General features: G+C 44.8%; 50 protein-coding genes and 2 pseudogenes. 12 read left to right on the plus strand and 40 right to left on the minus strand.

The genetic code is table 11. The annotated features are described in order from the left end of the window. The 5 genes and pseudogenes from GJB61_RS30280 to GJB61_RS30300 form a co-directional block, all read right to left on the minus strand. Nucleotides 1-2,483: pseudogene (locus tag GJB61_RS30280) on the minus strand (HNH endonuclease); the annotation flags it as partial. Between the two features lie 202 nt (nucleotides 2,484-2,685). Beyond that, the gene (locus tag GJB61_RS30285) at nucleotides 2,686-3,480 is read right to left on the minus strand and encodes a glycoside hydrolase domain-containing protein (RefSeq protein ID WP_154122740.1); all 795 of its coding nucleotides are present in this window, start codon (nucleotides 3,478-3,480) and stop codon (nucleotides 2,686-2,688) included. Nucleotides 3,481-3,532: 52 nt separating this feature from the next. Next, nucleotides 3,533-3,799 (minus strand): hemolysin XhlA, encoded by a 267-nt coding sequence (locus GJB61_RS30290; RefSeq protein WP_154122741.1) that lies wholly within the window; start codon nucleotides 3,797-3,799, stop codon nucleotides 3,533-3,535. A gap of 111 nt (nucleotides 3,800-3,910) precedes the next feature. Next, a complete protein-coding gene (locus GJB61_RS30295; RefSeq protein ID WP_154122742.1) occupies nucleotides 3,911-11,404 on the minus strand; it encodes an HYR domain-containing protein in 7,494 nt (2,497 codons plus the stop codon). A gap of 90 nt (nucleotides 11,405-11,494) precedes the next feature. Next, on the minus strand, nucleotides 11,495-11,899 hold the full coding sequence (locus tag GJB61_RS30300) for a hypothetical protein (protein ID WP_154122743.1): 405 nt from the start codon (nucleotides 11,897-11,899) through the stop codon (nucleotides 11,495-11,497). A 256-nt stretch (nucleotides 11,900-12,155) separates the two neighbouring features. Here GJB61_RS30300 and GJB61_RS30305 point away from each other — a divergent pair, with 256 nt between their 5' ends. Together GJB61_RS30305 and GJB61_RS32060 are read left to right on the plus strand one after the other, a co-directional pair. Beyond that, entirely contained in the window at nucleotides 12,156-12,515 is a 360-nt protein-coding gene (locus tag GJB61_RS30305) for an RNA polymerase sigma factor (protein WP_154122744.1), read from the plus strand. A 29-nt stretch (nucleotides 12,516-12,544) separates the two neighbouring features. Then, nucleotides 12,545-12,673: a hypothetical protein gene (locus GJB61_RS32060; protein WP_229522535.1), complete on the plus strand. Its 129-nt coding sequence runs from the start codon at nucleotides 12,545-12,547 to the stop codon at nucleotides 12,671-12,673. 278 nt (nucleotides 12,674-12,951) lie between these two features. Here GJB61_RS32060 and GJB61_RS30315 read toward each other — a convergent pair whose 3' ends face one another. Next, nucleotides 12,952-13,329, minus strand: a complete 378-nt coding sequence (locus tag GJB61_RS30315) for a MerR family transcriptional regulator (RefSeq protein WP_154122746.1) — start codon at nucleotides 13,327-13,329, stop codon at nucleotides 12,952-12,954. A 199-nt stretch (nucleotides 13,330-13,528) separates the two neighbouring features. Between GJB61_RS30315 and GJB61_RS30320 the strand changes: the two genes are divergently transcribed. Continuing rightward, nucleotides 13,529-14,386, plus strand: a complete 858-nt coding sequence (locus tag GJB61_RS30320; RefSeq protein ID WP_154122747.1) for an SDR family oxidoreductase — start codon at nucleotides 13,529-13,531, stop codon at nucleotides 14,384-14,386. A 28-nt stretch (nucleotides 14,387-14,414) separates the two neighbouring features. Here the strand turns inward: GJB61_RS30320 and GJB61_RS30325 are convergent, their stop codons facing one another. The 4 genes from GJB61_RS30325 to GJB61_RS30340 all read right to left on the minus strand — a co-directional run bounded on the left by GJB61_RS30325 (nucleotide 14,415) and on the right by GJB61_RS30340 (nucleotide 19,854). Then, a complete protein-coding gene (locus tag GJB61_RS30325) occupies nucleotides 14,415-15,290 on the minus strand; it encodes an amidohydrolase family protein (protein WP_154122748.1) in 876 nt (291 codons plus the stop codon). Further along, the gene (locus tag GJB61_RS30330; RefSeq protein WP_154122749.1) at nucleotides 15,277-18,447 is read right to left on the minus strand and encodes a GNAT family N-acetyltransferase; all 3,171 of its coding nucleotides are present in this window, start codon (nucleotides 18,445-18,447) and stop codon (nucleotides 15,277-15,279) included. Before GJB61_RS30330 ends, GJB61_RS30325 begins: the two co-directional genes overlap by 14 nt. Before the next feature lie 380 nt (nucleotides 18,448-18,827). Then, entirely contained in the window at nucleotides 18,828-19,241 is a 414-nt protein-coding gene (locus GJB61_RS30335; RefSeq protein WP_154122750.1) for a hypothetical protein, read from the minus strand. Between the two features lie 352 nt (nucleotides 19,242-19,593). Continuing rightward, entirely contained in the window at nucleotides 19,594-19,854 is a 261-nt protein-coding gene (locus tag GJB61_RS30340) for a hypothetical protein (RefSeq protein ID WP_154122751.1), read from the minus strand. A 499-nt stretch (nucleotides 19,855-20,353) separates the two neighbouring features. On the opposite strand from GJB61_RS30340, the gene GJB61_RS30345 reads away from it, so the two are divergent. Next, entirely contained in the window at nucleotides 20,354-22,159 is a 1,806-nt protein-coding gene (locus GJB61_RS30345; RefSeq protein ID WP_229522536.1) for an LTA synthase family protein, read from the plus strand. Between the two features lie 158 nt (nucleotides 22,160-22,317). Further along, on the plus strand, nucleotides 22,318-23,367 hold the full coding sequence (locus GJB61_RS30350; protein ID WP_154122753.1) for an iron-hydroxamate ABC transporter substrate-binding protein: 1,050 nt from the start codon (nucleotides 22,318-22,320) through the stop codon (nucleotides 23,365-23,367). Between the two features lie 287 nt (nucleotides 23,368-23,654). On the opposite strand, the gene GJB61_RS30355 is transcribed toward GJB61_RS30350, so the two are convergent. The 10 genes from GJB61_RS30355 to GJB61_RS30400 all read right to left on the minus strand — a co-directional run bounded on the left by GJB61_RS30355 (nucleotide 23,655) and on the right by GJB61_RS30400 (nucleotide 33,199). Beyond that, nucleotides 23,655-24,794 (minus strand): hypothetical protein, encoded by a 1,140-nt coding sequence (locus tag GJB61_RS30355; RefSeq protein WP_154122754.1) that lies wholly within the window; start codon nucleotides 24,792-24,794, stop codon nucleotides 23,655-23,657. A gap of 196 nt (nucleotides 24,795-24,990) precedes the next feature. Further along, entirely contained in the window at nucleotides 24,991-25,545 is a 555-nt protein-coding gene (locus GJB61_RS30360; protein WP_154122755.1) for a GNAT family N-acetyltransferase, read from the minus strand. Between the two features lie 118 nt (nucleotides 25,546-25,663). Further along, nucleotides 25,664-26,476: an ABC transporter permease gene (locus GJB61_RS30365; RefSeq protein ID WP_154122756.1), complete on the minus strand. Its 813-nt coding sequence runs from the start codon at nucleotides 26,474-26,476 to the stop codon at nucleotides 25,664-25,666. Nucleotides 26,477-26,482: 6 nt separating this feature from the next. Further along, nucleotides 26,483-27,289, minus strand: a complete 807-nt coding sequence (locus GJB61_RS30370; RefSeq protein WP_154122757.1) for an ABC transporter permease — start codon at nucleotides 27,287-27,289, stop codon at nucleotides 26,483-26,485. 18 nt (nucleotides 27,290-27,307) lie between these two features. Continuing rightward, nucleotides 27,308-28,282: an ABC transporter ATP-binding protein gene (locus GJB61_RS30375; RefSeq protein ID WP_154122758.1), complete on the minus strand. Its 975-nt coding sequence runs from the start codon at nucleotides 28,280-28,282 to the stop codon at nucleotides 27,308-27,310. Beyond that, nucleotides 28,283-29,278, minus strand: coding sequence for a Gfo/Idh/MocA family protein (locus GJB61_RS30380; RefSeq protein ID WP_154122759.1), 996 nt, complete (start codon nucleotides 29,276-29,278; stop codon nucleotides 28,283-28,285). Beyond that, nucleotides 29,275-30,456 carry a radical SAM protein gene (locus GJB61_RS30385; RefSeq protein WP_154122760.1) on the minus strand — a complete coding sequence of 394 codons (1,182 nt, stop codon included), beginning with the start codon at nucleotides 30,454-30,456 and terminating at the stop codon, nucleotides 29,275-29,277. The genes GJB61_RS30380 and GJB61_RS30385 overlap by 4 nt, the downstream gene beginning before the upstream one ends. A gap of 18 nt (nucleotides 30,457-30,474) precedes the next feature. After that, nucleotides 30,475-31,602, minus strand: a complete 1,128-nt coding sequence (locus GJB61_RS30390; RefSeq protein WP_154122761.1) for a glycosyltransferase family protein — start codon at nucleotides 31,600-31,602, stop codon at nucleotides 30,475-30,477. An 11-nt stretch (nucleotides 31,603-31,613) separates the two neighbouring features. Next, nucleotides 31,614-32,942: a hypothetical protein gene (locus tag GJB61_RS30395; RefSeq protein WP_154122762.1), complete on the minus strand. Its 1,329-nt coding sequence runs from the start codon at nucleotides 32,940-32,942 to the stop codon at nucleotides 31,614-31,616. 2 nt (nucleotides 32,943-32,944) lie between these two features. Next, a complete protein-coding gene (locus GJB61_RS30400) occupies nucleotides 32,945-33,199 on the minus strand; it encodes an acyl carrier protein (RefSeq protein ID WP_154122763.1) in 255 nt (84 codons plus the stop codon). 250 nt (nucleotides 33,200-33,449) lie between these two features. Between GJB61_RS30400 and GJB61_RS30405 the strand changes: the two genes are divergently transcribed. Then, nucleotides 33,450-34,421: a hypothetical protein gene (locus GJB61_RS30405; protein ID WP_154122764.1), complete on the plus strand. Its 972-nt coding sequence runs from the start codon at nucleotides 33,450-33,452 to the stop codon at nucleotides 34,419-34,421. Nucleotides 34,422-34,562: 141 nt separating this feature from the next. On the opposite strand, the gene helD is transcribed toward GJB61_RS30405, so the two are convergent. From helD to GJB61_RS30425, 4 genes are all read right to left on the minus strand, one after another. Continuing rightward, complete coding sequence (gene helD / locus GJB61_RS30410; protein WP_154122787.1) at nucleotides 34,563-36,983, minus strand: RNA polymerase recycling motor HelD; 2,421 nt, start codon at nucleotides 36,981-36,983, stop codon at nucleotides 34,563-34,565. A gap of 248 nt (nucleotides 36,984-37,231) precedes the next feature. Beyond that, a complete protein-coding gene (locus tag GJB61_RS30415) occupies nucleotides 37,232-37,687 on the minus strand; it encodes a GNAT family N-acetyltransferase (RefSeq protein WP_154122765.1) in 456 nt (151 codons plus the stop codon). A 37-nt stretch (nucleotides 37,688-37,724) separates the two neighbouring features. After that, complete coding sequence (locus GJB61_RS30420) at nucleotides 37,725-38,612, minus strand: alpha/beta fold hydrolase (protein WP_195724530.1); 888 nt, start codon at nucleotides 38,610-38,612, stop codon at nucleotides 37,725-37,727. Between the two features lie 60 nt (nucleotides 38,613-38,672). Continuing rightward, entirely contained in the window at nucleotides 38,673-39,587 is a 915-nt protein-coding gene (locus GJB61_RS30425) for a WD40/YVTN/BNR-like repeat-containing protein (RefSeq protein ID WP_154122767.1), read from the minus strand. A 160-nt stretch (nucleotides 39,588-39,747) separates the two neighbouring features. Here GJB61_RS30425 and GJB61_RS30430 point away from each other — a divergent pair, with 160 nt between their 5' ends. Further along, nucleotides 39,748-40,596: a lipase family protein gene (locus tag GJB61_RS30430; protein ID WP_420819785.1), complete on the plus strand. Its 849-nt coding sequence runs from the start codon at nucleotides 39,748-39,750 to the stop codon at nucleotides 40,594-40,596. A 40-nt stretch (nucleotides 40,597-40,636) separates the two neighbouring features. On the opposite strand, the gene GJB61_RS30435 is transcribed toward GJB61_RS30430, so the two are convergent. Continuing rightward, complete coding sequence (locus GJB61_RS30435) at nucleotides 40,637-41,515, minus strand: helix-turn-helix transcriptional regulator (RefSeq protein WP_154122768.1); 879 nt, start codon at nucleotides 41,513-41,515, stop codon at nucleotides 40,637-40,639. A gap of 133 nt (nucleotides 41,516-41,648) precedes the next feature. On the opposite strand from GJB61_RS30435, the gene GJB61_RS30440 reads away from it, so the two are divergent. Then, on the plus strand, nucleotides 41,649-43,622 hold the full coding sequence (locus GJB61_RS30440) for an alpha-amylase family protein (RefSeq protein WP_154122769.1): 1,974 nt from the start codon (nucleotides 41,649-41,651) through the stop codon (nucleotides 43,620-43,622). Between the two features lie 258 nt (nucleotides 43,623-43,880). Here the strand turns inward: GJB61_RS30440 and GJB61_RS30445 are convergent, their stop codons facing one another. The 6 genes from GJB61_RS30445 to GJB61_RS30470 all read right to left on the minus strand — a co-directional run bounded on the left by GJB61_RS30445 (nucleotide 43,881) and on the right by GJB61_RS30470 (nucleotide 48,153). Further along, nucleotides 43,881-44,114, minus strand: coding sequence for a hypothetical protein (locus GJB61_RS30445; protein WP_154122770.1), 234 nt, complete (start codon nucleotides 44,112-44,114; stop codon nucleotides 43,881-43,883). A gap of 58 nt (nucleotides 44,115-44,172) precedes the next feature. Then, nucleotides 44,173-44,700 (minus strand): DinB family protein, encoded by a 528-nt coding sequence (locus GJB61_RS30450; protein ID WP_154122771.1) that lies wholly within the window; start codon nucleotides 44,698-44,700, stop codon nucleotides 44,173-44,175. A gap of 168 nt (nucleotides 44,701-44,868) precedes the next feature. After that, on the minus strand, nucleotides 44,869-45,681 hold the full coding sequence (locus tag GJB61_RS30455) for an ABC transporter permease (protein ID WP_154122772.1): 813 nt from the start codon (nucleotides 45,679-45,681) through the stop codon (nucleotides 44,869-44,871). Then, nucleotides 45,678-46,709 carry an ATP-binding cassette domain-containing protein gene (locus tag GJB61_RS30460; protein ID WP_154122773.1) on the minus strand — a complete coding sequence of 344 codons (1,032 nt, stop codon included), beginning with the start codon at nucleotides 46,707-46,709 and terminating at the stop codon, nucleotides 45,678-45,680. Before GJB61_RS30460 ends, GJB61_RS30455 begins: the two co-directional genes overlap by 4 nt. A 208-nt stretch (nucleotides 46,710-46,917) precedes the next feature. Continuing rightward, the gene (locus GJB61_RS32465) at nucleotides 46,918-47,631 is read right to left on the minus strand and encodes an MOSC domain-containing protein (protein WP_338116202.1); all 714 of its coding nucleotides are present in this window, start codon (nucleotides 47,629-47,631) and stop codon (nucleotides 46,918-46,920) included. Nucleotides 47,632-47,865: 234 nt separating this feature from the next. After that, nucleotides 47,866-48,153, minus strand: coding sequence for a DUF1648 domain-containing protein (locus GJB61_RS30470; RefSeq protein ID WP_154122774.1), 288 nt, complete (start codon nucleotides 48,151-48,153; stop codon nucleotides 47,866-47,868). 151 nt (nucleotides 48,154-48,304) lie between these two features. Here GJB61_RS30470 and GJB61_RS30475 point away from each other — a divergent pair. Next, nucleotides 48,305-48,592, plus strand: a pseudogene (locus tag GJB61_RS30475) (helix-turn-helix domain-containing protein); the annotation flags it as partial. 2 nt (nucleotides 48,593-48,594) lie between these two features. Here the strand turns inward: GJB61_RS30475 and GJB61_RS30480 are convergent. The 5 genes from GJB61_RS30480 to GJB61_RS30500 all read right to left on the minus strand — a co-directional run bounded on the left by GJB61_RS30480 (nucleotide 48,595) and on the right by GJB61_RS30500 (nucleotide 52,021). Next, complete coding sequence (locus GJB61_RS30480; RefSeq protein WP_154122775.1) at nucleotides 48,595-49,050, minus strand: hypothetical protein; 456 nt, start codon at nucleotides 49,048-49,050, stop codon at nucleotides 48,595-48,597. A gap of 91 nt (nucleotides 49,051-49,141) precedes the next feature. Then, nucleotides 49,142-50,008 carry an aldo/keto reductase gene (locus tag GJB61_RS30485; RefSeq protein ID WP_154122776.1) on the minus strand — a complete coding sequence of 289 codons (867 nt, stop codon included), beginning with the start codon at nucleotides 50,006-50,008 and terminating at the stop codon, nucleotides 49,142-49,144. A gap of 96 nt (nucleotides 50,009-50,104) precedes the next feature. Beyond that, nucleotides 50,105-50,521, minus strand: coding sequence for an RrF2 family transcriptional regulator (locus tag GJB61_RS30490; protein ID WP_195724531.1), 417 nt, complete (start codon nucleotides 50,519-50,521; stop codon nucleotides 50,105-50,107). A gap of 93 nt (nucleotides 50,522-50,614) precedes the next feature. Next, entirely contained in the window at nucleotides 50,615-51,523 is a 909-nt protein-coding gene (locus tag GJB61_RS30495; RefSeq protein WP_154122778.1) for a class I SAM-dependent methyltransferase, read from the minus strand. A 99-nt stretch (nucleotides 51,524-51,622) separates the two neighbouring features. Continuing rightward, a complete protein-coding gene (locus GJB61_RS30500) occupies nucleotides 51,623-52,021 on the minus strand; it encodes an RrF2 family transcriptional regulator (RefSeq protein WP_154122779.1) in 399 nt (132 codons plus the stop codon). Nucleotides 52,022-52,143: 122 nt separating this feature from the next. Between GJB61_RS30500 and GJB61_RS30505 the strand changes: the two genes are divergently transcribed. Continuing rightward, nucleotides 52,144-52,566: a DUF1801 domain-containing protein gene (locus tag GJB61_RS30505; protein WP_154122780.1), complete on the plus strand. Its 423-nt coding sequence runs from the start codon at nucleotides 52,144-52,146 to the stop codon at nucleotides 52,564-52,566. A gap of 5 nt (nucleotides 52,567-52,571) precedes the next feature. Here the strand turns inward: GJB61_RS30505 and GJB61_RS30510 are convergent, their stop codons facing one another. Together GJB61_RS30510 and GJB61_RS30515 are read right to left on the minus strand one after the other, a co-directional pair. Next, complete coding sequence (locus tag GJB61_RS30510; protein WP_154122781.1) at nucleotides 52,572-52,913, minus strand: hypothetical protein; 342 nt, start codon at nucleotides 52,911-52,913, stop codon at nucleotides 52,572-52,574. 40 nt (nucleotides 52,914-52,953) lie between these two features. After that, on the minus strand, nucleotides 52,954-53,913 hold the full coding sequence (locus tag GJB61_RS30515) for a LacI family DNA-binding transcriptional regulator (protein WP_154122782.1): 960 nt from the start codon (nucleotides 53,911-53,913) through the stop codon (nucleotides 52,954-52,956). Between the two features lie 123 nt (nucleotides 53,914-54,036). Here GJB61_RS30515 and GJB61_RS30520 point away from each other — a divergent pair, with 123 nt between their 5' ends. Both GJB61_RS30520 and GJB61_RS30525 read left to right on the plus strand, forming a co-directional pair. After that, entirely contained in the window at nucleotides 54,037-54,591 is a 555-nt protein-coding gene (locus GJB61_RS30520; RefSeq protein ID WP_154122783.1) for a hypothetical protein, read from the plus strand. After that, on the plus strand, nucleotides 54,585-55,229 hold the full coding sequence (locus GJB61_RS30525; RefSeq protein WP_154122784.1) for an HAD family hydrolase: 645 nt from the start codon (nucleotides 54,585-54,587) through the stop codon (nucleotides 55,227-55,229). The genes GJB61_RS30520 and GJB61_RS30525 overlap by 7 nt, the downstream gene beginning before the upstream one ends. A gap of 81 nt (nucleotides 55,230-55,310) precedes the next feature. Here the strand turns inward: GJB61_RS30525 and GJB61_RS30530 are convergent, their stop codons facing one another. Further along, entirely contained in the window at nucleotides 55,311-56,159 is an 849-nt protein-coding gene (locus GJB61_RS30530; RefSeq protein WP_154122785.1) for a pentapeptide repeat-containing protein, read from the minus strand. A 20-nt stretch (nucleotides 56,160-56,179) separates the two neighbouring features. Further along, on the minus strand, nucleotides 56,180-56,509 hold the full coding sequence (locus tag GJB61_RS30535) for a PadR family transcriptional regulator (RefSeq protein WP_154122786.1): 330 nt from the start codon (nucleotides 56,507-56,509) through the stop codon (nucleotides 56,180-56,182). Nucleotides 56,510-56,755: the final 246 nt, after the last annotated feature.

A 56,755-nucleotide genomic window follows, 5' to 3' on the forward strand; every position in this document is an offset into this window, starting at 1 on the left:
TTGGAAATGTCTACACCGAGCAGATACTCCCACATCTTGCCTTCCAAATGGCTGAGCGAACGCTTCGCCGCCTTGCCGAGCGCTCCAATCCGGGCAAGTACATCCAGAAAAGTAGCTATGAGAAGGTTGCCTAGCGTTGAGATTAGCTTGGTATAGAAGTTCTGCACCGCTGCCAGAGCCTGGTCCACCTTGGCGGCCAGGAAGTCCATGACCTGTGTGACTTTGTTTTTTAGCTTCTGTGCCAACTGCTTGACGGCCTTAATTGCCTTGTCGACGACTCCGTCAATTTTGCTGCATATTTTCGCGGCGATGCCAGGGAATTTGGCAAATACCACCGAAACCAGCTTTTTAAGCAGCGTGCCCAGTCCCTTGATCAAGGTGGTGATCAGCTTGCGGCCCAGTTCAATAATGCCCAACACTGCCTGCTTGGCTTTGTCAAAAATGAACTTAACCGCTTTTCTAAGGCCCTCGAAAATAAAGTTGACCGCTTTCTTGACAAGATCGACAACTGCTTCGAGTTTGCCCTTCACCCAGCCGAGGAAGCCGCCCTTCTTCTCTTCCTTTGCTTTTTCCTCTTCATGCTTCCCGTCTGCATCCTTCTTGGCTTTGCTGTAGGCCTGAGTGGCTTCCCGTTCAGCTTCGGACTGCTTCTTCTGCGCTTCGCGCTCTTTCTCCGTCCGGACGCTGTTAATCTCACCCTTTTTCTGCTGTGCTGCCGCTCCGGCCTGCCCGGCATAGTCGGCTTCAGCCGTATCCAGCTCATTTTTCCATTCGCCCCGCAGGTTGTCGACCTCCGCCTTGGCCCCGGCCTGCTGGCTCAGCTGTTTGTTCTTGGTATCTGCCTCCGCCTGCTGGATTTGCGTGTGGCTGTCTGCTTTGGAGATCAGCACCTTGCTGTCGAATTTCTCTTTTTCCTTGCTGTATTCAGCCTGCTTGGCGCCCAGCTGCTTCTTCATTTCCGGAGCAAGGCTGTGATTCAGCCCGGCTGTCATATCCGCAGGTATTCCCAGTACAGGCAACTTTTTGGCTCCAGGTACGTTGCCGCCTTGCAGTTCTGTGGAAGACTTCAGTGTGGAACCGTCTGGCTCGGGATAGATATCACTCTCACCAAACGGATTGTTGATCTGGCCCGTCTCCGCCTGCTTGGCTGCTCTCACCTGCTGGGATGCCTCCTGGTTGAAGCCCTCAAGCTGGGATGGATCTGCCTCGCCAGTCATGCTGATTCCCGGCGGTTCAGCCGCTGCGGAACGGATTTCGCCCATAATGGCCTCAGGATTACCTTCCGAGCCGGAAGAACCGATGTTCATTTTGTTCAGGTTCCCCGCAATTGCAGCTCCGCCTGAACGCTCACTCTTAAAGCCTTCTGGAGCAGCGTGCTTCAGCGTCCCTGGCTTTTTCCGGGCTTGCAGCACCTTCCCCTTTAATCCTGTCGGTGCGGGAACTGCAGGCATCCCCTGCTTGGTCTTCTGCTTCTGCTTCGCAAATGCTCCTGCCGATACATTCACAGCCTGGGCATAGGCATCCCCCAGTTCAGTAGGCTGAACCTGTGTCAGCTGATCCAGGATTTGCCCCGGATCTTCTCCGCGAATGCTCACCTTCTTGGCCTTGGCCGGCTCTTCCTTCCCGTCTCCCGCCAATGCACCCAGTGCATCTCCCAGCGAAGGCTCCTTCGCAGCTCCCTTCCCTGCGGATTCTCCCTTGGCCTCTTTGGCTTCATCTGCAGGCTTCGTTTCCTTGCCGCCCATGGACGCTGTGGATTCCTTGGCATTCTTCGCATCCTTGGCTTCAGCAGGCTGGTCTTTTTCGGCCTCTTTCCCCTTTGGAGCCGCTTCCTCTTCTATGGCCTGCTGAGCAGCTACTGTCTTATCTTTCGCTGCGGCCTTTCCCTGATCTGCCACCCCTTTGCTGTCTCCAGTGCCGGAAGGAGAACCTCCAGCTGGGGTTTTAACCCACACTTTGAGGCCACCGTTACTCTGTGCAGTCATGTTGGACTTTTCATTCTGTTGTGTCTTCATTTCAGTCTGAGTGCTGACTTGCTGCACCTCAGCCTGCGCCGATACCGGATTTTGCTCCTGAGGCTGCTTTTGCTCATTTGCAGGCAGCTCCGCAGCGGTTGAAGGAGCCTCTTGAACCAGTTCCGGGAGAGCTGGCTCCTGGTTCTGATCAGCCTGGGTATTCTCCGGACTTCCCTGCCCTTGTTCGACTGGCTTCGTCTCAACAGCGTTCTTGGTCTTACCCTCTTCGCGGCTATCCTTCAGACTGGACAACAATTGAACCACGGCACGGTTGCCCAAGGTACGCTGGAGTGCCAGTTTATCTTCCCGGCTTAAGGAAGCCGGATTCTGCCGGACACGCCGGATAATCTCTACCGGGTCCGGTTGCTTCGCAACTGCCGGCCGTACGAAGACCTGTGAATTACTGTATGGTTTATGACCACTGGAAATTTTTTCTTTTTCCTTGCTCACGGTTGCTTGGGTCTGCAAACTGAGTCCCCCTCTGTAAAAAAATCGATCCTATAGATAAAGTAAAATCCATAGCGTTTTTTACAGCCGGAGGCATAAATAAATCCATTTATTGAATTAATTATAAAAAATGTGAATGCCAAAAAAGCCACCCGGGGGTGGCTGTAATCAAAAGCTGTTGAATCATGAATATTTTAATCAAAGCGGCCTAACCGTCTTCTCTTTACTTCTCTCCCTCTACCGCTTGTCCCGATGCCTGGCGCAATTCATCTGCCAGACGGTGAAATTCCTCTCTGGATTCCGGGCTCCCTGCCGCCATATAGGCGGCTTTAATGAAGGCAATGATCTTATTCGCATCCTCTTTGTTCAGCATATAGTCATTCTCCTCCCCGTTTGAACTGCCCGGCTGTTGAACAACCACAGGCAGCGTGTTCCACCATCCCACATCTCCACTGGACAGATCCAGGTCCACATTCACACCGTGGATCGGCTGCCCCAGCCCTTTGGGACCGTTGTCGTACTGATAAATGTGAATCCCCTCTACCTTCCGGCCTTTACTCCAGGCATAGGTCTGCCAGAAGCCGGTGCAGGCCTTGGCTGCCATCGCGGCCTCAATAACCGCCGCACTGCCGTACACACCTGACCGGAAATTCCGGGCGGCTTCACCCGCTGCCTTAATGTACTGATTTACCGTATCCATCTGCTTGGCAGATGCGTCAAAATCTACGGCAAAGTAGATCCGGCTCCCGATTGGCTGTCCAACAGCTAACGCCGTCTGTGCAGCAATCGCTCCGTCAGTCAGACCGGCGGCACGTCCGCCCAGCGCACGGCTGGCGACCGTTTCAAACACAGAGACGATCTGCAGTCCGGCAGCGCTGATGGCCGCCGCCTCTGCCTTAGTAAGCCTTTTCCAGCCTGATGGCACGAGGTAACGGCAGGCGAACACATAGCCGTCATCACGGAACTGCTTCGCCAATTTCTTCGTCAGTGGAGCCGCACAATCAAATCCCTTGGCCATTCATACCTCTCCTTCTTCCCGTCTATCATCCACTGCGGATATTCATTTTCTGCTACCCGATCAATATTTTCATCAACAGTCCCGCAGCCGCAATAAACAACCCCGTACTGCTGATAATAGTTCCTACCAGCCAGCGCTGATTCTCCCCTTGCCTGAGCTTCAATCTGGACAGTTCATCCCGCATCTCATCCATACGCAAATGTGCTGATTTGCTGCTCTGCATGGCCTCAAGTGCAATATCTCTTGCGCTGTTCATAATGTCGAGCTTTGTTTCTACGCGGGTCAACCGTTGAAGTATTTCATTCATGTCGTCTGGCATATCGTACCCCCGGAATGGAGATGGTTGATCTTTCGATAATGAATATAGACTCCAAGCCGCAGCCATTTGACGGCGGCAGCCTGGAAGCTATACCATGCTGCACTTGCCCGCTTACGGTTCCATACCTGCAATCAGATTGCCGGAGGAGTAGACCGTAATTTTGTTGGTATCCGTATAATCTGTTGCCGATGCATTGAAGGAATAGTCATTTGTCTGGGTATAGTTGGAATAATTCGATTTCCAGAACCGGCATTGGATTTCTACTTTTTCACCCGGCTTCAGACTTCCGGCACTGCTGGAGAAGCTGATTTCCAAGTAATAATCGCTGCCGGTTTTGCTAGTGGTCTTTTGGAAGCTTCCTGTGATATAAGACTGAATATTTCTGCTACTGGAACCGAATACCCTGGAGTAATCGGTATAGAAGCTCTGGGATTTCTCTCCATCGATGGTGTAGTAGTATCTAAGCTTGATGTTGGAGAGCTGCATGGTGCTACTGCTTGTGTTCTCAAAGATTATTCTCGGAAAAATCGTATTCGTGGTGCCCGTTCTGGTGCTGTTATACGATTGGACCTTGAATACCTGAGATACGGTTACGTACTGCACTGCCGTCGATACATTGCCGTTCACGTCCGTTGCGGTCCAAGTGACCACTGTTTTCCCTACCGGGAATCCGTCTGCCGGAGCATCATTCTTCAGCGTGAACCCGAAGATATCGCCCACTGTCGCTTGGCCCAGAGTCACAGAAGTTTTGGTGCCGGTCGCCGTAACCGCTACATCTGCTGGTGCTTTCAGCACCGGCTTCGTCGTATCCTTCACCGTAATCTTCTGCACACCTGTGACGCTATTGCCGTTCTCATCCGTTGCCGTCCAGGTCACTTCTGTCGTTCCCAGCGCATAATCCGCCGGTGCGTTGCTGGTCACCGTCACCTTGTAAATATCCGTGCCTGTTGCCAGACCGATATCCACCGGAGTCTTCAACGCGGTCGCTTCCACCGTCTTATCTACTGGCAGCTTCAGCACCGGCTTTGTCGTATCCTTCACCGTGATCTTCTGCACACCTGTGGTGCTATTGCCGTTCTCATCCGTTGCCGTCCATGTTACTTCTGTCGTTCCCAGCGCATAATCCGCCGGTGCATTGCTGGTCACCGTCACCTTGTAAATGTCCGTGCCTGTCGCTAGTCCGATGTCTACCGGAGTTTTCAGTGCAGTGGCTTCGACGATCTTATCCTCCGGCAGCTTCAGCACCGGCTTCGTGGCATCCTTCACTGTGATCTTCTGCACACCTGTGGCGCTATTGCCGTTCTCATCCGTTGCCGTCCATGTTACTTCTGTCGTTCCCAGCGCATAATCCGCCGGTGCATTGCTGGTCACCGTCACCTTGTAAATGTCCGTGCCCGTCGCCAACCCGATGTCTGCCAGAGTTTTCAGTGCGGTCGCCTCCACCGTCTTATCTGCCGGCAGCGTCAGCACCGGCTTCGTGGTATCCTTCACCGTGATCTTCTGCACACCAGTAGCGCTATTGCCGTTCTCATCCGTTGCCGTCCATGTTACTTCTGTCGTGCCCAGCGCATAATCTGCCGGAGCGTTGCTGGTCACATTCACCTTGTAAATATCCGTGCCCGTCGCGAGTCCGATGTCTGCCGAAGTTTTCAGTGCGGTCGCCTCCACCGTCTTATCTGCTGGCAGCTTCAGCACTGGTTTTGTCGTATCTTTCACCGTGATCTTCTGCACACCTGTGGCGCTATTGCCGTTCTCATCCGTAGCCGTCCAGATCACTTCTGTTGTGCCCAGCGCATAATCTACCGGAGCATTGCTGGTCACCGTCACCTTGTAAATATCTGTGCCTGTCGCTAGTCCGATGTCTGCCGGAGTTTTTAGCGCAGTGGCTTCAACGATCTTATCCTCCGGCAGTTTCAGCACCGGCTTCGTGGTATCCACAACCGTAATCTTCTGCACGCCTGTGGCACTATTTCTGTTCTCATCTGTTCCGGTCCAAGTCACATCAGTTGTGCCCACTTCAAAGTCTGACGGAGCATTGTTAGTAATAATTACATTGAATATGTCCGGGAATTTCGCCTCCCCAATGTCAACCGGAGTCTTCAGCCCAGTCGCCTCCACCTTCCTGTCAGCAGGTAAGACCATTCCCGGCTTCGTCGTATCCACCACTGTAATCTTCTGCACACCCGTACTTGTATTACCGTTCGCGTCCTTCGCTATCCAGGTAACCTCCGTCGTACCCAGCGGATAATCCGCAGGTGCGTTGCTAGTCACAGTCACATCATAGATATCTGTGGCTGTAGCTTCCCCGATCTCCACCGGCGTCTTCACTGCCGTTGCTTCTAAAGTAATATCTGCCGGAAGCTTAAGCACGGGTTTTACGGTATCCGTTAGGGTCACCGTTACAATGCCAATCATGGCATTTCCACTGCTATCCTCGGCCGTCCAGGTTACCTTGGTAGTTCCGAGAAGGAACTTCGCTGTTATGTGGTCTCCTGATGTAATTGGATCTTGTTCACCAAACCCAGGAGCATCTGTAGTTAAAGTAACTGGGAACAGTTCCAGCACTTCAGGTACTTCCAGCTCTACCGAAGTTGCCAGAGCTTCTGCTTCCTTGGTCAGATGCAGAGATCCTTTGAATTTCAGCACCGGTTGTGTCGTATCCTTAACGGTGATTCGCTGTATCCCTGTAATTTCGTTTCCATTTACGTCCTTAGCCTTCCAGGTGACTGTCGTCATTCCCAGCGGATAGTCGTCAGGAGCATCCGATGTAACTGTTACAGGGTAGATATCCTCCGCCATAGCTTGCCCTATTTCAATAGAGGTACGAACCGCTGTTGCCTCTACCATCTGGTCCTTAGGCACAGTAAGCGTCGGCTTCGTCGTGTCCACTACCGTAATTTTTTGAACAAAGTTAGTCTCATTTCCGCTCTCATCTGTTGCCGTCCAAGCGACCTCAGTTATACCTAACGGATAATCTGCCGGAGCATTGCTCTTAATCGTATACTTGAAAATATCTGCTGCAGTCGCCTGGCCAATCTCCACCGGCGTCTTCACCGCTGTTGCTTCAACCGTCCGATCCTCAGGCACATTCAGCTGCGGGCTCGTGGTATCCACTACTGTAACCTTTTGCACCCCTGTAGCCACATTGCCGTTCGCATCGGTTGCCTTCCAGACGACTTCCGTTACACCCAGCGGATAGGCATCCAGGGCATTGCTGACAATCGTGTATTTAAAAATATCCGTTGCGGTTGCCTGCCCAATCTCCACCGGTGTCTTCACCGCTGAAGCTTCAATGCTGATGTCCTTTGGCACGTTCAGCTGTGGGCTGGTCTTATCTATGACCTTGATCTTCTGCACCTTGGTAGATACATTTCCGTTCACATCGGTTGCAGTCCAGATTACCTTCGTTTCACCGAGTGGATAAGCGTCCGGAGCGTCGCTGGTAATCGTGACTTTATAGATATCCGTTGCGGTTGCCTGTCCAATCTCCACAGGCGTCTGCACTGCAGTGGCTTCCACAGTCAGATCTTCCGGAACACTAAGAACAGGAGCCGTGTTATCCGATACCTTGATCTTCTGTACTCCAGTGGATTTATTGCCATTCTCATCTGTAGCCGTCCAGGTCACTTCTGTGGTACCTAACGGATAGGTTTCCGGGGCGTTGCTCTTAACAGTAACATCGAATAAATCGGTGGCCGTGGCCTTCCCAATCTCAACATGGGTCTGCAGCGCCGCAGCTTCTACGTTTACATCCTCCGGCAGAGTGAGTACCGGCTTCGTGGTATCCACTACCTCAACCTTTTGCTCGCGTGTGGACAGATTGCCGTTCTTGTCCTTCGCCGTCCAGGTCACCTCTTTCACTCCCAGGGGGAATGACGCCGGGGCATCGCTGGTCACTGCTATGATTCCGAAAATATCCGTGACTGCCGGCACCTGGAGCTGAACCGGAGTTGTACGCCCGGTTGCTTCAATTTTAAGATCCGGCGTTTCAGCTATTACCGGTGCAGTTGTATCTGTTACTGTAATCGTCTGCGTTCCGGTGCTGAAGTTGCCGTTCGCATCGGTCGCTTTCCAGGTCACAATCGTTTTGCCCAGCGGATAGCTCGCCGGTGCATTACTGACAATCGTTACCGGGAACAGATCCGTTGCCGTTGCCTTGCCAATATTGACAGGTGTGTTCACTGCTGTAGCCTCGATGCTGATATCCTCTGGAACTGCCAGTACTGGCAGTGTTGTATCAGCTACCGTGACTTTTTGCTTGCCTGTAATTGTTCTTCCGTTAGTATCCTTAGCGGTCCAAGTGACTTCAGTCGTTCCGAACGGATAGTCCGCCAAGGCATCGCTGGTCACTGTTACAGGAAAAATATCCGTTGCTGTTGCTTGTCCGATCTCTACCGGGGTACGAACTGCTGTAGCTTCAACCTTGACATCTGCCGGGATATAGAGATTAGGATTGGTCGTATCCACAACCGTCACATTCTGTGTCCCAATCGCCACATTACCGCTTGGATCACTTGCCATCCAAGTTACTTTGGTTGTACCGACAGGAAAATCTTCTGGCGCATCGTTACGCATCGTAAGCTCAAAAAGATCTATCCCTACAGGGTTGCCCAGATCAATTTCAGTTCTGATTCCTGTCGCCTCTACTGTAATATCAGCCGGTACAGTAAGGACTGGCTTGGTAGTATCCTCTATCTTGATAACTTGAGTGCCTACAGTTGCATTGCCATGTTCATCCGTTATCGTCCAGGTCACTTCGGTTGTGCCAAGCAGGAAATCTGCCGAAGCATTATTCTTGATCGTCACCGGGAATATTTCCGTGACCACCGGCAGGCCGATGTCCACCTTGGTTCTTTCTCCGGTCGCTTCTGCCGTTTTATTGCCTGGCAGCGTGACCAATGGCTTCGTCGTATCGACAATCTTCACTGTCTGCGTTTTCTTGGTGCTGTTGCCGTTCTCATCAGTAGCCGTCCAGGTCACTACCGTGGTTCCGAAGATAAAGCTGTCCGGTGCATTATTGGTTACGGTGACTTTGAAAATATCTGTAGCAGACGCTTGCCCCAACTCAACCGGTGTCTTAATGGCAGTTGCCTCTGCTGTAATATCTCCGGGCACTTTCAGCTCAGGAACCGTCTTGTCCGTAACGGTGATATGCTGCACCTCTTCCGAGACATTTCCATGCTCGTCTTTGGCGGTCCATATAACAGGGGTTGTACCTACCGGATAATCGGCCGGGGCATTATTGGTTAAGAGCACGTCGAACAGATCTGTGGCTTCGGCCTCTCCGATATCCACCTTCGTCCGTTTAGCATTGGCTTCAACTGTAATATCCTTCGGAATCGTCAGTTTAGGCTTGGTTATATCTGTAATAACGATGGTTTGATCTGCTGTAGAGGTATTGCCATTCTCGTCTTTAGCAGACCAGCTAACCTTGGTGGATCCCACCGGAAAGTCTTCCGGCACATTATTAGTAATAGTCACCTTGAAAATATCCGTGGCTGATGCAGTTCCAACAGCAACCGCTGTTCTTCTGCCCTCAGCTTCCTTCGTAATGTTGGCAGGTATAGTAAGCACAGGCTTGATCCTATCGACTACAATTACCATCTGTGTGGCTGTGGTTACATTGCTGTTCGCATCTGTTGCGGTCCAGGTGACTGTAGTTGGGCCAATGGGGAATTCCTTCGGCGCATCATTCACCACTATGACCGGGAAGATATCTATTGCCGATCCTCCAGTGACAACAAACGGTGTTTTTACAGCCGTGGCTTCCACTACGATATCTCCCTGCACAGTAAGCACAGGTTTCGTCGTATCCTTCACGGTGACTTTCTGCACCTGTGAGGAGGTATTTCCTACCGGGTCCACAGCTGTCCACTTTACGGTTGTCGTTCCGATTGGATAATCAGCCGGGGCATCGTTCGTCAGGATGACATCCGGAATGGAAATATCCTGAACGGAAGCTTTGCCAATATCGACAGGAGTACGTACTGCCTTGGCCTCAATAGTAATATCTGCCGGAACGGTGACTACCGGAATGGTCTTATCTATCTTCACTACAGTGTTCTGTACGGGCGTACTGTTCCCCGCTTGATCCACCGCCCAGAACGCAAGTGGTGTGATCCCCTCCGTCTGAACGGCGAACGACGCGGTTGTTCCTGTTACAATCTTCTCTTGCCCGTCTGCTCCCAGTGTATAATGGATTTCCTTAACACCAGAGTTGGCATCGGAGGCGGTGAGAGAGACCGTAACGTTCGTGCTGTTCCAGCCCTTTTCATTCGCTTCAGGACTTAGAATGCTGGAAACGAGCGGACCGCTCTTGTCAATCTTCACGGTCACTGTCCGGGCGGCTTCCGCATTCCCGGTTTTATCCACAGCCCAGTAGCTGACCGCCGTTGTTCCTTCCTTGTCAATCTCAATCCCGGCACTTGAACCTGCAGTTTTTACAGCATCACTCTCACCCAGCTTATAATAGATGAAATCCACACCGGAATATTGATCCTCTGCGGCAAAATGCAGTGCTACCTTCCCGTGGTTCCAGCTGCTGGATTCGGCCCCCGTCACTGTTGCGGCTGTAACCGGGGCACTTTTATCAATGTTAATGGGACCAAAGGTCGCGATGGAATAATGGTTCTTATCCTCATCACTGGAAGCTGCACTGTCAACAGCCTTCCCCGTTGCCGTCTGGCCCGCTCCTTCAGCCGTAAAGTTCTGATCGGAGGTCAGTGATTTGATGGCTGATAATGTATCTTCTGCCGTGTAATGAACCGTCACGGAATGACTGGTCCAGGTTCCGGCAATGTAAGGAGTCCCGGCATCATCCAACGCCGTGGCCTTAATCATAGGCGGCGTGGTGTCGATCAGGTTGGAGCCTACGGCACCGATCTCCACCTTGAAGGTGACTGGCTGCAGACCCGGGACCATAGCTTTCACCTCCAGGGTCTTAATGACACCGGTACTCTTGGAATAAACCTGGTAGCCTTCTCCTATATAACCCGTGTAGGTGTTAGCAGCAGATGCATACCCGTTTGCATCCGATACAACCGTGATTCCAGTGCTGTTAAGCCCGCGCATTACCGCGGTGATCGTGCTGTCCTCAGAAACAGTGAATGTAACCGGAATACCTGCCAGCGGATTACCCGCCAGATCCTTAACAGCCACCACCTGCGGAAGCATAAATCCGCGTCCCCCTGGAATAACACCCGAGGCCTGTGACAATTTGATCTGCTGCAGCAGCGGCGACACCGGAGCCATCGTCCCCTGCACATCGCTGACAGCAAGCAGACTCAGCTGATAGGCTCCATGATGCAATATGACTCCCAGTGTAGGGTCTACCCCATACACCGAATCATATACGGAATTGTAAACCGACTCTTTGACCGTTACTACATTTTCCGGCTGCTGCACGGGAGGCTCAGCTCCATATACCGCCGCAAAAGCTTTGCCCGCGGATTGACCAGGAGAGTCGTCTGTAAACATTTTCTCCGCTCCGAACACAGCGCCTGGCGCCAGCATCAGAATCAGGAGTGAGAGACAGAGCCATTTGCTGATTATGCCTAACCTTCCTTGCTGCACATGCTTCAATTTTCTTTTCGAATGTTTCATCATGCATCCCCTAACTTTTTTAGTAATGAGCGTATCGATTATGGCGAAACTTTGCCCCTCCTTTACTAATCAAAGGGAACTCCGGACAGTTTTTCACAACTGTTTATTGCGGTTCACATAAACTTCTATTTTCGTTTCCATCCATGCTTCAAGATCACCGATGACAAGGCTCAACTCCTCTTTGGCGGATTCCCCCAAGATGGCTATCGCTTTCTGTTTGGCCAGAAGGAAAGACTTCTCCATAGCGGCCGCGTCAAAAGAGCCTTGCTGCTTCAGCGTTTCTACGAACGTCTGATTCACGGCAATCACCGCGGATTCAACGGCATCCGCCGCCCGGTTCAGCAGAATGTTCACAGCCTCGCTTCCGATCCTCTGCTCCAGTTGGGCAATTTCCCGTTTGATATAAGCAATCACAGATTTTGCCATCAGACCAAGCAGCAGAATAATCAACACGGTAAGAATGGTATTGATAATCTCCTGTGTAAAATAGTCCTTCATCGCCCTCGCCTCCAAAAATGTGAATTCGACAATCTATCATTATTTTTCCTCATAATACAGGGTAATTAAGAGATTATTATTACAACTTTAGGTAGAAAAATAGTAATCATGTAAATTTATGTTTTTGATAGTTGTGGAATCTATGGAATATTTTACTTGTTATATGAGAGGATCAGCGAATGGTTGAAGCAGGCCTGGGGGAACAGGCTCCGCTGGACCCATCTGTTTTGGCAAAACTGAACATGGGGGAATAGTCATGGTTACCTGTGATGACGAGCTAGTTGAAATCTGCAGAAAGTTGTTGAAACGCTCAGCTTGGAGAATCCAATATAAGACCCGCATTCAGCTTATACGGGAAAGTAATCCGCTCTACGACAATCAGCTCTATGACAACAGCTTTGAGAGTCTGGTGATTTCGGAGTTGTTCGTTGTTGAACTTCTGGAAATGATCCCGTGGGAAAAATGCAGGTATATCATTAAAAAAACAGTGATTGACGGCATGGCTGAACAAGAAGTAGCGGGCGAGTTACATATGACTCAACAGGGGGTTAGCAAATGGAAGCGCAAGGGACTGGAAATCCTGAAGGAATATCTCATCAATTCATCGAGATCGTAAAAAAAGCGCAAAGCGGAGATAAAGCATCTATGGAAGATATTCTTAGTCTTTTCTCGCTAGATATCGAATATTTGTCCAAATTCATCATGCTGCCACGGGAAGAAGCTATCCAAACCTTGAAGATAGAACTTATTAATATTGTTTATCAGGATTTGTAAAGTAAGAAAGAACAATATTCATATCGTACATAACTTCTACCTTATCCAATCAGTACGACTAGGAATTCAATATAAATAGCTGCCTTAAGAAATCGAGGTTCATGAATTATTAGTCCAATGGATTCTCAATATGCGTAAATCACTTTTTAAAAAATACCTCGCAACAAAAACAAGCTCCTGTGATCAATCCCAGGAGCTTGCTTCACGTTTCGTCCACCACTTCAGTCTGTTCAAAATCCGGCCTCACCTATCTCCCAGAAAATCAATAACAACCTATACTATGGCAGTTTTTCGAATCTATTTTCTTGAGCATCGATCAATGCCATCTTGTAGTTGATTTTTTCCAGTGTTTTCATTAAAAGAAAGATTTGATCCTCGACTTTGCTTTTCTGTTGAGCCAGCAGACTTTTTCTTTCCTGCAGCTTACTGTCCCCGGCATTATAGAGTTCCACGTATTGTTTAATTTCCCCCAGAGATAAACCTGTTGAACGAAGTGCTTGAACCGTCTCAATCATATCCATATCAAAGTCAGTGTACATTCGCCCCCCATTCATGTTTCGATCAATAGGAGGAAGCACACCTTCTTTCTCGTAAAAACGCAGCGTATGCGTAGTGATGCCCAATTTTTCCGAAACTTCCTTAACTGTATAAGCCATATTCTTCACCACCACCAAGGATTAGAGTTACTCTAATGTATCTTACAGTCTGCTGCTGTCTTTTTCAAATATAATCCTTTACTCACAAGGTTCTAATATTTGAGTTTGACTTAGATAGACTATAACCTTGTAGAATTCATTTTAGAAATACATTTGTTAAACTACTATTCCACGTTGTACTTAAAAAGGAGAGATTCAAATGACAAAAACCGTGCTAATTACGGGTTGTTCCACGGGTTTAGGTTATACTACGGCTAAAAAGTTCGTAGATGGGGGATGGAATGTTGTCGCAACAATGCGTAAACCGGACGAGCGTATTGCAGAGGGAAATCCTGAAAGAATCTATGTGACAGCACTTGACGTTACCAACAGAGCGAGCATCGAGGCAGCGATTTCGGCAGGGATCTCCAGATTTGGTCAAATCGACGCTGTCGTGAACAATGCCGGAATCACCACTGTCTCCATTTTTGAAGCGACACCCATGGATGTCATCCGTGAAATTTTTGAGACCAATGTATTCGGCGTTATGAATGTGATTCAGGCCATTACTCCGCATTTTCGCAAACAAGGTGGCGGCACCATTGTTAATATCAGCTCGGGCATCGGCTTTGCGGCAGCTCCGCTTCTATCGATCTATACCGCGACGAAGCATACACTCGAAGGGATGTCAGAATCCCTTTCCTATGAGCTTGAATCGCAAAATATCTTAATTAAACTTGTAGAGCCAGGAGCCATGCGAAACACGAACTTCGCGTCGAGCCACACTGCAACCCTAAATACACCCATTCCTGTTGAATATAAACCGTATTTTGATCAAATGATGCATTCGATGATAAACAACTATCCCTTTGAAGATGCACAGGAAGACCAGGTTGCTGCTCAGGTTTACCTTGCTGCCAGTGATGAATCCGATCGGTTGCGTTATATTTCAGGTCCGGATGCAGAAGAGATGGCCAGACTGAGATGGACGACATCGGAAACCGAGTACCTGTCTACCATGCGGGAGTTGATGGGACAAACCGCATGGCGACAAGCAAGTATGAAAAGCAGCTCCTAGTTGTCGTGAGGCAATTGACGATTTACAATCAGAGCGCCGCAATCCGCTGCTGAATGCTTGGAAACAGCCCAAAGGCATTCTCGTAGAATACCTTCTCATGATGCTGCTCAGGTACGAGCCGGCGGACGAATTCTGCATAAAGATCAATGGGCGCAAGCGGCCAATCTGTTCCGAACAACATTTTATCGTAATGATCGGAGTACACTAGCGCCCGGCGAAAATGGTCCATGAACAAGGGTTCGTTCATGAACCGTTCAAAATGGGACCGATCGCCGACGACGAGGCCGGACAAATCGGCATAGACGTTCGGATTCTTGGCCACCACTTCGGCAGCGTCCATCACCCAGGGATCACCCAGATGGCAGATCATAAAGTTCACACCGCGCTGCTGAAAGGCTAATTCATCCACGGTAAGAGGATGAGAATACTTGAGCAATCCATTCATCGAGTACGTATCGCCAGTATGAATGACCACGGGCATGCCGTACTTGGCAGCCAGCTCATAGATCGGTGTATAGATTGAGTCATAGACATAATGATGATAGTACCCGGCATAAAGCTTAATTCCCGCTACCTCGGGAGCTTGCAGCCGCGCTTCGATGCGGTCCATCTCCTCTTGGGCGTGGTTCCCGGTGAGCCTGTTCGGATTGATGCCAACGCATTCCATTAAGAACGGCGGAACACTGTCTTCCAAGTCAAGGCCCATCGGATTGGGTGAAGTAGAGTCGGGAAAGGCTCCCTTCGTCTGCTCTGTGACACCCATACCAATACCGAGAACGACATCGTTCTTGTCAAACTCTGCCTTAAGGCCAGCTGCAGTGTAATCGACTTTGGACAGCTCCACCGCTGTTTGATGAAAGCTGTCAATGTCGGACAGATGAATGTGAATATCAATGATCGGCATTTGAGGTCTCCTCGTTATCAGTTGAATTGGCAAAGTTTAGCTTCAGAAGGCTACGTACATCCTCTGGATTCAGAGCGAGCTCTCCCAAGATTAGGAAGGTCGGCTGTGTCCAAGCGGTCTCTCCATTCAGAAGTGGAAGCTGGTGATTCACATTATGCGCGAACACCTTGTTGTTCACATACGCTGAAGCCCGCTGATTGGGATAACTATTCACAATATGCAGCATGTCCTGGCGTGAAGTCGCACCGATTCGCATGATCCCCTTAGAATCAAGCTGAGTTTCCATCTTTCCAAGCAGGAACTTACCTTCCTTGGGGAATTCCATCCAGCCTTCAGAAAAGACAGGCGAAGGCTTGAAGCAACTATCCTCCGATAGCGAAAACTGAGGCAGAACCACTCCACTTAAGTTGGTTACCGAATGCAGCATACAAAGCACAGGGACACCGGGCAGCATAAGGTAATGTTGGTTGATTGTGATCCCCCGATTTGCTTCCTGCTTCTCGATAGAAGTGGTTATTCGCAGCCCCTTCCAGACGTTGCCGTGCTCATCCATTCGCTTCACCCAAGCCGCGGTTCTCGGCTCCTGCTGCCGACTGAATCCACCCATGCCGGGAATTCCCACGCCAAGTCCACCGTGCCAAGGATTCCACCAGGAACGCGGGCCTGCTTGCGGATAGGAGCTGTCCAGCCATTCTTCCCCTCGGTGCTTCAGAGAATGCACGACGCTCCCGAATTCAGGAGCAGCCGCAATCGAGAGAATTCCATTGTTCACCGTGTAAATGGATCCAGCCGGGCCTTCTTCTATCCCACAAACGACGGTTGTTTCCGCCTGAGGGAACCAGAGGCTCGACCGCTCCTGAACACGATCCGCTCCGCGATAGACGACCCGGACCTTCCGGCCGGACTCACTGTGCCCCGGCGATTCCAGTTCCTCAGGAGAGAGTTCAAAATCCGCGGAGCGCAAATCCTGCTCCCTTTGCAACTCGATACCCGTTGCTATCCGTTCTGCTGCGCCATCGTTTTGCACATACAGTTCAAGACTCCCAGCAAGCGGAATCATCTTTCGTTCAATTAGTTCTGCATGAAGTGCCCCCGCTGCAAACGGATTTCCGCGGCCGAGTATTAATTCAAGATGATCATCCAGCACCGGTATGACCGAATTCCGTTGTTTCCGGGCGAAGGAGCGGAATTCCGACCAGTTGGTGAAGGTATTTAGAGCGAACACAGTCGCCTTTGTCCGCACGACATCTCCGCCGGAAATCCGGCCAAGATTATGCTCCAGCCCAAGCGTGTATTCCGGACGGAGCAGCTTCAGAGCAGGATCCCAGCAAATTCCGCAGGTGACGTTCTCTTCCTTGCAGAACAGCCAGTTCTCTGTGATCTGGGCGCTATCCCAATAACTTGGATCACCGGAGTGCGCATCGCCCATATCTACGTAATGGCCCTGGTATGGCAGGATGAGCCGCTTGCCAAAGAAGCCAAAATTCGTCAGCACATACACGTTCTCATCCAGCGCTTTGGTGCTGGTATTGCAAATCTCGTGATGAAACTCAGCGATTCCGTTTGCGAACAGCTTGGCCACCGTCTTTATCTCCAAGCCTGGGAAGTCATCCGACTCGTAGAGAGCTTCGAGAACCTGGCTCTCCCCTTCCGCATAAATCTTCACTTCTTTGGCCTGTTTCTTGGAGAATTCTTCTGCAAACGGCTTGCCTAATCTCGGAAAGGCCCACCAAAAGTTGTGACTGGAGCCGGGATATTCAATCCATATTCCATTGTCAATCTTGTTCAGATGGAGGGAGAATGCGCCGTTAACGGCAACCCACTGATCCCCCACCTGTCCACCAAAGCGGCCAAACGTTCCCTTCATTAGGACAGATAGTTTGCTTGTGAAGGAGACCGCCTTCTTTCCAGCAGAAACGGCCGTCACCTCAACATCTCGTGAGTAGAGTCCGTAAGACCGCAGAGTGAAGAGTATCGGCACAGAAACTTTGCTCTTAGCTGGAACCGTGAAGCGTACCGCACGATCATCCCATTTAAGGAATTCATCCTCCGGCAAGTCAAAAGCGAATTCTGCTTCTGAAGTGAAATTATTCTCTACGTTCAGGTATAGCTCAGCCGGAAAGCCCGGATACAGCTCCCTTGTTGGCAACGCTAGCTTAAGTTTGGCGGGAAATTTCGGAGCGATGCCCATGCGAAACTCCGCCCTCTTGCCACCGATAATCCAGTTACTCCTAACTACGGGATGGGTCTTCTTATCATTCTGCTCTTCCCGGACAGGGTCAAGCTCGAAATCACCTTCCACGATGACCGTTTCTCCCGGAGCAAGCGTCTGGGCAGCGGACAGATCAAAACGGATGTTCTTGTCGTTCTGGCCCTTGATCTCAATTGCCAGCTCGGACGTAGAACGGTTCTCGATGTGATAACGAATCTTGTAAGTGGAGCCGAATACAAGATCGTGGTCGTCAATCTCAGTGGAGATTTCATAGTCAGGTGTTTCGAGAGCGGTTAACCCACGACCGGTCTTCTCGAATTCTGCTCGCAAGGAGAGTTCTCCCTTTTGCCAAGTATAATCAAAGAAATCAAAGCCTCGCACTCGGCGGCCATCCGGTTGGATGGGGAGTTCGCGGGTGCTGTCGGCGTACCAATCCAGCTCCTCGAAATAGGGAGTGAGCGCTTCCATTTGCAGGACGGTTGGGATGAAGTTCATCAGATGGACGTAATCATCATTTTTTTCCCAGAAGAACCCGCATTTCTTATACATCGGCACAGCCTTGGTGTTGCCTCCCCAAGTAAACAGATCAAGACGCGGCCACCCCGCTTCGACCGTTTTGCGGACGGCGTGCAAGATCAGATTGCGGCCTACCTTGTAACCGTGATAGTCAGGTCGCACATTTAATAGCGGTACATACAAGGCCCCTTCATCTTGGCGGTAGTGTGCAAAACTGCAGAAGCCGACCACCTCCTTGCCATCGACGGCAAGAAACACATGAAGATTGGACGTAATCTCCATCTCCCGGCGCACACTGTCCTCTGTTCTCTGGCTAGTGCCGCCGCCCCAACTCTCGTTGCTACGGTTCCACATCTCAGCGATCGCTCCAGCGTAGGAAGGATCGTATTCGATAATTTGAATTTGTTCTGCGGTGGTATTTGCTGTCATGAACTCATCTCCTTATTATTCCAATATGAGTATGTATTCGTAACAAAGTCATTCTGGCTGGCGTCCCATAGCGGCAATAGAGATCGTAATCATTTTTCATAGAAAGGCTCATCTGAGCTTGGTCTGCCGCCCCCCTCACGATGGATCAATAATAGCCGTATGAGCTTTTTATTATACTATCATTTGGAAGATTGTGACAAGAACTTAGGCTCTTTCTCTTGCGAGAACCACCTCCACGCGACTTCAACAAAATGAATTAAAAATTATAAATAATCGTTTTACCGTTTAGGAAGGGTTTGCAATAATTCTCAATCAAACTTGGTAATTGTTCACGTATGCAAATATCACCAAAAACATGAAACCCTCTAGCTGCTCAGTGTCTATTCTTCTGGAAATAGTATTAGTGTAAACGGATAGTAGAGTATCTCGCAATTCACTTTGGGCCATAAGGGCACAATCCATTTCAAGACAGAACAATGCACTTCTTCGCATTCAATAACAACGCTTGTTACTAGCTTACCATTTAAATTCGAAACAGGGATTTGAACTGGTAAATCGGAATGAACCGACCATGCTAACAGATATTCTAATTCCGATTGAATCGCCTCGCGTGTATTATGCATGCCCTGCATGTTTTTTGTGACGGGTTTATGCATTCGCAACAAGTAAGTATCTGCAGATCCCTTTTCTTTTACCTTGTATGTAATATTTTCATTATGACGAATCAATTCTACGATAGGGTCAATAAATGAATACTTCAGTAAGACTTCCTTAAAACACTTAGTATAATCCATGAAATATCACCCCTATTTTAGTGAACAGCAAACCCCATATTATCGCAATAAAAATAGTGAAAGACACTAACTGGGAGGTTAGTGTCTTTCAACCGTCTGCTTGATTACGATTATTTAAAACCCAAAATGCTCCCTAACTAATTTAAATTGTTCTTCAATACTCATGTTAGGTGTTCTGTTAATGGTTCTGATACCATTCTTAATACAAGCGTTATTAATTTCATTAGAGAATTTAACCATGGATTTGTTACTGTGTTTAATCGTTTCCTCTGGATTAGTTGTATAGGCGTTAATACAATCCAAAATCATCTTATGGTCTTCTCTAAAGAAATATAGCCTCTCTATTTCCTCGTCAGATGTGTAAAGACATATCATTTTTTCCTTTGAAATAAAACCACTGATTCCAATCTAGATTAGGATTAGGCATTTGAAGGGCAGGATATTCAATAGGACTAGAGAATGGTCTGTATTTAAAAATATCATCTTCTAGGGTTCGAAATCCTAACTCTTTTATAAATTTATTAGTCATGGTGGTCTTCCCCGCACAAGGTCCACCATTTAACCAATATACATGCTTTAATTGATCTTTCAAATAATTATCATTTATTTTCATAGCTACCCCTCCTCAATTTGTTAATTTTGTGGGAGGTGGCGGATTCTTATTTTTCTATAACAGTGAAAACACATAATAGGTCCTCCTTTCTATTGCACAGATAATAATATTCTACGAGTTAGGGTTCTTTCCTCTAACATATTTGATTCACATAGAGTCACTTTTTGCATGCCAGTGCAATCTGTCCTAGCGTTGTATTTTTGACCGCGGCGATCTCGCGAACGATCTGCGCCGCCTTTATCTTCGCGGCAAGAATTCTCTGAGAAGTTGTGTGCCGCCATCCATTTGTGTTGTCGAGATTTATGAGTTTTCTCGAACTTTTTAGCTATAGCCTTCTTTGGAAGACTATCAAAGTATATTAGTAATCTCTTATAGTTGATTATGAAACCCACTATGTAATAGAATGAACTAATTAAAAAGAAAAGGATGCGCATAAGCAATGCGGTTGAATAAAACACACACTCTCAGCAAAAGATCCATACTGTTTTTCTCTATTATTATGCTTGTGAAAAGTTATTTTGCCTGGTATTACTTGTTCGAAGATGGGCCAACGTGGAGTACATTGTTCAAAGAAATTCCTTTTGTACTATTAATCTTTTGTCTGATTGAATGGTTCGCCACGAAACGGAAGATTGCCATCTATATGCTTGTTAATCTACTAATCACCATATTGTTTTTCTCCTTAATCGTCTATCATAATCACTTTGGCATTATTGCTACTTCTCAGGTAATCGGCCAGGCAAAGCAAGTGGGTGCCGTCAAGAAGAGCATTTTTGCAGTCATTCATCCTCAATATATGCTTATTTTTCTGGATATTATTATCATTAGCTTGGTTATGCTCAGCCGGAAGAAAGCGCTAGCCTGGAAGAAATCCATGTCTGGTCCTAGCAACCGGAAGGTAGTCGCTGCCTTGTTCTGTATATCCTTGGCATTATGTATGATGAATATCTTCCCAAACCAGGCCAGTATGAATGAGAACGTTCAAGCCGAGCAAATGGGCATTCTGAATTACGAAGCTTACGCCCTGCTTGCAGATCAAGAGGAAGAACAAATCGAATTCTCTCAAATTACACAACCTCTCATTGATCAAACAAAAGGCATTCAAGCTCAGTCCAACCCGGATTTATTCGGTGCTGCCAAAGGAAAGAATCTGATCATCATTCAAATGGAATCTTTTCAGAACTTCTTAATTCATTTATCTGTTGATGGACATGAAATCACTCCGAATATGAATAAGCTGGCGGACAGCAGTATCTATTTCCCCCGATTCTTCCAGCAGGTCGGGCAAGGGAACACCTCTGATGCCGAATTCATCGTAAATACTTCCTTTTATGTTCCGCCGGATGGTCCGGCTACGGAGATATACGCTCCCAAAGAGCTTCCGAGCTTACCTAAATTGCTGGAGGAGCAAGGTTACGACACCGCTACTTTTCACACGAATGAAGTTGACTTCTGGAACCGTGGCGAGCTATATAATGCACTGGGATTTAACCGGTACTATGACAAACCCTTTTTTGGTGAAGATGACACCCTATTTTATGGAGCATCTGATGAAGTTCTGTATTCGAAGACCGCCACTGAACTGGCCCGCATGAATGACAGCAGTGACCCTTTCTATTCACAGGTTATCTCGATGTCATCGCATAATCCATTCTCGATCCCGGAAAATAAATACCAAATGACTCTCCCGGAACGATTCGAGGGTACTTTTGTTGGTGATTACATTCGTGCCCAGAACTACGCGGATTACGCCCTTGGCCAGTTTATTGCAGAACTCAAGGAGAACGGTGTATGGGATGACAGCATAATCATACTGTACGGTGATCATCGCGGACTGCCTATTTTCTCGCTGAAAGATGAGGATAAAACCTTGATGGAGGAAATTCTGGACCATGAATATACGGAACGCGATCTGATCAATATTCCATTGATCATTGCCTCTAAGGGAGCTGTGACCCCAGGCGTAAACAATCAATTAGGTGGACAGGTAGATATTCTACCCACTGTAGCGAATTTATTAGGAGTTTCATTGGATAACCATATTCATTTTGGGCAGGATCTATTGAATCAGACAGCCTACAATTTGCTGCCCCAACGGTATTATTTGCCGACCGGATCATTCGTGAATAACGAAGAACTATTCTTATCCGGTAGTGGGTTCGAGGACGGCCAGCATTATACATTATCCAGTGATGGCAACAAACCACTTCAATCTACAGAAGATGAATTCAATCGTGCGCTGAAGCTACTCCACCTGTCCGACAGTTATGTAACACAATTACCGGATAGAGAAGTCAAGGAATAAGGAAGATACTAATATTCCTCTCGGCTAATACAGTAATATATAGGCACAGCCACCTCCACTTCGCAATTATGAAGCGGGGGTGGCTGTGCCTTTTTTTCAAAAAAGCGAAGTTAGGCAAACCCGCCAGTTATCATTATTAACGCTGGGGGGGAAGATAGATGAGACAAGTTAGCAGTAAATATACAAGAGTATTTTTGGTATTGATCGTATTAGTAGGATTATTTGTTATGTCAGCATGCGGCAATAACAGCAAGGTAGAAGAATCTGCAACATCTGTTATACCGGCTGAATCTTCACCAGCTTCCACCTCGCCTGTGACTTCGGCAACGCCAGAAGCAACAAGGACGGCTTCAGCAATTGAATCAATGGTGTACACGGACTTCAGCGGTGAAATTACCGTTCCGAAGAATCCTCAACGAATTATTGATTTGACAGGCAGCTATGCAGGCAATCTGCTTGCACTAGGTATTAAGCCGGTAGGCTTTACTCAGCACGCATTGGATAATCCCTATTTCGAAGGAAAAGTAGATGGGATTCAAAGCTTGGGTGACGGTACCTCTTATGAAAAAGTTCTAACCTTAGCGCCGGATCTGATTATCGGTTGGAACTTCATGGAAGACGAAGTATATGAGAAGTTTTCAAAGATTGCTCCGGTAATTCGTCTTGAATATGGAAAATATAATTATCGTGATCTATTGCTGGAATTCGGCAAACTAACCAATAGAGAGCAGCAAGCGCAGAATTGGGTAGATTCATGGAATACGAAAATTGCCGATTATTCACCTAAAATCCAAGCAGTTGTCGGAGATAAGACAGTTTCCATTCTACAGCCATATGCTAAAGGTATTTACGCCTTTGGAGATAACTATGCCAGGGGTGGGGAAATCATCTATGGGGATTTCAAGTTAAAGGCTCCTAAAATTATTCAAGAGAAAGCAATTGATACACATATCGGCTTTGCTGAGCTATCACTTGAATTGCTACCTGAGTATGCGGGTGATTTTATATTTACAAGTAATTGGGGATGGGATGATTCAGATCCCAACACCGTATATGATAGCAGCCTATGGAAGAACCTTCCTGCAGTATTGAATAAGCATGTTTATCAAATCGATCCTTTAGGCTCTTACTTTAATGATCCTATTTCATTGGAAGCGCAACTCGATTTAATAGTAAAAGGCTTTTTGGGCAAGAGTAAAGGGCTGTAAAATTTCAGCCCCTACTCATCAAACCGTACATGAGGTTTTCCCTCATACGGCTTCTCGAGCGTCTTACCGTTCCTACTTCCATGACTCATGTTGTTAACATGAGTCTCCTCTTTTCGTGACCTATTAACTCTATTAGTTGGAATTTCCTGAGACAAGCATATCAGTTCCCGTCCAGCGCATCTCATTAAAAGTACAGAATTCATTATGCTTATAAAAGCTCCAAATCTGTTACTGTAACACCTTTAAACAAGATATTACTTTCAGATGCAAATTTGCTAACCGTATTATCAAAGAAGTGAACCTATTTCTCGTAACTTCACTTGCCTATGAACAGGGATAGCCTTCAGTTGCTCATCGTTATCAATTTCAATTCCATCCCAATCCACGAACACCACGAAATCATCTGTAACCGGAAAATACTCAGACCAATCCACTTCATTCAAGGAATAGGCAACTTCCTGCCAGAACTCCTGTCTTTTATGCAAACAATTCCAACCGTCTCCTTCAAGACTCCAGTGAACATAAAGCGCGCGGAGCTTCTTAAGCAGTTCTTGATTCTCAATATACGTCTTAAAGCGTGTTGGGTGTTCTCCACCACTCCATAAACTGAACTGGTTATGATTCTCTTCAATTTGTTTAACTCTTACCCGCTCAAGACCCGGTTCATAAAGCGGATCTACCAAACAGTCTAAAGGATCATCATCTAGGTACAACACAAAAAAACAGAGCTGCTCACCGTTAATTTTTTGAGCCGTCGATTTAAATAAGATTGCGGACTCATTGATGACCTCTCTCTTCAAAACTTCACGCAATGCAGAGATTCCTTGTAGATTTAAGTGATTATAGAGGAGGCGCTGCATTCCATCAAAGACATGATAAAGCTCCCCATGTTCATCGTAAACCAAATATGTATTTGCAATATGCTTATATAGTTCCTCCCCAGTATACTTAGGATTACGAACTTGCATCAAACGATCATGCTCATAAATATACTCTTCCAAGTCATACCATGAGTTCTTCAGTTCCAATCCATGCCGCACAATAAACTCCACACAACGCTCGAATCTACCTAACTTCCCATAAAAAATTTTGATTGAATCTATCTTCCCTCTCACATACAAGCGTGTAATTACATGATCCGACTCATAACAAGTGTAACCATAGCCATCGATCAGATCATCGCAAGCTGTTACCCGCAGCTTGTGATCCTCATCAAATCCATAATGAATCCCTGTGTCCTTATCTGTAAGCTTCCCGCGATGAAGAGTGTTACGCTCGAACCAGAAAGGTGCCAGATCATAACGTTTTTCCTCTACAAACTCTGTTCTAACCACACTTTCTTCGGCTTCCTTTTTATACCTCGCATAATTTTGCTGTGCATCTACACATATACCCAAGTAATATTTTGCATCAATCAAATATACCATTCCTTCTCCTCTTAAATTCCGCAAAAACAATAAAAAACACAATATTATTATACTATAATGTGGAAACATTTGAACAATTATCATTTTTTTATGCCAAAGTGAAAAGACACTAACAGGAGGTTAGTGTCTTAGAACAAATACCATTATTGATTTTTAAAAACAAAACGAAACAAGTCTTCCTCAGAATTCCTGAGCGCTAAAAAGTGTTTGACATTGTATTACACAGCCAGACCATATGAATTGAACCGGGTCCCCAATAGTCCTCAACCGTCTTATAAGGCTCGCCAAATTTTCGTAGCCACCTCTCCTGAGCGCGTTTGTAGCCACTGTCCAAGCAAAATCGATCAACACCCTGTTTTTTAAGAGATGCCAGCATGCCCTTGATCAAGCTTGAACCGACACCTTGGCTCTGATAGCTTGGCAGAACGTATAAACTCCCCAATTCGCCTACATCATCCAGCTCATTTTCTGTGCATATCCGGATATCTTCGCCACAGGGTCTGTAGGAAATTGTGCCGACAACGACCTCATTTATTTTGGCAAGTAGGAAATAGGTATCCATTGTAGTCGGGTCAAGTGCTCTCTCAACTAGCCGCTTTTTATTTTCAATTTCTTGTTGAATATCATCTTGAAAATGTCCCAAGCCTTCTTTTTCAAAGGCATCTGTAATTGAGGCTTCAAACAGCTGGTTTACGGATAATGTATCGGCTTGAGTGAGATTGCCTATGGTCAGCTTATCATCTTTATTCATGTCTGCTCAGGAGCTTTGAACCGTATTTTCTTAACCATGTTAGTCCCCTTGTAATATTTATAGATTAGGAATTGCATGATTATTTTAACATAGAAGCAGTTGTTGATACTTCAAGCCCTTAACTACTAGCACTAGTATAATGTCTAAGAGCATAGTTCCAAAATATTCTTACTAGGATCAAGAAAATAAACGGAGCTGCGATTCCCCAGACCATCTCCAGCCTGCTTAACCCATGCAGCAGAAATAAGGGGGAATAGTTCGTAAGAAGAAACACAGGAATAATAAATGTCCCCACTCTCTGCAGCAAACGGTTATAAATCGTCATCGGCATCTGGTTGAAATCAAACAATGAGTTGGAAAGATCCGTTAATCCGGTTGTTTTCACTGTCCAGAAGGCGAGCATTTGAGGAATTAAAAATATACTATAGGTCGTAATGACTCCCAGAATCAGATAGCCTACATAACCAATCACATTAGCTGCGTTCACCTCAATATGCGATTGATTCCAGCCTATTGCGACCATAATCACGCCACCGATAATATTCGGCACAGCCACGGAAATATCTATACTTTTTAGAGTAGTAATGAATTGCAATGAAATCGGCTTGGTGATATACATATCCAAATCCCCGGTCCTGATCAGTTCAGGCAGCTTAATAAAGTTGAAAAATAAGAGGGCGGAATAGATACCAGACATAATAATATAAGTGCCGACAAATAACGTCACATTATAGGGCGTTAATCCGTTAATATTTTCGCCAACTCTAAACACGATGTAGACATAGGTCAGTTTAATCACGATATAACCAAGCTCAACCAACATACCAAAAACAAAGTTAATTCGGTATGCCATTAAAGAAATCAAGCTGTATTTCAGAAATAGGAAATAGATGTAAGCATATCTTCTCGTATTCTTCCAAATTTGAGACATCTAATTTTATCCTCCTACCGATTCAAATCGTTGCATGCCTTTATACCATAATAATTTCGATAGTAAAAAGAGGACAAAGATCCAGGTGAATTGCATTAAAACGCCGCTCATGATTCCATCCCATGGAAGCTTTCCGTTGATTACATTGATAGGAAAAAACACAATATATTTAAAAGGCAAAAAGTCCAGAATTCTATTGATCGTAGCTCCAAACATATCCAAAGGGAAAATACCACCGCTGGCAATGCTGCTCAGCAAACCAAAGGTGTGGTAAATCCCCCAAACCTCGAGCAACCAAAACGATAAAGTACTTAGACAATAAGAAATGAAGAAGTTAAGTAGAATGGAAATAGGAACAACCAGAAAAAACATTAACATTCTAGCCAGCGTGATTTCAGTTTCCATATGTATGAACAGGGAAAGCGATGTTAAAATAATGAATAGAATCAGCATTACAACGATGATTTGTGGTGTTTTTTCACCCAAAAAGCTTGAAATCCGGTATTGAAAATATCCAATCGGCTGCACAAGGAACTTACTTAATTGACCGTTCTTCACATCATTGGAGACTTCATATTCAAACCCGGTCGCAACTAATTTGGAGAGTAAAGCCGCACAAATGGTATACACGATGATTTGATTGAAGTTATAGCCCAGCACTTCGGAATCGCCTTTACTGACGAAGATGGTAGTCCAAAGAAAATACTGGATTAAAATTGGAAAAATACAGCTAATCAGGATTAGCAGAAAATTCATCCGATATTCCAAGGCATTCTGCAATCCTAAAGTAAAGGCTTTCGTGTACTTCCGCATCCCATATAATCCTTCTTCCTACCTGGTTTGGTATAAGGCAGCAATGCCTTCTTCGATGGAAATGTCTTCAAGCGTGAAATCTGCAATGGGCAGATTCTCCAGCATTGATTTAATAATCTGCTGTGAATTTTCCTTATTCATTTCTAAGGTGAATTCCAATTCACCGTGTTCCTTAATTTTGCCGTATCTTAATAGATCATCCTTATTCACGGAGTTTAGAAGGGTGACTGTGGCAATTTTTTTCTCCTCCAGCATCGCATTGATGTTGGCAAGATCATCATCATAGACCACGCTGCCTTCATTGATGACGATGGTCCGTTTACATAAGTCAATAATATCGTTCATATAATGACTGGTTAGGACGATCGTTACTTTGTTCTGTTGGTTATAATATTTAAAGAACGCGCGGATATTTTTTTGTGATAGAATATCCAAACCAATCGTAGGCTCATCTAAAAAAATAACTTTCGGCTTATGCAGCAATGCTGCAATTAACTCCATCTTCATTCTTTCCCCTAAGGATAGTTTTCGGACCTGAACTTTCAATAAATCCTTCACATCCAATAATTCAGTTAGCTCCCCAATGGTCATTGCAAAGTCATGATCACTTACTTCGTAAATACATTTATTCAATTGCAGCGACTCATTTGCCGGCAGATCCCACCATAACTGATTTTTTTGCCCCATCACAATGGCAAACTGCTGTTTGAAATTCTTCTTTCTCTCCCACGGCTTAAATCCCAATACGGACGCACTGCCCCCTGTAGGGTAAATAATGCCTGACAACATTTTTAAAGTCGTTGTTTTCCCTGCTCCATTGGGGCCTAGAAAGCCTACAATTTCTCCTTCCTCGACTGTAAATGAAACATCTTTTACCGCTTGCTTGTATAACAATTCCCGATGAAACAAACTCTTAATCGAACTTTTTAAGCCGAGCTCTTTTTTATAATAGCTGAACTGTTTAGAAAGGTTATTGACTTCAATAATGGACATTTATGGGTTTCTCCGTTCTTTGGCAAACTGATAGATAGCTTCAGTCCAGGTGATACGCTCCAAGGAATCCGCTAAGGGAAGGTTCTGCTTCTTCCCCGTTATTACATCATGAAAAAATGACAGTTGATTCGTATAATAGTTTTGCGGTTCGAAATAGATTTTTTCGCTGCCCGCGTGAGTATGAAGATCAATCTTCACTGAAATTTTGTACCTGCCTAAGCTCGCACGAAAAAAATCATTGATGGTCACGGTTGCTTGTTCAAAATATAGAGTATGAGCTGATTTATACGGTTGTTCAAAAGAAGTAACCAGTGCCGCATATAACCCATCTGCATACTGCAGTCTGGCTTCGAACGTCATATCGCATCCATTAGGGCCATCGAAGGCGGATGAAGCCCTGTATTCAACAGGTTCAAGTCCGACTATTTTTTGCAGGAACTGCAGCCAATAACAGCCCAGATCATGAAATGATCCGCCGCCTTTATCTGGCACACTGCGGTAATTTTGCGTTAAATCATACTTTGGAACAATACAGATAGATGAATCGATATGATGTAACCGGCCATAGGGTTTCTCATCTACGATAGACTTTACCTTGTCCTGCCAAGGATGATGCTGAACCATTAGTCCTTCAAGGATATGAACTTTACCCTTCTTATTTGCTTGCTCAATCTCTGAAAATTCTGTACTACTGAGACACAGCGGTTTTTCAACCAGCACATGCTTATTCGCCTGAACCGCTTGGACAGCCCACTCTTTGTGCAGATCATTGCTGAGCACAATATAGACCATGTCAATCTCACTGCTATGCAGCAAAGCTTCATAACTATTGAAAGCGACCGGAATCCCGTAATTTTTGGCATATTGCTCGGCTTTGGATAAACTTCTGCTGGCAATCCCATATATCTGATACCCCTCGCACTGCGCCATTGGATCAATAAGCGATCTCTCCAAGATTTGCGCACATCCAATAACACCTATATGAATCGGTCTCATACGCCGTGCAGATATAGAACATTACATTTGGAGCAGGCCGGTGTTAATCCTTCACTGTTAATAATCTCGCGAATTTTATCGTAAGCTTCCGATTCCCATACTTCCTTCACGCTATTCTCCGTCAAGCTTCCCGGGGTGAATTCAGAAAAAAACTTGCATGCACTCACCTTGCCGTCCGGGCCAATATCCATGCGGGTTGATAACGCCAAGCAATTGGTACCGCAACGGCTTGTCATTACTTCTCCGTTAATGAACTCCTCTATTTCATCGAAATCAAGTCCCGGTTGATATCTTACACGGGTGTTCCACATACGTTCATTAATTTTTTGCAACTCGGTTGTCAGCTCACCCAGTTTTTCAGGATTAAATTGATATTTAAAGGCATGCCAACTGCTGATGTTTTTTTCATCCAGCTTTTTAAGCCAGGAGAATTTATCAATGAAATATTCATCCATTGCTAAAGAGGTTTCTTTGGAGATGTACCAGGGAAAACAAAGGATGACTAAATCAATACCTTTCTGCTCAAAAAATTCCAGCAGCTCATACATATGAGGCACCAAATTTTCGTTGATCACCGTATGGATTGAAATTCTGCCTTTATAAAGACCCTCCTTTTTCAGTTGAATCAGTTGGTCAATTTGATCCATCGTTTTCTTGAAGTTTCCTTTTCCGCGGATCATATCATGCTCCCGTTCAAAGTCCTCTACGGGAATAAGCAGCTCCAGATTTTCGGAGATGTTGAGGATCTTATCCAGATATTTATTAATTAATAACGCATTGGTACAAATGACGGTTTCCCGAGGGTCTTCGGCCATCATATCGGCAATTTCTCCGAATTGCTTATGAATAAGCGGCTCTCCTCCCCAAAGATACAATCTCGATTTGGCGCTCTTCGTTTCGTCGAGAATTTTTTTGAAGATTTGAAGATCCATATCCCGATTCTGCTCTTCCTTGTCCATTTGATGGTGATAGCCGTCCTCATTCCATTGATAGCAATGAATACAGCGCAAATTGCAACGATTCGTGAGTTTTATGCCTACGGACTGCGGTAGCTCCGTTTTATACTTTGGATTCGCACTTCTCGTTTTCTCCCTCAAAGGTAAAGCCACATTTCTAATCGTTTTTTTCAGCAATTGAAATTGGGTTTCATCCATTGCTATTTTGCTTTTTGGCTGCATGGAAATCATCACCCTACCTTATACAATGGATTTTTTGGTCATTGAAAAAGACTCCAGGAACTCATCTACATAATCCTTGGCAGCTTCTTTTTGCTCTACGAGTCTGTGATGAATAGGTTCCAATAGATCCAAAGAGTAACCGCTATCCTTCCAGTCCTCATACCTAATGCCTAGCCCATGTGATAACCATAAATCCGTGTTTTTCTGTTCATGCTTGCCGAACGGCTCCAGGAAAATCATCGGGGTCGCCGAAGCAAGAGAATCAATCAAGGTTCCTCCACCGGGCTTACTGATCACGCCTTTTGCTCTTTTCAGAATGTCGTATGATCCATGATGCTCAAGTGCAGTCCTGAATTCCGGCACGATATTTGCCTTTATCTCGCTAAAAGGCGGCAGCCGATACCTTTCATTTGCCCCTTTATCCCACGCATTCCAGGCAGGGTCCATCATATAAAATCGATTATTCGGATGGGTCGACTCTGTCTCCCTAAGATCGTAAGCAATAATATCCAAGAGGATTCCGTGTTCTTCCAATTCAGGAATTTTGCCTTGATATGTCCCCATCCCCCATCCGCCCCCATGAATGAGAAAACGGTCGGACCGTTCTCTATAGGGAACAATAGGTTCTTCCGTAACATTTATGCGGTAATTGATCTCTTGCGTATGGGAATCATAGAGCCAGATTTCACGATAATGCTCGGCATAATCAGCTTTGTATTTCATGAGATTGCTCCAGGAAGGAGAGGGCGCGGAATCCACATAGATGAGATGAACATTTAAAGGGTACTCCACCTGTTCCCTCAACATGTCCAAGATATAAACCCAGTGACCGGATAAAACAATAAAATCTTGCCGTTCTTCCTGCTTCCATTGCTCGATTAAGTCCGTGATCTGATCGAACGCCAGGCTGTTGCGGATATCATTAGGAATTTTTGAAGCCAAGAGTGCCATTTTGAAGTTATCGTGATAGGTGCGGCGGCTGTCGTTTATTTTTTCTTTTTTATCTTGTTCAATAAAATTCTCGAAGACCATAACTTCCGTTTCTACGTTTCGACGATTTAATTGGTAATCCAGGAGCAGTCCTGGGACATAGAATCCTAACCCAAATCCGGAGCATAAGATGGTTACCTTGCGCTTCCCCAACATCTGAACACCTCCTAATTGTATATTCGGTAAGAATGCATGGAAAAGCAGCTGCGCAACTGTTCATTCAGCCTCTTTTTCTCTTCCGCTTCCGGGCTCACGATTGAATAATACAATCTTCCTTTAGCTGCTTTCATGGTCGACTTATTAATTTCCAAGGTGCTGGCGCTTAAAGGAAGAACCCCCTTTCTATTGGCAGGGGAATATAACAGGCCTTCATCGTGCAAAGTGTTCAGCAACTGCTCATAACTGAAGTCAGGCCGTTCGCTTGATACGGATAAAAAGCTTAAATTGCCCCGCAATTCGTATTGCTGCAGATATTGATCGACCTGATGCTTAATCAAGCTCATCGATTTTCTCGCATTTATTTCAATCAATGGAACCATTTCTCCGTCCTCCAGAATCATTGAATCCACACAGACGTGACCATAATATCCATCCTTAAATAACTCCTTGGCCAGCCTCTCCATCAGAATAAAATAATTACCCGCCTCAAGAAATTGCATAAACGATTCATCGGGTGTAGACGATTCTGTATAGGCAAAACCATCATTAAGCAGTTTGCTTACTGCAATAAAAGTGGTCTCTCCTTGGGCAGAGATATAAAACTGGCATGAAAAATCATCTTTCTTATGCAGTAAAGGTTCAAGCACAAATTGCGTATACTTGCCCTTCTGCTCTTGCGAGGTAATATACGAAACCATTCGGTCCAAGGTCTGAGACGATTGAACAAGCAAATTCCCTTTTCCGGAAACACCAAACAAATCTTTAATCAAAAAATCCCCTGCACTTAGCAGCTTCTGCCCTTCGCTGTGGAGCTCTTCACTGCTATGAACAATAACTCCCACATTCCGAATATCCAACCGATCCTTCATCTGATGTGAATACAGCTTTGAATTCACGTTCTGGACAATTTCATTCCCTGGGGAAAAGCATTGCAGATTGTAGCTCTCACATACTTGGGCCGCATATGGCAAAACGGCAAATGGCGCAAGTATCGACTGCCCCTCTAAGAAGGGGCTTACTTGCAGTTTATTGTCTGATTCGCACAGCAATTGAAATATACATTTATCCAATTCACTCCGTGGATCAAGATCGAATACATTGCTCTCAAAGTCAAAGCCAATGGACTGTAAATATTGTTTCTGCACTGGATTGAATGGCTTTCTGGTCAAGATGGCATCCCCCGGCTGACAAAATAAAAACATCAGCTCATCCATAACAGATACAATTCTTTGCGCATTCCGGTCAGGAATAAAAGGCAATTTGGCCAGCATGGGATCACGCCAATACTGCTCCGCATCAAATGTAGCGCAGTATACCCGTCTATTGTCGTCCTCCATGTTTAGGGGCTCACTTTTCTTTGAACAACAAAGTCGAGAAAATGATCAATGGTCCCCAGGTGGGACAAGTCAAATTCATCGAAATCAATTTCCACGTCGAACTCATCTTCTATTCTAAGGATAAAATTAATCATTTCAAGCGAGTCCATACCTGACTCTGCGATAATATCCGATTGTCCATTTAACGTTTCAAGCAGAGCAGGGTCTTTTTTTATTTCACTAATAATCTCAATCATTCCAAACGTATTCTTCTCCATTGCTATCTCTCCTTTTACGGTGTGTTGTAAATGGAATCATTTCAAGCAAAATACAGGGTCTGTGTGAACACTTAGACTATTGTCATAATTTTAAACAAATCCTATATATGGTAATTGTTATAACATGAGCCTATAATAATGCTAATGATTATCTCGGTCAATAGATTTTTTCAGGACATTATCCTGTTAAACCCTATCTTGATTTTTATGGCAATCTATTAATTTTTTTTGATAAGAGAGGTTGATGATTATGAAGAATTGTAGCAGCTTAAACCTGATAACCCCACCCATCATAGGCAGGCTGGACGTCACTTATCCGATGATAGCGATTTTAAATCACAAAAATGGTTGGGATTGGGTAAATAATCACTATGTACAATTATGGGGATGTGATCCTTTAGCGGGTGATATGGATTTTAATTTTGTCCATACTTTAAAAAGAGCCCCCTTGCTGGATTTTGAGATTATTGACAGTGTTAAGAGCAGTGAGCTAATAGAGTTATTAATTGATAAAATTGATCACGAATATTATGCATTCATTGAACTCGATGATTATTATTTACCTGATAAAGCCGAATACCATAAATCACCCTATACTCATGTCAATTTCCTGTATGGTTATGATCGGGAAAATAAACTTCTGGACACCGTTGGTTTCAATGCCCAGTGGCAATACAGCACAATGAAAATCAAATTTGCAGATGCACTAATAGCCTACGAACATAGTATAAAAAAGAAGATCCTGTTCTTAAAAACGAATCATAATGCAAATTACAAGTTTGATGTTGATCTCTTAAAAAGACAAATAAACGATTTTCTCAATTCAGAAAATACCGCACTCCCATTGAACCAGTTACATAAACACCTTCTAGGGAAAGGTTATTTATTAGGCATAAACGCTCAAAAAAATGTGAAATTATACTTCGAAAAATTTATCAGTGAAAAGTTGGAGTATGATATACGCCCAATTCATATCCTTTGGGAACATAAAAAATGCATGAGAATGAAATTAGAATACCTGAATGATAATGGATATTTATCCAATCCTGATTTAACAAATGAATTTATAAGACTTGAGAAAAGCTATCTGGATTTAAGAAGCTGGTTCCTGAAATATGACCTATCAAAAAATGAGAAAAACATTGGCAAGATCACCTCTGCCTTTAATAAATTAATTGATATTGAGCAAGAAGCTCTGGTCAAACTATTGGTGGAACTCTGACGGATGTCGCAGAAGCGCAGCGACGCATGGATGCTAAAGAAGCCATAGGCCGAATCGTTCTTAAACCATAAACAAAGACGAGAACTCATTCCGAATTGAATGAGTTCTCGCCTTTTCCTCAAGCATTTCCAACAATACTTGTTAATATAATAGCTCTTCCTCATACAAAGATGCATCTACTGCCCGAATAAAAGGAGTCCATGCCCCGGTTGTGTACAGTATCAATCGATGCATCGCGCGTGTGCATGCTGTATAAAAAAGCTTGCGTTCACTTTCCCGATGATAGGTCTGCGAAGAAGCATCGTAGATCAGCACGGCGTCGAATTCCACGCCCTTAGCGAGATACGCGGGAATAACCAGCGTTCCCTTCTCGAAAGTCGGCGTCTCCTTCGTGATAAGTCGCAGCGATGGGCAGCCTAGAGCTGCTAAATCCGCATAGACAGCGCTGCTCTCGGTCGCGGTCTTCGTAATGACGGCGATGGAAGCAAAACCTTCAGTCTGAAGCGCCGCCAGATCTGCTGCCAATCGTTCCACCCGTTCCTCGTTGCTGCTTGCCTTCAATAGAAGTGGCTTCCTGCCGCTTCTATTGAAGGGCACGATCCCCTCCCCGCTTGGTAGCAGCGATTTCGTGAACTCCACGATCTCGCGGGTTGAACGATAACTGCGGACAAGCAAGAACTGACTCGTATCAGCTTCGCCGTATAGTCGAATCAGTGGTGAATCCGCCTCCTGCAAATTCGTTGCCTGCGTGAAGATCGCCTGGCCGAAATCGCCGAGTACGGTCATGCTAGCACGGGGAAACAGCCTTTTAAGATACTCATATTGAAACATCGAATAATCCTGACCCTCATCAACGAATACATGGCGTACTTGCGTGTTCGTCCGAGCGCCCTCAATCAGTTCTTTTAAATAGACACAAGGTGTTGCATCCTCATAAAAAAGTTCGAGCCGACTCAGCTTCTCCTTGGTTTGTTCGCAGATTTGCGGCCAATGCTCGGGTACTTCAGCTGCATTCGTCATTTGTCGATAAGCGGCTCCCTCACTGAACAGCTGGGTATACAGCCCAAGCATATCTATAAACAGCAACTGTTTTATACTCTGTCTCAACGGTTCGAAATACTCTTTCACGATCGAGCGGCGCAGCAGTTCTTCCACTTGCTGGCCAAAGTCGAAGTCGCTCTCGTCTCGCCGGAGCTTTTTGCGCATCATCTCGTAGGCTTTGGCATACTTTTCGGCAAAATCAAAAACTCCCTGCTCTTTGTGCAGCACGTTAAACGCCTCATCGTATTGATCCTTGTCGAGATAGCCCAGTTCCTCCTGAACCCAATCCGCCTCCTGCTCCTTGCGTTCCAGTATTGCCAGCTCTCGCAGCAGCCACTCTTGCAGCAGAACGACACGATTGACCAGGCGGGTGGAGGCGTCGTAGCTATAGAATTGCGATTTCATTTGCTGAGCGGTGATTAAATCACGGTCCCGAAACTGGATCTTGTTGAATTGCATTCCTTCCCGCTCTAGCCACAATGCATAGCTTTGGAGAGCTTGAAGGAAAACCTCCGACGACTTATATTCAATCCCATTCATCCGGGAAGCATATCCTGGTGTTGCTTCTTCTGTTAGCACATATTCGAGCTGATCGAAAGGGTCCTCAAGATGTAACGAAATCCCAAGCCAATTTTCAAGATATTCTTGGAAGGTCGTCTGCTGCATATTTTCCTCGCCAAGTTCGGGTAGGACTGTAGAGACGTAGCTGTTAAACAGCGGATTAGGCGAAAAAAGTACGATTTGGTTGGCTTTAAGTCTCGCGCGGTGTTTATACAGCAAATACGCTACCCGCTGTAGTGCCGCAGAGGTCTTCCCACTTCCAGCTGCCCCCTGCACAATGAGCATCCGGCTTTTGTCATTACGGATAATCGCGTTCTGCTCCTTTTGGATAGTCGACACAATGCTCTTCATCTGTGCATCAGCGCCCTTACCGAGCACCTGTTGCAATAGTTCATCGCCGATCGTTACGCTCGAGTCGAATAAATTCCGGAGCTGTCCGTCGCGAATCTGGTACTGCCGCTTCAGCTTCATCGTACCCGCGATAGGTCCTCCAGGCGTTTCATAAGAGACCTCCCCAGGAGAATAATCATAATACAGACTCGCTATAGGTGTACGCCAGTCGTACACTAGGAAGTTTATACCGTCTACATCGACGAATGAGGACACACCGATATAAACTTGCTCGCTGAATCCTTGGTCATCCTCTTGAAAGTCGATGCGCCCAAAATAGGGAGACGGCAGCAGTCGATTCATACTTTTCCATTGCTTTAACAGCCGTTGGTGGCTACGTTCCCGTTCCGACAACACTGCGGTCTGCTGATTGATTGTAAAAAAGGTCTCTTCGAAATCTTCCTCAGTACTCGTATTGACCGTAACTTCTTCCCAAAATCGTTTTCGAATGTCCACTGCCTGAACACTCAGTTGCTCCACCTCAGGCTCCAGCTCGATGATTCTCAATCGCAACTTTTCTCTAATCAAATCCAGCCGCTCCTGCTCTTGCTGCCAATCATTTAAGTTCATCATCTTCTGAACACACTCCTCTTCATTCAAATCCGAGAAAAAATTTGACAACCCGAACTACCTGTGGTAAATTTAAAGTAGAGATATAGATTAATATCTTTATTTTTTTCTGCCAAAAATATTGACAGTGTTCTAATCATACCATAATGCTTATTTGAGAGCAATTTATTTATATATAAAAAAAGGGCATCTGGTCGCAGATGCCCTTTTAACGTGCTGTTGTCTTTTAACGTTTATGAAAAACGATCTTATAATTCCTTTGTCATAAATACACTATTGGGGTCCTCAGTGTAATCTGAAAACGGCTTACCATACTGAAACCCAAAACTTGCATATAATCTTTTGGCTGGCTCGAAAGCATCCATTGAGCCCGTTTCCAGACTTAGCCGCTGATAGCCACGTCGCTTGGCTTCTGCAATAATGTGTTCAAGGATTCGTCTTGCCACTCCTTTTCTCAGATGTGCGGAAGATGTTCGCATTGATTTTATCTCTCCATGTTGACGATCAAGTTCCTTAAGCGCCCCGCAACCGACTAATTCTCCTTTCTCCCATGCACTCCAGAATGTAATTTCCGGTTTTTTTAATTCATCAAGATTTAGAGCATGTATACTTTCTGGCGGCGAATGAAGGGCCATACCCTGAAGATGTTCCCCGATTAGTGCAACCACTTCCGGTCCAGTTAAATCATCTAATATAATATCCAAGTTAATCACTCCAACTTCTCTATTATTTCAAACACTATTATAGGTTTGATTCAGCATGTTTACTTATAAAGCTTACTGCTACTTTCCCTGCTGTAATCGGAAGCTGCATCCAGACATAAGCATGGATGGAGTTTTCTATATGCTCAATTTCATATAAATCTAATAGAGTAGTGAACGTATGTAGAATACTTCTAATTTCCTCATCCCCCCACTCCTCTTCGCTAGGAAGAAATAAAATAGGACATTGTACTTTTTTGTAATATTGCTCAAACTTCACATCCCAGTACTTTTGAATATATTCTGTTCTGACGCGGTTTAAATAACAATAAGTATAATTACCGTTTGGCATCTGTTGTAGATTGCTTTCAAAAAAGGCCAAGAAATATTCATTCCATAATCCTTGCTCTGTTAATTTTGCTCGTTCTTCCTCGATATACTCTTCTTTAGTTGCAAATACACGTTCATTCCTTTCAGCTAATTGAGCCCGAAGGCCTTCTTTTTCATGTTCAATTTCTTCCTCTGTACCCTTAAATAACCCATGTTCTCCAAACTCATTATATAAAGCGCCCTCACATATAAGGGATAGGACGAGCTCTGGATGTGACGCAGCTAAACTAAGACCCACCTCAGCCCCCATCGAACTACCTACGATATGACAGTGATTTACGTTTAATCGCTGCAATAACAAATAAATATCATTAGCCATATCATCGATGTGATATCCAGTTTCGGGCTTGTCAGACTTGCCATGTCCTCGAAAATCAGGAGCAACAATACTGTATTCCTGTGCAAATTGCGGGATGATTCCTGACCACATGTTCAAATTCCCGCCACTAAAATGAAGAAATAAAACAACTGGCTTGGAATCTAGCGAGTACCTTACATTAATCCCTACATCATTTAGCTTAATCGTTTCCTCAACCATTTTCTTCGCCCCCAAAGCTATGTACATTTCATATAATCATTTTCATACTTATCGTTCAGGTTATTTTCCAAACATATCGTCAGCCTTATCGTACCTCCACGTCTTACCGTAGTTGTTACTAGTCAAATAAATGGTTTCGACTACGTTACTCGCGCCATCCTGGCTAAGTTGAATTGGAAACCGTCCGTTGGCTCCATCAAATACAGGTGACAGTGGGGTCATGCTATAAGAGGCAAAACCAGTGAGCCCCTTTATATGAAGCTTGGTCCAGGTCTTACCTCCGTCCTGTGTCCAGCAAATCGCTGGTTGGAAGTCGGTTTCATATCTGAAGCCCATAAACCCAATTTTATCGTTGGCGTAGCCTGCGCCAGTTAATACTCTAGCGTAAACCTCATTAGCGTTCCCTTTTACTTCACTCCAGGACTTTCCGCCATCCCTTGTTTCATAGATATAATGATTTTCACTGCCCATTCCGTTGAACCTGCTAAGAACAATCCAGCCGTCATTTCTGGTGGTGAACCCGATGTTTTTGGTGGTGCCTATGAGTTGCTTTGTCACTTGATAGGTACTCCATGATTTCCCCTTGTCATTGGAGATAAGCACCTCGACCGGATTCCCATTAAAGCCTCCATAAGTTATTGCTGTTTTCTCAGGAGAAATATAAAATCCTGTTTCACTAATAGTCATTCCCGACTCTTCGTTTCCGCTGGCTGGATACAAGATCAACGGAGCTTTAACCTTAGATTTACCATTGTTATACGAAATAATGACATGACCATTCTTATCGAGCGCATAGGTATGACCGGCATTATAGGCAATGACTTGCTCTCCTGCTGAATTACGTGAGTAGATCGTACCTGGTTTGAACGCTGATGTGCTGCTCTCACTTATACCAGAGACAAATATACCTGCTAAGGCAATCAATATAAGGGGAACAATCAAAGAGATTTTAGAAAATGCACCTTTACTCATCATTTATCCTCCCAACTTTATAAGATTACCAGAGTTGTAGATTGTTTTCAAAGGGATACAGAGTAAGAAGATAATATCCTGAAATCGGACGTTTCGTTTCATCAACAAGCACCAATCCCAGGTTCTTATCATAAATAAGGTAGGAAAGAAGGGCGGGATTCAGGTGGGTAACATCAAGGGTTATGAAGAGTGGGCGATCTTTCTGGCTGCAATTTGCGGACAGACCTACGCCCAATTTGCTAATGCGGACGGTTCGTTCGTCGTTCCATTACATTATTCGGTCAGTCATACCATTCAAGCAAAATCCATAACATGGGAGCGTTTCGGGTTTATTATTGAATCTCCGCAAGTGATTATTATTGCTTTTCGAGGAACCAGCTCAGCGACCAATTGGATTTCTGACACTATCGCCTCGCAAAAGAGGTTCAAATATATTAAGGAAGACTGTCTTACACATCGTGGCTTCACAGATATCTATGCTTCAGCCCGTAACGGGATAATCTCCGCACTGGCCAGCCTGTCAGCCGATAAGACATTATACATCACAGGTCACAGTCTTGGTGCAGCACTCGCGACATTATGCGCTATTGATATTGCAGCCAATACTGCCTACAGCTCACCCAACCAATTTACATTTGGATCTCCCCGTGTAGGTGATCCGGCTTTTGCGAAGGCTTTTGCAAAGTATGTCCCGAACAGCTACCGTATTGCGAATCTCTTTGACGTCATAACCCATGCTCCACCGTCCATCTCCAAGCTGCCCAAGCGGGACAAAAAGTACTATTACAGTCATGTCCAAACGCTCTCAGCACTGCCTTTCCAAAATGGAGCCCTAGATCTCAATCACATTATCGGAAGCTATTTCGCCGAGCTCTCCCAGCTGGATCCGGAATTCACCCAACAATTATGTTCAGCGAACCCTGGTTTCTGTCCAGTCCTGAAAGTGAAATCAGGAAGAGGAGAAAATACGTCGGATAAGCAAGACCCCCAAGCTGTAACACCATGGAGATAACATGCCAAATCAAACGGATTGTATTTCTTGTGGAAGATTCCTAATCCAGCCGAAACAGCTGATACTGTTTGCGGTATTCGCCGGGTGTAAGTGAGGTTTGGCGCTTAAACATACGCATGAAATAGTTGTTGTCCGGAAATCCGCATTGTTCTCCAATCTGGATTAGCGGAAGCTCCGAATGCGCCAATAGCCGTTTGGCCCGCTCAATCTGCAAATGATGTCTGTATTGTAGCGGACTCATTCCCGAATATTGCTTCAAACACCGCGCCAAATAATCAAAATGGTAATGCAAATCATGCTCCAATTGCCCGGAGTCAAACGGCAACTCCAAGCGTCCGGCCAAATAGGTGGCTACCTGCTCGCCAAGATAATAAGAACGAGCTTGCGGACTGCTTCTCTTCATACCCTGCTGCAACTGCAAAAGTAGTTTACCAAACAACATTTGCAGTTCAAAGGATCGATACTGCGTAAGTACCTGGTGCAGCTCAAGCATTTCAGCGAACAAGGGCATAAGCGTCCGTAAATCTATGGTCGCAAATTTCGGAATATCAATCGCGGCGGGATGAGGCTCCGTGTCTTGATCGGTCCTCTGCTGCAAAATTTGCGGCCAGTTGTTCTTCTCTACCAGCAGAGGCTTCGAGGAGGTCGGGTATTGAAAATGAATCCAGTAAACCTCCGTCTCCACCTCGGTTAGCCGATAGCCGTGATGCATTTTCCCAGGTTCAAGGACCAGCACCATCCCCTCTTGCAACTCGTATTTAACATTTTCCTCCTCCATATATAATGTCCCCTTGGAGCAAAAGATCATATCAAATACTTCAAACCTGCGTCTTGCGTGCACTACTCCCGGCTGCCACAACGTCTGACCAATCGTTGCCAGCAAAGGAAATGGTGGAACCTGCAGTTCAATTACGAGCATTATATCACCCTCCGAGAATTATGTAGATATTGTACTATATGAAGTCGGAATTGTCAGATGTATCAAGGATACGGATCGATTACTGTAGTAGATATCATATGATTCCAATCTATAATACAGGGGGATATTAAGCATGAAATTTCGTCAGATCCATCTCGACTTTCACACTTCTGAAGCGATTGAAGATGTCGGCAGTCATTTTTCCAAACAGCAGTTTCAGGAAATGCTTAAAGTAGGACACGTCGATTCCATCACGGTTTTCGCGAAATGCCATCACGGATGGGCTTATCACCCGACAACCGCCAATGCACAACATCCGCACCTGTCTTTCGACCTGCTCGGCGCACAAATTGAGGCCGCACACGAAATTGGCGTCAAGACACCTGTCTATTTGTCCGCGGGACTGGACGAGAAGCTAGCCCGTAAATTTCCACTGTGGCTTATTCGCGATCCGCACGAGCAAATCAGCTGGGTGTCCGATTTCATGAGGCCCGGCTACCATCAATTCTGCATGAACACCCCATATCTGGATGTCCTCAGCGCCCAAGTGCAGGAAGTAGTCACTCACTACAATGCAGACGGCATCTTTCTCGATATCGTAGGCGTTTGTGAATGCTACTGCCAGTATTGCGTTGCCGAGATTCGGAAGAGAGGCTCCGATCCGCGTAACCGAGAGGATATGAAGGCTCTATGGGAGGAAACTTATTTTAACTATACCCAAAAAATAAATGAAACCGTTCATGCCATCAAGCCCGGTCTGCCGATATTCCACAACAGCAGCCATGTGGATCGCGGTCGGCGCGATCTTGCCCGTGTCAACACACATTTGGAACTAGAATCGCTGCCGACCGGCGGCTGGGGGTACGATCATTTTCCACTTTCGGCTCGTTATGCCCAAACGCTGGGCATGGATTTTCTGGGGATGACCGGTAAATTCCATACTTCATGGGGTGAATTTGGCGGCTACAAACATCCTAACGCACTACGGTACGAAGCGGCGCTGAGTCTGGCGAACGGAGCACGCTGCTCCATCGGGGATCAGTTGCACCCCACCGGATTCATGGACCCGGCCACCTATGCATTGATTGGCGAAGCCTACCGAGAAGTGGAAGCGAAAGAAGAATGGTGCCAGAATACAACCGCCATCGCCGATATCGCGCTGTTATCCCTCGAAGCCGCTGGTCATGCACCTGGCAGTAAACCGCTTGAAGGAGACAACCATTCAGATACCGGAGCTGTAAGGATTTTGCTGGAAGGCCACTATCTCTTTGATGTCGTGGATACGGAGGCCGATTGGGACAAATACAAAGTGATCATCCTGCCAGATGCCATCCTCATAACTGGGTCACTCCAAACAAAGCTGGCGGCTTTTCTTGCCAAGGGAGGCAAGCTGCTGGCCACCGGCCGATCTGGACTTTCGCCGGATGGAACATGTTTTGCATTGGACTTTGGTGCAGAGCGGCAAGGAGTCTCCCCCTTCAAGCCTTCTTATTTCAAACCAGCGTTCGAACTACCTTCGCTGCACACCTCTTCCTTCGTCATCTATGCGGAAGGCCAGAACATATCACTAAAGCCTGGCAGCAAACAGCTTGGCAGCAGGGAAAATCCTTATTTCAACCGCGATCTGTTTACCTTTTGCTCGCATCAGCACACGCCGTCAGATTTGCAAGATGCGGGACCCGGCATGACAGAAGGCCCGGACGGCATCTATCTGGCTTGGAATATGTTTGAGGATTATGCGTTGAAGGGAAGCCTTCCCGTTAAGGAAATTGTTGTTTACGCGCTGGATCGTCTGCTAGGACAGAAATCGTTACTCACCAACCTGCCAGCGCAGGGCATTACTACCCTACAGGTGCAGAGCACAGATAGCCGCTGGATCAACCATTTGCTGTATGCCTCTCCAGTTCGCAGAGGGCAAAATATAGAGGTCATTGAAGATTTACCTGCGCTTACAGACATCATGATTACCCTCTCCGCAACCGATCCGGTACGTGAGGTATATCTAGCTCCGCAGCGGACTCCACTTCCCTTCCAGCAGGAAAACGGAACCGTAAGCTATACGGTTCCGTCATGGATTTGCCATCAGATGGTTGTGCTCCAGTTCTAAGGCAAACAAAAAGACGCTTCCAACATCTCTACTGAAATAGTGATGTTGGAGGCGACTTTGTTTTAGGGTTGGAGATAACTTGATACAACTCATTTGGATTCTTTTATCTTTCTAATATTCTGTCGGAGGTTGCACGAATACGAGTTATCTTGCGGCTAATAAACTCGGAAAGTTCAGTATCATATACGATAAGCTCATTTGACTCAATTTTCCGTAATTCCGGATCAATACTAAAGCGACAACGCATGGTGAATGAGACTAGTGAAATATACAGGAGATCAGAGAATTCAGACAAAACTTGTTCAAGATCATAATATCACTGATGTATTTGGTATCTTTGGACAGCTGATCTAACTGAATATTGATTCTATTTGATTCAATGGTTCTTTTCTTAGGCGATATGGATTTCGTTGAAACAGGCTTAGCGGTAGACTTTTTGGGATAAATATTTTTGTCGATCGGTTTGAGCCAACCCAGTATCTTCTTTAACATTTCAAGTCTCCTAAGTAATATTCATAGATTTTACCGTAGTCCATGACAGGTATTATTACTATACCTTTAATCTTTTCCTTATCATTCTGATCTGACCTCTGTGGTTTATTTCATCTTCAAATACGTGATACCACATAAAATAATAATTAGCAGGTTTGTCATACCAGAACGGTTCTTCTTTATTCAACCAATCGTCATTTACGGACTGAAATAATTCAAAAGTTCTAAGTCTTACTGTATTTAATTGATCTATGTAATAATTCAAATCATTACCTCTAATTTTCACTCGCCCTTCTTCCCCCAAGCTTAACGCGGGTCCCCAGATCAACAACTCTTCTTCTGATAAGTCTCTCCCCTCAAATGTTGCGGCTTGATAAGCGTATTCTACAGCTGCAAAGTGTAATAATAATGCACCAATTGAATTGCTGTGTGGATCAAGCAAATAATCAAGTTGCTCAATAGTTAGATCTTTTGAAGATTCGATCGTTGTATGTCTTGCGTAATTCATCATAGATAGCAAACGGCTAATTTGTGGTGAATACCCGGGAATATCGGTAATGAGATAGATCTTATCCATATTTATCATTAATGACCCTCCAAGCTATGTATTATAGCCTCATTATACTATAATATGGAAAATTATACATGAAGCTAACTCTTGATTTTCAACAAAAAAGACGTTAACCAGATGTATAACATCCGTTAACGTCTTTAGAGATTAAGATTGAGAACCCTAATGTCCAGTTCCTCTTATTTAGGTGCGACGCATATAAGCGCGTACCGTGATCGGTGCGAAGATCGCTACAATGACTGCAGCGCCAACGAGGGAATAGACAAGATCACTGCCTACGGTCCCAGAGTTGACAAGAAGTCGGACGGCGCTGACAAGATGCGAAATCGGATTAGCGTTCACGAACCACTGGAGCCAATTGGGCATAGTATCGACTGGCACAAAAGCATTAGAGAGAAAGGTGAGCGGAAATAGCACAATCATTGATATCCCTTGTACACTTGAAGCCGTCCGAGCAATCACACCAAAGAAGGCAAAGATCCAACTGATTGCCCAAGAACAGAAGATTACGAGAAGCGCAGCGATTGCGACATAACCAATGCCCCCTTCAGGACGAAAACCCATGATATACCCCATGATGAAGGTAAGCACAGTGGCGATTGTATACCGGATGGTGTCTGCGAGCAATGCCCCTGCGAGCGGAGCAATTCGCGAGATCGGCAGTGACTTGAAGCGATCAAACACACCCTTTTCCATATCCTCGCGCAATTGAACCCCAGTGACGATTGAGGTTGTAATCACGGTCTGAACGAGGATACCGGGAATGATGACAGGCAAATAACTCACCACGTCTCCAGAGATGGCCCCGCCAAAGATATAGGTGAACATCAGGGTAAAAATAATCGGTTGGAGCGTGACGTCAAACAGTTGCTCCGGTGTACGGCGAATTTTCAGCAGACCCCGATAGGCCATCGTCAAGGAGTTGCGAACCGATTGGCCGAAACTCGTATGATTTTTTAATTGACGGTCAACACCTGGCTTTATTAAAGTACTCATACTCTTACCCCCTCTACATTGTTCGATTCACTGGACGAAAGCAGCTCGTCTTCTTGAACACCGTGACCCGTGAGGGTCAAAAATACTTCGTCAAGCGTTGGTTTCTGCACACTCATCTCAGCCAAGGGAATAGCCGCTTCGCGGAGAGCAATCAACAGGTCGGTAACTCGGTCAATATTCCCCATTGGTGCAGTAATCTTTCCGGCTCCAGCCGATATATTGGACTGTACCTTGAGTACTTGTTCAACGGTCTGACGGGCCTGCTCGATGTCCTGCGGATTTTGAACTCTTAAATGCAACGATGAAGTACCTACAGATGCTTTCAGATCATCCACGGTGCCTTCGGCGACAACCCGCCCCTGATCAATAACCGCAATCCGGTCAGCCAGTTGATCAGCCTCTTCAAGGTACTGCGTGGTTAACAATACGGTTGAACCTGTTTTCACTAAGCGCCGGATCGTATCCCACATTTGATTCCGTGTGCGTGGATCTAGTCCGGTTGTTGGTTCGTCCAGAAAAATGAGCGGCGGCTGTGCAATAAGACTTGCTGCCAAATCCAGTCGACGGCGCATACCGCCAGAGAAATTCTTGAGTGGACGTTTTGCAGCTTCTGTCAGACCAAATTCCTCTAGCAGATCCGCTGCCTTTTTCCGAGCCTCCGCACGCCCCAGTCCAAGCAATCGAGAGAAGATGATCAAATTCTCGGTTGCACTGAGTGCCTCATCGACTGACGCGTACTGGCCAGTTACTCCGATCAATTGACGCACGATATGCGGTTCCTTTACCACATCATGTCCAAAGACACGTGCCGAACCTGCATCCGGTCGCAATAAGGTTGCCAGCATACGGATTGCCGTAGTCTTCCCTGCTCCATTCGGACCCAGCACACCATAGATCATACCGGTACCCACATTGAGATCTACACCATCAACCGCACGGTTGTTTCCATAGATTTTGACGAGCCCTTGTGCCTCGATGGCCAACTCACCATAGTTAGGCGCTTTTTTTGTTCTTACATCTTGATTCATTCGCTATTCCTCCTAGACAACTGAATATATGAGCATGATAACTGACTTATTTAAACTGAATATAAACACGCCCTTCCTTCATCGTGCCTGTTCACCGGTCGTTATCATTCCTTCACGCTTCTTATTAAAACAAAAAGCTGACCCTTATGGATCAGCCTGTAGATGTATCCTATACTAGGACTCTGGTTCTTATTGCTTCCGTTAGCACTTAAACTAACTCCACTTTGTCTCCGATTTTGATTTGTCCAGTCTTAACGACTGACGCATAGACGCCGAAGTGTAGCCCATACTCCTGGTTCACTATTTTCAACAATGAAGGGTCCTTCTCCAGACTGTCGGGGTCCATCGTTATAACAACGCATCTCTCGCAATAACTATCCACCTGCAGTTGCACATTGCCTATGTGAAGCTGTCGTCCAATCCAATCACCTTCGACTAACGAAGCATCGTTCAAGGCCACAACGAAATTCCCACGAAACCGGCGTTGATCTAGTGTCTTGCCCCACTGAGCTTCAAGTTTGGCTAAACTGGCATCCGAAATAAGCAGAATACTGGCCCCTTCAACCGATAACAGCTGCGGATGCTCTGGGTGGGGATCTTTAATACCGGACATAGAGAGGTGAGTTGAAGTTTGGCTCTGCATTTCTTCCAATAAATCAGTATCCCAGCCAAAAGTTCGTCCATCCGCTGCCGTTACGAGGATTTCTCCATTGATGAATTGCGCTTGATAAGTAAGCATGTTCGGAATATTCCTTGCCGTAATATAGCGCCACCAGTCCTTTTTTGTCTCATCGTAAAAGGTGCAAAATCGGTCGCCAAGCATTCCATACGGTTCAATAAAACAAGTTTCCAATTGCTCTCCCGCGAATGACTTCACCGGATAACGATTAATCTCACGGATTTCACCAACAGTTAATTGCACAGCCTAATTCCTCCATCTATCATAAAATACAACTGATCTTCTTATATTCTAAGCTAGAATAGAAAAAAAAGTAAACAGCCCTCACCTTGTCATCAAGTTGAGAACTGTAATGTAGGATGAGGTTAGGATTTCAATACCCGACAGATGGGATTCCTACTAATTTTTTAATTATAATTTTGATTCACTGTAATATTTTTCTCATGTTTCACCCCTATCTATATGGCATTGTGAACATTAGACATTTATATAGATTAGAAAGGCATTAACAAGTACGATGGCAACATTTAATATAACAAGGGTAAACGTTGATTTTTCCGTCATCTTCGTAATAATTGATGCAATGATTTGAGCCGCGGGCAATAGACACACAAATACTAATTTTGATACGTAATTATCCATTTCACCTGCTGACTGATGAATGCCTACTTGGTCAGGCAAAAAGGGATAAGCAATAATGTTGCTTAGAAGAGTAATTGCAATTAAGCCAACGATACTATAAAGCACAATATTGTACTTCATCATTACTAGCCGCCTCCAATGTTGTCTTATCTAAGTTAATTATATGGTCAGCAAAACTAATTATTTTGCTATCATGGGTTACGATAATAATAGTTGAATATGGTTTCATATCAGTATAAAAATAGGTCAAGGCAGTAGTTTCCAGACACGGCCTAGATCATTTACCGCACAGGAACTGGCAAAATCAAACAATATGAGCGTCTCGGCACTACATCATAAGTTCAAGGCTATAACGACAATGGGTCCTTTACAATATCAGAAGCAACTCCGCCTTCAAGAAGTAAGACGCCTCATGCTAAGCGGTTCTATAGATGTTACGTCTGCCGCTTTGGAAATAGGTTATGAAAGCCCCTCACAATTTAACCGAGAATACCGGCGTCTATTTAGACTACCTCCACTTCAAGATATAAAGGCTTTGCAAAAAAAATTCATTACAAAATAACATTACTTTTCACTCCGATTATAGTCAATTAGACTGTTTGGAATATGTCCTGCTGCAAATATCATGCTGAAGATAAAGAAATAGAAGGAGTGCATAACCACTGCGGCAAACAGAAAATACAGGGATGGACTAATCGCTAAAGGCACCGGAACACCCAGTAGAGGAGAAAACAGCAGCTTATACTGCCTATTATTCCGAAAATATCTTACCCAGCCAAAATAGTAGGCAGTAAGAGATAGTAACATCACCATCAGTGAGATGATTTCGAAGGTAGTTTGGATATGTATGGAGAAAAATAGAGGCACCAGGATCACTCCAAATCTCCCAATGCCTTCTGCTACAGTAAAGATCGAGGTTTTATTGTTTTCACTGGGCATATTCTGTGGCTCTAATCTAAAGAAAATAAGATTAGGCAACAATATCATAAGCGGGATCAAGAGACTCACTGGATGAAACAAGTGGTTACCTCCTTGTGGCGTATTCTACTCCCTTATTTTCTATATCCATTCACTCACTCCCTTCTTTTCACGAAACTATTAACCAATTTTCTTAAATGAATATTTTCATCAACTTGTTATACATTGGATTAATAATATACCCCGTTGGATTAATCGAATATCTTTTGCCCGTATTTAGCTGGCCGATCTTCTCCATCTCGTCACCAGTCAGTTCAAAGTCAAAGATCTGACTATTTTCATTCATTCTTTTGGGATTTGCTGATTTGGGAATAATGATTACTCCCCGTTCCAAGTGCCATCGTAAAATAACTTGAGCCACCGTTTTATGATGATGCTCGGCGATTTTTTTCAATTCTGGATGCTGGAGTAGCGCTTTATTTCCTTGACCCAGTGGGCCCCAGGCCTCGTGCAAAATCTGATGTTCTTGGAGATAGTCGTGCAGATCATTTTGCGGAAACTCGGGATGAGTCTCAATCTGATTGATCATCGGTGGTATCTTGGCGTGTTTCATTAATTCTTCCAGATGCTGAATCTCAAAATTCGCAACGCCAATCACTTTGATTTTCCCTTCTAAATATAATTCCTCCATGGCCTTCCACGTTTCTATATAGTTAGGTGAGGCGAAATGGATCAGGTACATATCAAGATAATCTACATTCAGTTTGTGAGCCGTTTGTTCAAAGGCCTTCTTGGTAGCTTTATAACCATGATCCGTATTCCAGACTTTAGATGTGATAAAAAATTGTTCACGAGGGATTCGACTATTTTGAATTTCTCTTCCTAAAGCCTTCTCATTCCCATAAATTCTAGCGGTATCAAAATGCCGGTAGCCTATTCGAATAGCCTCACTGATCGCTGTTTTGAACTCTTCCTCTTTCGTTATTTTGTAAACTCCAAAGCCCAATTGGGGAACTCTGACGCCATTAATTGCTTCCACTACTCTAGTTTCTAAATTCATTTTACTGCCCCTTTGTTTCAATTTTATATCACCATATACGAAATATTCTAAATATATATTATATATAGTTATTCCAAAAAAAAGGTTAACCTTTTCTTATTTCAATAAATCGGTTAACCTTACTTCTTTTAAATGATTCTGCATAGCCCTCTCTGCTGCTTGTAAACTGTCAGTGATCCTTTGTTTGACTTCGTCGACTTCTTTACCTTGGAGGGTTACATTTGTATGGAGTTTGAACAAAGCATTACCAGGTTCAACCGCCAGAAAAACATCCAATATGGTGATTTCTGATAAAGGCCTTGCCAGTAAAATACCTCCCTTAGCTCCTTCTTTGGCAATAGTCAGTTTAGCATTATTCAAGTTTCGGATGACTTTAACCGTTGTTGGTGCAGGAATATTTAACTGCTCAGAAATCAATTTGGTAGATAAATAGTTATAACAATCCTCCTCCATGAGTCCATGAATATAGAGTAATATGGAAATTCCTTGCGATAAGGCTGTAGAGTATGCCATTTTCATTCATCCTAACTATCGGCTTTTCTAAATATACTATATATCTTTTATCTTTAGTTATCAACAAAAAAGAGCGGCCTCACGGCCGCCCCTTCAGATTGCACCTTTAACAGCTGCTGCCCTACTATACATGTTCTGCTCCTGCAACCGGATCATCACCTTGCCGAAACGTCCGCCCTGGCGGATGACCACCTTATTGTCTGGGTAAGTGCTGTGCAAATAATCTGACACGATCTTCCGAGAAGTCTCATCTGAGGTTACGTCATGCGGCATCAATCCTTGCATCGCCTCATCGATAGCCGCTTCAATGGTAAACTCGGCGCTCTTCATTTCCTGGGTGATCAGCGACTCAAATGAATAACCTTTCAGATAGAGCAAATGGTTCAAATAGGCCATATCCGAGCTCGCCGCGTGCAGTTCCCGGCCAGTTAGCAATGGTAGAAGTTCATTCACCAGACCGTGCTCCATTCTTCCGGCAATACCACTGATATAGCAAAATTTGCGCGCGGTACTGAGTACCCTCTCCACACTAGCCCAATCGACAACTACTGGACACATGGATACAAATACGAGATCGAAAGCATTGGTCCAGCCCCTGGCGGCAATATCTATATGCTCAAAAGGTTCACGCACCAGCTCTACCTGTTCCTGATTGAACTGTTTTGTATTTTCCAAGAACAGATCCCCTAGAGGAATGTTAGGCTCTACAGCAGTAACCCTAGCGCCTCTTTCGGCAAAAGGCACCGTGAATCCGCCTGAGGCTGCGCCCACATCAAGAACGGAGATCCCTTTGAAATCTACTCCCTGGCCTTCCAGCCAGCCGATGATCCGCTCACTCCGCTGTCTTCCACCTTCACTGAACACCTCTTTGTTAAAAGCTACCGCCTTATGATCAAATTGGGTGGTGTCCATCCCCATTTTCTTCATCTTATTGCCCATTGCGGTAGGATCTTCCTTCCAAGCCTTCTCCCAAATCGCTGCATTAAATAATTCATTTATCATTCTTATCCATCCCTTTCGCATTCTGTATTCCCAAAGCCTTTATAGACTTAATAGTCTCATGATATCTATAATTAAGTCAGAAAAATAACAATGGCTTTATTAAACCGCTGTTATTTTTCCGGCAAGCTCGGATATTTTTTTGTTGCTCAGGTACTGCTCCATCTGCTGCTCGGCGCGGACCATTTCCTGCTGGATCAGACACTCGCTGGGATGATCAGGAGAGCACTGAAACAGCGATGTCGTACCTTCAATAGCATGGATAATATCCAGAAACGAAATCTCTTCTTTGTTCCGTTTGAGCCGATAACCGCCATTTGCGCCAGACGCTGATTCAATTAATCCTGCCTTCACCAGCTTGGTCAGGATCTTAGACAGATAAGTGGGAGAAACTCTCTGGTGTTCCGCAAGGGACTGCACACCCACAGGCTTGTCGGGCGCAGCGGCTACCAGATAGAGCATGATATGTAGTGCGTAATTTGTTGCTTTTGAATATTTCATTGTTCACCCCTATTAAGGACTTCATTTATCTACTATAACCTTTATATAGTTGGAAAGCAAATTAGGTAAGTTCTATAATTGACTCTATAATATTGATGATAGGGAAAGGAGCGTTGCTTGCGATGTATGAACAGAAAACAAAACAAACCGACAACAGTGTTATTGAGTTTATTGAAAATGTTGAAAATCCAAAAAAACGTGAAGACGCTTATAGATTGTTAGATATATTCACGGAAACGACGGGTTACCCGGCGAAGATGTGGGGACCCAGTATTATTGGATTCGGAATCTATCACTATAAATATGCTTCTGGTCATGAAGGTGATGCACCTCTAGTTGGGTATTCACCCCGCAAAGCTAAGATAAGCCTATATTTTGCGACTGGAGATCCAGGTCGTGAGGCATTATTGCAAGCTCTGGGAAAACATACCGCAGCAAAAGCATGTGTCTACATCAATAAGGTAGCAGATATTAATGTCGGTGTCTTAGCTGCGTTAATAAACCAATCCATAACCTTTCTGAAAGAAACCTATCCGAATCTTTGAGGAGATTATGGACTGCATGGAAATACCGATGTCCCTTGACGGACATCTTCCGTCAGATCATCCACAGAAATTAAGTTACGCTCCGGTCCGAGCATAATAATGACATAATACGCTTCCCCCTGGGAGTTTTTGAGTACAACCTGGTAACCGCTCCCTCCAAATAATGGCTTGCACGTCGCTGTGACTTTCAACGGATCACTTTCTGCATATTCCTTGCGCACATAATCCATTCCAAGACTTCTAACTGCTTGCTTGTTCTGATGTTCGGAAATCCCATAGTTCACCGTGGCCCCTATACCTATAAGTAGGGTAATAAGGATTAGAACAATCAAATGCTTTCTTTTCATCTGTCCTCCTGTCTTACAAATCAGAATCCACTTATTTAATCTAAACAGTTAAACGTTCAATTAAATGAATAGGGATTTCTTCATGGGAATGACTTCCGTCAATTGCTTTGAGAAATAACTTTCTGCCAATCTCAACAATCGGAATTTCAAAGGTGGTGATATGCAACACTTTCGCGATAGGCTGGTTATCAAAACCTACGATGGCTAGATCCTCCGGCACGCGTATGTTATTCTCCTGGCAATACGTTAAGATTCCGGCTGCTACTTGATCACTGGTGACTAAGAGGGCAGTTGGAGGGTCCTCCATGCCGACGATTCGCTGCATAATCCATTCCCCATCTTCCAGATGAACACAGTCATAAAAAATATAATTCGGATCATAGTCTTCCTGCAGATTTGTATAGAAATCTCTATACGCTGCTTCTCTTCGTGCGCTGTTGGGGCTGGATCGTCTTGCTAGGCAATAGCCAATTTTATGGTGACCTTTGCTTCTTAAATAGGCTAACGCATTGGAAAAGATCTGATAATGGTCAATAAATATAGAGGACAATTTTGTGCCGCGAGCGTCTTCCAATATAATAATAGGACCATATTGTATATATTCCTCTACAACATCCCAACCGCTTGTTTTCGAACAAATGATGAGTGCGTCAATTTGTTTCAGCTTCAACATCATTAGCGCATCCATCTCCCGTTCCACCTCATAATTGGTCTGAATGAGCACTAATTTATAATTATCTTTGATAGCCTCATCAGCTATTCCTTCAACTACCATCCCGAAATAAGGACGTCTTATGGAAGGGACTACGACACCGATAAGATTCGTTTTCCCTTTGCTTAAATGAACAGCGTTGATATTACGCTCATAGTTCTCCATCTCCATAGCACGTTGGACAGCTTCTTTTTTTAGCGTACTTACATAAGGATGACCGTTAATGACTCGTGACACCGTAGTAACCGATACACCCGCAAGTTTAGCAATATCTTTAATATTCGCCATAGGGTCACCTTTCCTTCCAAAGAATCGTCACACCAGTATAATCCTATATTTTTTTCAAAAGCAAATAAAAAGTTGACATGGAAGGCGTTTCATAATTTACATTAGTATCGAGGTGAGAGGAGTATGTACAACGAAGAAGTCCAGATCGAAATGAAAAATAAACACAAGGAATTGTTGAGAATCCATGACGATTGGGTCGGAGTATTGGATGGCTATCTGCTGGAACAACCCTTTCCGCAAAACCTGCTGTCTCATGTATCGGCAACCTTTATAACCAGATTTCATAAGTCCATGCTTGCACTGCAGCTTCTGACCATTTCCGGCTTTTGCGATGAGGCTTATGGTGTATTACAGATGATGGCTGAATATACGATCACCTTAAAATTTATTAAAAATTATCCAGAAGAGCGACTCGTTCAATTTATGGATGAAACACAAAAGCTCTATGGGTTCACACCTTTGAATATGGATCTGGGGGAACTTTTTCTTCCCGTTGGCCCAGCACCCTTTAACGCCGATGAATTGCTTATCGAATCATGTCACTTAACAGCTACCCTACTGTGTTGCGCACTTGAAATGAACACACAAGATAATGAGTTCAATCAAATATTAAAGAATAAAATAGATTTATTGTTAGCGGATGTGAATGAATTTACAAAAGGAGAATGTATATGCTGAAATGTATCCTATTTGATCTGGATGGTACGATTGGAAATACGTTGCCGTTATCAATTGCTGCTTTAAAAAAATCTATTGAACCCTTGGCAGGCAGAACGTACACGGATCAAGAAATCAGAACTACCTTTGGGCCTTCCGAAGAAGGAATCATCCAGGCTTTAATTCCTAAATACTATGATGAGGGGATCGAGAATTTCCTCTTGCATTATCAAAATCTGCATACGATGTGTGCTGCACCTTTTGCTGGAATTGTAGAGGTTTTGGATTATGCCAAAAGCCACAATGTCCAGCTGGCTCTGGTTACTGGCAAGGGAGCGCGAGGCACAGCTATTACACTAGCAACGTTTGGGATTGATTCCCATTTCGATCTTATTGAAACCGGATCTCCTCAAGGGTCCAGAAAAGTAGAGGCTATAACAAATGTATTGAAGCAATTGGGTATTGCTCCTGAGGAGAGTATCTATGTAGGGGATTCTCCAAGTGATATTATTGAATCCCGCGAAGTTGGGGTACCCGTTATAGCTGCCGCTTGGGCCGAGACAACCAATCAAGAGGAGCTATTGGCGCTGCAGCCCGATTGGCTATTTACGGAGGTAAAGGAATTTACAGAGTTCATAAAGCAAAGCATTACAAACTGAATCTTCTTTCAATTCCTCTTCTGGCTTTCATATAAACCATCAAGGAAATATTCCATTGCAGTCAATCCATTAGTATCCCTCCTAAATAACCGTAACATCGGTCAAATTTGCGCCTGCACCTTTCAATACAGCGTAGGTCAGCTTATCCATTGTGGCTCCGTCAAAATCAGCCCTAAGGATGTCTTTTTTGGCAACGTGACGAAAGGAAACATTCCGAAGGTTGGTATTTCTAAAAGAAGCTCCGGCCAACCCCGCCTTGTCAAATATGACACCTGTGAGCGTCTGGTTATCGAAGCAGACACGTCTCAAATCCGAGCAATTAAAATCTGTACCTTCAAAAACGCAGTTTTCAAAAGTCGTGGATCTAAAATCAATTTTCGCTATTTTTGTACTAGTAAGTTTAGCGCCATTAAAATTTACGCCTCGCAAGTCCGAACTGCTTAAATCTGTCTGCTCAAGAATACAGTTTTGAAAGCTCGCATCTTTAAGCGCAGTCGCTGTCATTTTTGACTTTGTTAGATTCGAACCATCAAACTTTACATCTCGCAAATCACAGTTTTTAAAAGAACTGCCCGTCAAATCCGAATCACTGAAATCCGACCCTTGTAAGGAACTGTTCTCAAACTTCCCGTCATGCACCGTTACACCCCTGAAATCAGAGTTTGGGAGGTTGGTCATTGAAAAGTTCGTCATCACCATCCGCTGCAATGCTCTTGCCTCCGCTGCTACATCGGCAATGGTCTCTTCAATATCGCCTATAGAGTCAAGGGTCATGGCATAAGCCGTTTCATCGTCGTAACCTTGTTTTTGGAGATCTTCCAAACGTTCTTGTAAATCTTTGTACAACTCTTCTTTCAATTCCCCGACCGTCTGCAGCCCCTCATAGGAGGAGAATACTCCGTTCAAATAGTTGCTTAATTTATCATTCATTCTATTTACCACCTTTCTTCTTATAGCAACTGGTCTAATACGCGCTTGGCATTTTCCCAATTTTTCTTGTTTTCTAAATAAATGAGTTCCCCTTTTTCCTTGAGCTTGTAATATTTCCTTCTTCCGCCTTGGGTCTCATCTCCCCAATAGGAGATTATCCCCCCATCGTTCTCAAGTCTCTTCAGGCTAGAATACATAGTAGCTTCCTTAAGTTCATACTCGCCACCTGAGTTCGAATGTATCAATTTCGATATTTCATAGCCATATTTATCGCCACTCATCAACAACTTCAGAATCATCGTATCTGTATGGCCTCTTAGTAAATCCGATGAAATTTTATGATCGACCATTGTGTCACCTCCACAACTACAATATAAGCCACATTACTATGACAGTCAATGTACTATTATGGACATAACAATTTTCTTGCTATAAATGAATCCAACAAAAAAAGCTCCCGTGAAATTCAGAGGCCACTGAAAAAGTCCTTCAGGATCTCAAATAGACATTCTCCTCATTTTTTTGAGGAGAATGTCTATCTTTTTCGGTATACTTAAAGTATCAAATCAAAGGCTGGTGGTCTCCATGCTCCCTGA

Origin of the sequence: Paenibacillus monticola, assembly GCF_009664975.1 — a bacterium.
Lineage (GTDB): Bacteria > Bacillota > Bacilli > Paenibacillales > Paenibacillaceae > Paenibacillus_AQ > Paenibacillus_AQ monticola.

Excerpts from the sequence above, each read along its gene's own strand:
- GJB61_RS32060 (WP_229522535.1), top strand. The coding sequence starts at position 12,545 with ATGGAAGATATTCTTAGTCTTTTCTCGCTAGATATCGAATATTTGTCC.
- GJB61_RS30425 (WP_154122767.1), bottom strand. The coding sequence starts at position 39,587 with ATGATGAGTAAAGGTGCATTTTCTAAAATCTCTTTGATTGTTCCCCTT.
- GJB61_RS30370 (WP_154122757.1), bottom strand. The coding sequence starts at position 27,289 with ATGCGGAAGTACACGAAAGCCTTTACTTTAGGATTGCAGAATGCCTTG.
- GJB61_RS30365 (WP_154122756.1), bottom strand. The coding sequence starts at position 26,476 with ATGTCTCAAATTTGGAAGAATACGAGAAGATATGCTTACATCTATTTC.
- GJB61_RS30440 (WP_154122769.1), top strand. The coding sequence starts at position 41,649 with ATGAAATTTCGTCAGATCCATCTCGACTTTCACACTTCTGAAGCGATT.
- GJB61_RS30300 (WP_154122743.1), bottom strand. The coding sequence starts at position 11,899 with ATGAAGGACTATTTTACACAGGAGATTATCAATACCATTCTTACCGTG.
- GJB61_RS30330 (WP_154122749.1), bottom strand. The coding sequence starts at position 18,447 with ATGACAGCAAATACCACCGCAGAACAAATTCAAATTATCGAATACGAT.
- GJB61_RS30320 (WP_154122747.1), top strand. The coding sequence starts at position 13,529 with ATGACAAAAACCGTGCTAATTACGGGTTGTTCCACGGGTTTAGGTTAT.
- GJB61_RS30285 (WP_154122740.1), bottom strand. The coding sequence starts at position 3,480 with ATGGCCAAGGGATTTGATTGTGCGGCTCCACTGACGAAGAAATTGGCG.
- GJB61_RS30515 (WP_154122782.1), bottom strand. The coding sequence starts at position 53,913 with ATGGCGAATATTAAAGATATTGCTAAACTTGCGGGTGTATCGGTTACT.
- GJB61_RS30380 (WP_154122759.1), bottom strand. The coding sequence starts at position 29,278 with ATGAGACCGATTCATATAGGTGTTATTGGATGTGCGCAAATCTTGGAG.
- GJB61_RS30375 (WP_154122758.1), bottom strand. The coding sequence starts at position 28,282 with ATGTCCATTATTGAAGTCAATAACCTTTCTAAACAGTTCAGCTATTAT.
- GJB61_RS30520 (WP_154122783.1), top strand. The coding sequence starts at position 54,037 with ATGTACAACGAAGAAGTCCAGATCGAAATGAAAAATAAACACAAGGAA.
- GJB61_RS30325 (WP_154122748.1), bottom strand. The coding sequence starts at position 15,290 with ATGCCGATCATTGATATTCACATTCATCTGTCCGACATTGACAGCTTT.
- GJB61_RS30305 (WP_154122744.1), top strand. The coding sequence starts at position 12,156 with ATGGTTACCTGTGATGACGAGCTAGTTGAAATCTGCAGAAAGTTGTTG.
- GJB61_RS30490 (WP_195724531.1), bottom strand. The coding sequence starts at position 50,521 with ATGGCATACTCTACAGCCTTATCGCAAGGAATTTCCATATTACTCTAT.
- GJB61_RS30405 (WP_154122764.1), top strand. The coding sequence starts at position 33,450 with ATGAAGAATTGTAGCAGCTTAAACCTGATAACCCCACCCATCATAGGC.
- GJB61_RS30355 (WP_154122754.1), bottom strand. The coding sequence starts at position 24,794 with ATGGTATATTTGATTGATGCAAAATATTACTTGGGTATATGTGTAGAT.
- GJB61_RS30525 (WP_154122784.1), top strand. The coding sequence starts at position 54,585 with ATGCTGAAATGTATCCTATTTGATCTGGATGGTACGATTGGAAATACG.
- GJB61_RS30290 (WP_154122741.1), bottom strand. The coding sequence starts at position 3,799 with ATGCCAGACGACATGAATGAAATACTTCAACGGTTGACCCGCGTAGAA.
- GJB61_RS30335 (WP_154122750.1), bottom strand. The coding sequence starts at position 19,241 with ATGGATTATACTAAGTGTTTTAAGGAAGTCTTACTGAAGTATTCATTT.
- GJB61_RS30435 (WP_154122768.1), bottom strand. The coding sequence starts at position 41,515 with ATGCTCGTAATTGAACTGCAGGTTCCACCATTTCCTTTGCTGGCAACG.
- GJB61_RS30510 (WP_154122781.1), bottom strand. The coding sequence starts at position 52,913 with ATGAAAAGAAAGCATTTGATTGTTCTAATCCTTATTACCCTACTTATA.
- GJB61_RS30315 (WP_154122746.1), bottom strand. The coding sequence starts at position 13,329 with ATGGCTTATACAGTTAAGGAAGTTTCGGAAAAATTGGGCATCACTACG.
- GJB61_RS30470 (WP_154122774.1), bottom strand. The coding sequence starts at position 48,153 with ATGATGAAGTACAATATTGTGCTTTATAGTATCGTTGGCTTAATTGCA.
- helD (WP_154122787.1), bottom strand. The coding sequence starts at position 36,983 with ATGAACTTAAATGATTGGCAGCAAGAGCAGGAGCGGCTGGATTTGATT.
- GJB61_RS30455 (WP_154122772.1), bottom strand. The coding sequence starts at position 45,681 with ATGAGTACTTTAATAAAGCCAGGTGTTGACCGTCAATTAAAAAATCAT.
- GJB61_RS30495 (WP_154122778.1), bottom strand. The coding sequence starts at position 51,523 with ATGATAAATGAATTATTTAATGCAGCGATTTGGGAGAAGGCTTGGAAG.
- GJB61_RS30445 (WP_154122770.1), bottom strand. The coding sequence starts at position 44,114 with ATGTTAAAGAAGATACTGGGTTGGCTCAAACCGATCGACAAAAATATT.
- GJB61_RS30500 (WP_154122779.1), bottom strand. The coding sequence starts at position 52,021 with ATGAAATATTCAAAAGCAACAAATTACGCACTACATATCATGCTCTAT.
- GJB61_RS30460 (WP_154122773.1), bottom strand. The coding sequence starts at position 46,709 with ATGAATCAAGATGTAAGAACAAAAAAAGCGCCTAACTATGGTGAGTTG.
- GJB61_RS30350 (WP_154122753.1), top strand. The coding sequence starts at position 22,318 with ATGAGACAAGTTAGCAGTAAATATACAAGAGTATTTTTGGTATTGATC.
- GJB61_RS30505 (WP_154122780.1), top strand. The coding sequence starts at position 52,144 with ATGTATGAACAGAAAACAAAACAAACCGACAACAGTGTTATTGAGTTT.
- GJB61_RS30420 (WP_195724530.1), bottom strand. The coding sequence starts at position 38,612 with ATGGTTGAGGAAACGATTAAGCTAAATGATGTAGGGATTAATGTAAGG.
- GJB61_RS30530 (WP_154122785.1), bottom strand. The coding sequence starts at position 56,159 with ATGAATGATAAATTAAGCAACTATTTGAACGGAGTATTCTCCTCCTAT.
- GJB61_RS30385 (WP_154122760.1), bottom strand. The coding sequence starts at position 30,456 with ATGCAGCCAAAAAGCAAAATAGCAATGGATGAAACCCAATTTCAATTG.
- GJB61_RS30400 (WP_154122763.1), bottom strand. The coding sequence starts at position 33,199 with ATGGAGAAGAATACGTTTGGAATGATTGAGATTATTAGTGAAATAAAA.
- GJB61_RS30395 (WP_154122762.1), bottom strand. The coding sequence starts at position 32,942 with ATGGAGGACGACAATAGACGGGTATACTGCGCTACATTTGATGCGGAG.
- GJB61_RS30340 (WP_154122751.1), bottom strand. The coding sequence starts at position 19,854 with ATGAAAATAAATGATAATTATTTGAAAGATCAATTAAAGCATGTATAT.
- GJB61_RS30345 (WP_229522536.1), top strand. The coding sequence starts at position 20,354 with ATGCTTGTGAAAAGTTATTTTGCCTGGTATTACTTGTTCGAAGATGGG.
- GJB61_RS30485 (WP_154122776.1), bottom strand. The coding sequence starts at position 50,008 with ATGAATTTAGAAACTAGAGTAGTGGAAGCAATTAATGGCGTCAGAGTT.
- GJB61_RS30295 (WP_154122742.1), bottom strand. The coding sequence starts at position 11,404 with ATGATGAAACATTCGAAAAGAAAATTGAAGCATGTGCAGCAAGGAAGG.
- GJB61_RS30535 (WP_154122786.1), bottom strand. The coding sequence starts at position 56,509 with ATGGTCGATCATAAAATTTCATCGGATTTACTAAGAGGCCATACAGAT.
- GJB61_RS30360 (WP_154122755.1), bottom strand. The coding sequence starts at position 25,545 with ATGAATAAAGATGATAAGCTGACCATAGGCAATCTCACTCAAGCCGAT.
- GJB61_RS30390 (WP_154122761.1), bottom strand. The coding sequence starts at position 31,602 with ATGTTGGGGAAGCGCAAGGTAACCATCTTATGCTCCGGATTTGGGTTA.
- GJB61_RS30450 (WP_154122771.1), bottom strand. The coding sequence starts at position 44,700 with ATGATAAATATGGATAAGATCTATCTCATTACCGATATTCCCGGGTAT.